The sequence below is a fragment of the Paenibacillus sp. sg306046 genome (genome assembly GCF_059821225.1).
Genome location: NZ_JCAMRT010000005.1, coordinates 112,913 through 170,428 on the forward strand (window position 1 = coordinate 112,913; position 57,516 = coordinate 170,428).

The following is a 57,516-nucleotide window of genomic DNA, read 5'->3' on the forward strand; positions in this document are numbered from 1 at the left end:
CACAAGCTTGATGAAAAAAAACCTCGCCGCAGCAAGGTTGTCCATTATTCATGCGCGTACGTTTGTTCGTAACGGGCCGCGTCCCATAAGCCGTCCAGCTCGGCGGGCTCAGCCATTTCAAGCGTCAGCACCCAGCCCTGATTGTAGGGGGACATGTTGATCAGGCCCGGATTGGAGCCCAGCTCACGGTTGATCTCAAGCACTTGGCCGGTCAGCGGCGCATACAGCTCCGTGACGGTTTTCACCGACTCCATGCTGCCGAGCGGCTCGCCTGCTACCAGCTTTTGCCCGATTTCAGGCAGCTCCATAAACACAATGACGCCAAATTCCGCCTGGGCAAAATCCGTCAAACCGATTGTTGCCCGGCTGCCTTCGCGCCGTACCCAAACATGATTTTCACTGTACAAATACGTTGGAACGATGTCCATCCAAAGTTAGCCCCTTCCTGGTTCAGCGCCGATCAGGCGCTTTGCGTGCAAAAACCCCCCAGTCTGCCGGGAAGCAGACCGCGGGGTCCTATGTTAGGCAAATGCCGGCTTATTTCGCCACCAGATGCTTGTCGCCTTTTTTCCAACCGATTGGGCACAAACCGCCGGATTGCAGCGCTTCGAGCACGCGGTACGTTTCTTCAACGCTGCGGCCTACGTTGTTGTGGTGAACAACCTGGTATTGCAGCTCGCCTTCAGGGTTGATGATGAACAAGCCGCGCAGCGCGATGCCTTCATCCTCGATCAGTACGCCGTAGTCGCGAGCGACGGATTTCGTCAAGTCGGAAGCAAGCGGGAAGCTCAGCTGACCCAGGCCGTTTTGATCAACAGGCGTGTTGATCCAAGCGCGATGGGAATGCTTGCTGTCTACCGATACGCCAAGAATTTCAGCGTTAACCGCTTTGAACTGCTCTGCTGCATCGCTGATTGCCGTAATTTCAGTCGGGCAAACAAACGTGAAGTCCAGCGGATAGAAAAACAATACGAGCCATTTTCCTTTGTAATCGGACAGGGAAACTTTGCTGAAATCCGAGCCGTCACCCAGTGCTGTTTCCATTGTAAAATCCGGAGCCGGTTTACCTACCAAACGTTCTGCCATATCGTTTAATTCCTCCCAATTGATAATTATTATCACAAGACAAATCGTAACACCAGACGATAATAATGTCAAGATTAAAATTATTATTTATTTATAATAATTCTAATCTAGTTTATTTTCAGTCTGCTGGCACACGAGTTGACTTCATTACTGCTTGTCCAAATTATACCATGACTCCCGGTGTCTGAACATAGGACCGTTTCGCTCAGTCCGAGGGCTCGCCGAAGACAACCAACATGCGCCTGAGAAACGGAGGCTCCGCAGCCAAGCTGAGAGCCGGAACACGATGCAATCGACCCAAGCTACTGTAACCATTCGGACTGCCTTCATGCGCCGGCTACGGCGCTCTGCGCTCGGTCGCAGCGTTTGAACCGGACACTCATTCGCCGTACAATAACAGCATAGCCATATAAGTTGAGCTTGATTCGATTCAATTCGAGGAGGCCGGATTTCCGATGATTCCACTACCCCAGGACCAGCTGCAGCACATGCAGCAGGAGCATAAAGCTTTTTTCCACGCGGGCCATACCCGCGATCTCAGCTTCCGTCTTGCGCATCTGCGCAAGCTGCAGGACGTGATCAAGCGCGAGGAAGCAAGTCTGACCGCCGCCCTCCGTCAAGACCTGCGCAAGAGCGAATTTGAGTCATTTACGACCGAGATCAGCTTTGTTCTGCAAAGCATCCGTGAGACGTGCAAGCAGCTCCGACGTTGGGCCAAGCCAAAACGGGTCAGGACACCGCTTCATTTACTGCCGTCCACCAGCCGGATTTTGAGCGAGCCTTACGGCACTGTGCTGATCATCGGCCCGTTTAACTACCCGTTTCAGCTGGTCATCGAGCCGCTGATCGGAGCGATCGCCGCGGGAAACTGCGCCGTGCTCAAGCCTTCGGAAAGCACCCCCGCCGTAACCGCAGCGATCAGGCGCATCATCGCCGAAACCTTCGACGAGGCGTATGTGCGGGTCGTCGAAGGCGAGAAGGAAACAACGTCCCTGCTGATCAACGCCCCCTTCGATTACATCTTTTTTACGGGCAGCGTGCCGGTCGGCAAAATCGTCATGGCCGCCGCAGCCAAAAACCTCGTCCCGGTCACCCTGGAGCTTGGTGGCAAAAGTCCGGTTATCGTCGATGAAACCGCCAATCTGGAGCTGGCCGCCAAGCGGATCATCTGGGGCAAGCTGACCAACTCCGGTCAAACGTGCATCGCTCCCGACTATTTGCTCGTTCAGGAATCCGTCCGCGACGCGCTGATCGCCCTGATGAAGGCAGCCATCGTCAGCTTCTATGGTCAGAACGCCTCCGCCAGCCCGGATTACGGCCGCATCATTAACGAGCGGCAATTCGACCGGCTGGCCGCGATCCTCGCGGCGGATCAGTCGCGGATCATCTACGGCGGACATACCGTACGCGAAGATTTGTATATCCAGCCTACGCTGCTGCTCGCTGAGTCGTGGGAGGATGCGGCTATGGCTGACGAACTGTTCGGACCGATTTTGCCGATTCTGACCTTCAGGCGGCTGGAGGAAGCGATTCAGATCGTCCGGGAGCGGCCCAAGCCCTTGGCGTTGTATTTGTTCACGAAAAGCAAGCCGACCGAAGATCAGGTCATGGAGCAGCTGTCGTTCGGCGGCGGGTGCATCAACGATACGATTATGCATGTCGCCAATCCGCATCTGCCCTTCGGCGGCGTCGGGCCGTCCGGTCTCGGGGCGTATCACGGCAAGCACAGCTTCGACGTGTTCTCCCATCAGAAAAGCGTCGTGAAAAAAAGCACCCGGCTGGAGCTTGGCGTTGTGTTCCCCCCTTACGGAGAAAAGCTGAAATGGGTGCGCAAGCTGCTGAAATAGCGACCGCTTGATCGTCCCGCTTTCGTTTGAGCAGGGGCAAGCCGTTAGTAAAGGAAAGACCTTAACTTCCACATTCGCGTGGAAATTAAGGTCTTTGCGATTTATTTGCGAACAGCGTTTACGATCAGATCGCCCATCGCGACCGTGCCGATCGCTTGGCTCTTGTCGACCGCGATATCGCCTGTACGGTGGCCTGCGTCCAGCACTTCCTTCACAGCGCGCTCAATCGCGTCAGCTGCCTCGTGGTAGCCAAACGTCAGACGATACATCAGGGCTACGGACAAAATGGTCGCGATCGGGTTCGAGATGCCTTGTCCGGCAATATCAGGAGCGGAGCCGTGCACCGGCTCGTACAAGCCAAATGCTCCTTCGCCAAGCGAAGCGGAGGACAGCATGCCGATGGAACCGGTCAGCATCGCAGCTTCATCGCTCAAAATGTCGCCGAACATATTTTCAGTCACGATGACATCGAAGCTGGACGGACGGCGCAGCAATTGCATCGCGCAGTTGTCAACCAATACATGCTCCAGCTCAACATCCGGATACTCCGGCGCGATCCGGTTCACAACCTCACGCCACAGGCGGGACGTTTCCAGCACGTTTGCTTTATCGACGGACGCCAGCTTCTTGCGGCGGGTGCGGGCGATATCAAACGCCTGGCGTACGATGCGCTCCACTTCCGTTACGTTGTATACACATGTATCGACAGCTTCTTCGCCTTGCGCGCCTTCGCGACGGAGCTTTTCACCGAAGTAAATGCCGCCTGTCAGCTCGCGCACCACGATCAGGTCCGTGCCTTCCAGCACTTCAGGCTTCAGTGTCGATGCGTCCTTGAGGCAGTCGAACACATTCGCAGGACGAATGTTGGAGAACAAGCCCAGCGCCTTGCGGATGCCAAGCAAGCCTGTTTCCGGACGCAGCTCCTTCGGATTGTTGTCCCATTTCGGTCCGCCAACGGCTCCGAGCAGCACAGCGTCTGCGCCTTGGCACAGCTCCAGCGTTTCTTGCGGCAGCGGCGTGCCCTTCTCGTCAATCGCGATTCCGCCAAACAAGCCGTGTTCGAACTCAAACCGGTAGCCAAACAGCTCCTCGGTTTTTTTCATCACTTTGATGGCTTCAGCCACAACCTCAGGGCCGATTCCGTCGCCGCCGACGACGGCGATTTTTTTCACGTCTGTCATTTCCTGTTCACTCCCACTCATTGTCGATTCCCATCTTTCATTAATACCACATTTGCTGACCGTTTACAAAGATATAAAAGCTATGGTCTTCATAGACGATACCTATAGGTCTATTGGATTCGATTTGCACCAACGGAAACCTTCCTTCCTCCCGTCTCGTCTAGTGTAGCAAGAGCTTGCCTGACCTAAAAAATCGACTTGGACTCAGGAGGTACACAAGATGCATAACTTATGGAAGCTATTCACCCAGGAGGAGGAAGCAGCGGCTATGCCCGCCGCAGAAATGGAGCGCAGATTGCAGCTGCGAGCCAGACTCAAGGCACAGGCTCTCGCCACCTTTCCCGTGCCTGCATCGTACAAGCTTGTCATCGACACCTATGAAGAAGCACGCCCCGGATGGGAGCCGCATGTTTCCTTCGTCTGGATGAAGCCAGGGACGGAAGACGGAATCACGATGGAATTTTCCGAAGCGGGCTTGCTGCTGGCTTACTCGCGCGATTGGACCGACCTGGACCCTCGCAACGGCGGCAGCCCGCTGGCGGAGCTGGACGGCAGCTTGGACGCCGACGCCGCTTCTCAGGTCAGCCGCTGCCGTCTGCTTGCCGAAGCGTTCGTCAGCCGGCATTGGCCGGACGCTCTGGAGCGTTTCTCCCCGCTTGGCTGCGAGCAAACGGAAGAAGGCCTATTGTTCCTGTACGGGCAGCAGGCGGCGGGGCTGCCATTGCCCCGGTCCGGCTTCCGGGTGCGCGTTCATCCCAGCGGCGAGATCAGCGACTTCCGCATGCTTGGCGAGAAGCCGAAGCCGGAGCCTCCCGCCCGGCTGGCGCAGCCTGACGATGTTCGCCGCTGCATGGCGGAAGCGCTGGAGCTTGAGCTGGGACTTTGCACCGTAAGCAGCTATTATTTCGCGGAAGACTATGGGCTGCGTCTCGTGTATGAATCGACCAAGCTGCCTCACCGGCTGCCGGCGGATGAAGACGAATTTCGCGCAGCAGCAGCTAGATGGCAATCCCCGCAGGAGACAGCGCCCGCTCACGATTCCGACGCTTCCGACGCTTCCGAGCATCCTCCTGATGGACAATCATCGGACGAGGAGCTTGCTTCGCCCTGGACTCCCGTTCCCCCGCGTACAACGAGCCTGGAGCCGCTGGTCTATCCCGATGAACGGCTGCTCGCTTTGCTCGGTCTGAAGCTGGCGGACTATGAGAAGCTGCGCGAGATTAAATCTGAAGACAAGCTGTCCGTCGTTTGGCGGCGGCGGGACTGGGCCGCAAGGACGGAGCACGCTGTCCACCCGCGGCTGACGACCAGTCAAACGAACCCGTCTGCTCAACAAGAGCTGACGATCGGCGCTTTTATGCGGGAACGCTCAGAGGACACGATCAAGCTGCAGGTAGATCCGAACACAGGGCAGCTTTTGTCGCTGATGCAGTTTCAGGCGCTTGCCGGGCCGCTGCGCCTCTCCCGCGCCGACTGCTTGGGCCGTGCGCTGGACTTTCTGGCCGTCATCAATCCCGGGCTGGAGCCTTACCTGTGGCTGCAGCAGCAAGCGGAAAATCCGGACTCAGACCTGGATTCAGAGTCTCCTACGGCCTCTGACTTACACGCAGACTCGGACTCCGCGACCAGTTCGGACCTGGGCACAGAAGCCTTCCATTTCCAGCTCCGCAAAACCGAGCAGCTGCAAACGATGGAGATGATTCATATCGGGGTGAGCCGTTCCACCGGATGGATTACCCATCTGATGTGTCCGCCTCTGCGCGCGGAGGCGCTGGACGCCGTACCTGCCGCACCGCTGGTCTCTGCCGAGGAAGCGCGCCGGATTTTCCTGGATAACCTCGACCTGCAGCTGGAATGGGCGCCGGAGCGCTCCGACAAAGCGGACTCTCCAGGCTACAAACTGATGTATAAAATTGTTCAGCGCGGCACCGGGCATGAAATCCGCTGGCTGGATGCGGCAAATGGCCGGATCATCGGCGCCAAGCCGCTGTAGCTCCGATTCGATGCCCTTACGGCCGTCTGACTAGTTTGTCTGGGCCGTCTCTCTCCGCATGGAACAAAAGTATGCAGGCGGACGGAGCGGACCGTTACTTTCCCGGTTGTCATTGGCGCGGTAAAGGATTAAAATAATGTTAAACCCTTTCAACCGTTGAAACCGGTGTAATTTCTATCCGCCAAAGGAGTCCTCACAGATGAAATATCGCTTCTCCGAAACGATTGACAGCTTCAAATCGTCCGCTGTTCGTGAGATTCTCAAGCTCACCCAAGGACGTTCCATTATTTCGCTCGCGGGCGGCTTGCCTAATGAGCAGTATTTCCCGGTCGAAGCGGTCCGCGATGCGTTCGCCCGTGTATTCGATCGCGGCAACGGCGTGCTGCAATACGGGTTGACCGAAGGCTATACGCCGCTGCGAGAAAGCATCTCCAAACATTTGGCCCGCAAAGGCATTCAGGCCGGCATCGACAATATGCTGCTGACGACAGGCTCCCAGCAAGCGATCGACCTGCTGACGAAAATTTATGTCGATCCGGGCGACGTCATTCTTGTCGAAAAGCCGACCTATCTGGCTGCTATTCAAGTATTCCAGTCGCATAAAGCGAAGCTGGTCTCTGTCGAAGGCGATGCGGACGGCATGGACCCGGCAGATTTGGAACGAAAAATCAAGCTGCACCAGCCGAAATTCGTTTATGTGATCCCGACGTTCGCCAACCCGACAGGTAAAGCGTGGAGTCTGGAGCGCCGCCAAAGCACGCTTGATATTTGCAAACGCAGCAACGTGCTTATCCTGGAGGATGACCCGTACGGCGAGCTGCGCTTCGGCGAAGGCGAGCCGCTGCCGTCCATCTTCTCGCTTGGCGGCGAAGCAAACGGCAACCCGGTCGTCTACACAAGCACCTTCTCGAAAATTGTCGCGCCCGCGCTGCGCACAGGCTGGGTCGTTGGCGACCAGGAAGTCATTCGCCACATCGCCCGCGCCAAGCAAGCGGCTGACCTGCATTCCAGTACGATGGACCAGCAGGCCATCCACGAAATTTTCGAGGGCTTCGATATTTACGGCCATATCGACTTGATCCGCACCCAATATGAGCTGCGGATGCGGCAGATGATCGACCTGCTGGAAGCTCAGCAATGGGAGGGCGTGCGCTGGCTGGAGCCCAAAGGCGGCATGTTTGTATGGGTGGAAATGCCTGCCCATATTGACACTACCGAGCTGATGAAGTTTGCCGTCGAAGAAGGCGTTGCCTTCGTGCCTGGCGCCAGCTTCTACGCGGATGAACCGCAAACCAACACGATGCGTCTGAACTTCACGCATACCAATAGCGAAGAAATGAAAATCGCTTTCGAACGCCTCGATCGCGCCATTCAACGGTTCCAGGCGGCAAGCGTTCGCTCCTAGCTTCAGTTTCGCAGTCGTTAATACCTTGCAGTCCCGCTTAAAAAAGCTTCCAGCACCATGTCACCATGGGCTGGAAGCTTTTTTTGCGTCGACATTAAGCTATTCAATTGAACTTCCCTTACCCGCCAGAGCCGAACACAACAGGTCATTGTCCCGTCGATGCTCGAAAAGCCGGACCTCCCTCCTATGGGAGCATCCGGCTTCCGGGGTGCTGCGATTAGCCGGTCAAGCCCTTCCGTCAGGAATTAGCTGCTGCCAGCTTCTCTGCGTCCGCTAAACCGACGACACGTTGTCGCGGCTGCGAGCCGGCGACTTGCGCTTATCGATCAAACGATTGACCGCGTCCACGTAAGCGCGCGCGCTTGCTTCGAGAATGTCCGTGCTGACGCCGCGGCCCTGAACCGCATAGTCGCCTTGCTTCAGCACGACATGCACCTCGCCCAGCGCATCCTTGCCGTGGGTGACGGACTGGATCGAGTAATCGTCCAGCTCGACCTCTTCCTTGGTTGCTTTGTCGATCGCGTTGTAGATCGCATCAACCGAGCCGTTGCCGACGGCCGCTTCATCCAGCGTCTCGCCTTCCAGCGTCCGAATCCGGACGCTGGCCGTTGGCGTGGACTGGTTGCCGTACGACACATGAATCGTCTCCAGCGCGAATACCTCCGGCGTCTCGATCAGCTTCTCCTCGATCAGCGCGAGAATATCCTCGTCCGAAACCTGCTTCTTTTTGTCTGCCAGATCCTTGAATTTGGCAAACGCGACATTGATCTGCTCATCCGGCAGCGTATAGCCAAGCTCGACCAGCTTTTCGCGGAACGCGTGGCGGCCGGACAGCTTGCCCAGCGGCAGTTTGCCGCCCTTGAGACCGATCGTTTCCGGCGACATAATTTCGTAGGTCGTCTTTTCCTTCAAGACGCCGTCCTGATGAATACCGGACTCATGCGCGAAGGCGTTGGCCCCGACAATCGCTTTGTTCCCCGGCACAGGCATCGCAGTCAGCTTGCTGACCAGACGGCTCGTACGGGCAATTTCGGACAAGTTCAGCGAGGTTTTCGCCTGATAATAATCGAAGCGCGTTTCCAGCGCCATCGCGACTTCTTCAATAGCGGTGTTGCCTGCACGCTCGCCGATCCCGTTGATCGTGCCTTCGATCTGGTCTGCTCCGTTCAAAATCGCCGCCAGCGCATTCACCGTCGCCATACCGAGATCGTTATGGCAGTGCGTGCTGAGCTGAATTTTCTCGATGCCCGGCACCGTTTCCTTCAGCGTCTTGAAAATATTGCCGTACTCATACGGCGTCATAAAACCGACCGTATCCGGAATGTTCACAACCGTCGCCCCGGAACGAATCGCCAGCTCGGTCACCTCACAGAGGAAATCAAGCTCGGTACGAGCCGCATCCTCCGCCGAAAACTCAATTTTGCTGAAATATTTCTTCGCATACGTGATTGCGGCGGCTGCCGCCTCCAGTACCTGGTGCTTCTCCATCCGCAGCTTGTACTTGCGGTGAATCGGGCTGGTGGCCAGAAACAGATGGATGCACGGGTCCTCAGCGCCCTTGAGCGCCTCGCGAACCGCATCAATATCCTGCTCGCGGGAACGCGACAGTCCGATGACCGACGCCTGCTTCACCGCGCGAGCTACCGCGTTGACGGCGGCCAGGTCACCGGGAGATGCAGCCGGGAATCCCGCCTCGATCCGGTCTACGCCCAGCTTCTCCAGCTGCAGCCCAATCTCTACCTTTTCCTGAATGTTCAGGTTGACGCCCGGAGACTGCTCGCCGTCCCGCAGCGACGTATCGAATACATAAATTTTTCTCATGTCGGCTCACCCTCGCTTTACCCTAGATTTGTTGTCGCAGCGATCGACGGATTACGCACTGAAAGCACAAAAAGGTACGGCTCGAAAACGGACCGGCACAGCCGGGACTTCTCCCGTTCCGTTCCTGGCGCGCGTCGTCAAGCCGACCTTCCTGCCCTGCTAGCTAATCTGGGTTGCGGCGTTCTTATTTCTTGATCCAGTGCATCATTTCACGCAGCTGGGAACCAACTTGCTCCAGCGGATGCTCGGACTCCAGTCGGCGAGTTGCCGTCATGAAGGCATTGCCGGATTGGTTTTCCAGGATGAAGTCGCGTGCAAATTTGCCTTGCTGAATATCGGACAGCACACGTTTCATTTCTTTCTTCGTTTCTTCGGTGATGATGCGAGGACCTGTTACATAGTCGCCATACTCCGCTGTGTTGGAGATGGAATGTCTCATCGTAGCCAAGCCGCCTTCATACATCAGGTCAACGATCAGCTTCAGCTCATGCAAACACTCGAAGTAAGCCATTTCTGGCGCATAGCCAGCTTCAACCAACGTTTCGAAACCAGCTTTAACGAGCGCGGATGCGCCGCCGCACAATACAGCTTGCTCACCGAACAGGTCGGTTTCGGTTTCTTCACGGAAGGACGTTTCGATAACGCCTGCGCGCGTGCAGCCGATGCCTTTGGCATAAGCCAAGCCGAGCTCTTTCGCTTGACCGGTTGCATCCTGGTGGATTGCGATCAAACCAGGCACGCCGAAGCCTTCTACGTACACACGGCGAACCATGTGGCCCGGTGATTTCGGAGCAACCAGGAATACGTCTTTGTCTGCGGACGGATTGATTTGGCCGAAGTGAACGTTGAAGCCATGGGAGAACATGATCGCTGCGCCGTGCTTCAGGTTTGGTTCGATTTCGCTTTTATAAACGCGGGCTTGCGTCTCATCCGGCATCAAAATTTGCACGATGTCAGCCAGCTTAGTCGCTTCAGCCACGGAATACACATCAAAGCCATCGTTTTTTGCTTGTTGGAACGACTTGCCTTCGCGAAGACCGATAACAACCTTCAGACCGCTGTCACGCAGGTTTTGCGCTTGCGCGTGGCCTTGGCTGCCGTAACCGATAATTGCGATTGTTTTGCCCTTCAGAACGCTTTGATCTGCATCTTTTTCATAATAAGTGGTAACTGCCATGGGATAATAGCTCCTCCTTTAATTTGAAAACCCCGTGAGCGGGTGCGCAAGCGCACCACCCGCCTGACGCTTCCCGATTTGCATGCGGACTGCAAGGTCATCCGCTTGGGCACCCGCTCACCTGGCTTTAAAAGTCTTTGCTCAGTTCCTGCTTCGCTTCTGCACTGCCATAAAGCACCCTGCCGCAGCCCTTGCGCCGATCAGCGCCTGCGGCCGATTATACAACCGGCCTTTGCCGGGCCAAGCCGACTTTACAGCCGACCGGGCCCGTTCGGCCTGAGCCGCTTACTTGCCGCGAATCATAGCCGTCACGCCGGTACGGGACAATTCCTTGATCCCATACGGCTTGAGCAGCTCGGTCATGGCATCAATTTTATCAGAATCGCCGACAACCTGCACGATCAGCGAGGTAGGTCCGATATCAACGACCGCTGCGCGGAACGTCTCGACGACGCCGAGAATTTCCGGACGCATGCTTGGCTCGGCACTGACCTTAATGAGCGCCAGCTCGCGGGCAACCATCGGATTCGAGCTGAGGTCTACGACCTTGATCACATCAATCAGCTTGTACAGCTGCTTGGATACTTGCTCCAGCGTCTTATCGTCCCCGCTCGTGACGATAACCATGCGCGACAGCCCTTTTTCCTCGGACTCGCCAACCGTAATGCTCTCGATGTTGAAGCCGCGGCGGCCGAACAGGCCGGCTACACGCTGCAGCACACCGGGCTGGTTGTTAACTAAAACGGAGATGGTATGTTTGTCGTTCATTCCGATTCCCCCAGTAACATTTGGTCTATCGTCGAGCCTTGCGTAACCATCGGGAACACGTTCTCGTGCTTCCGAACGACGAATTCGACGAGAACCGGACCCGGTGTGTCAAGCGCCTCCTGCCAAGCGCGGCCAGCCTCTTCCTTGTTGGTAGCGCGAAGCCCCTTCACGCCGTAAGCCTCAGCCAGCTTCACGAAATCCGGGCTGCCTGCCAGATCGATATGGCTGTAGCGGTTATCGTAAATGATCTCCTGCCATTGACGAACCATACCAAGCACCTGGTTGTTGATGACGACGATTTTGACCGGAATTTTGTTAATCGCACAAATCGCCAGCTCCTGGGAGCACATCTGCATCCCGCCGTCGCCGTTGATCGAAACGACCAGCCGATCCGGATTGGCAACCTGCGCGCCGATCGCGGACGGGAAGCCGAAGCCCATCGTGCCGAGACCGCCGGACGTAATCCACGAGCGCGGCTTGTTGAACTTGTAGAACTGGGCCGCCCACATCTGATGCTGGCCGACATCCGTTGTCACAATCGCATCGCCGCGAGTCGTCTCATGGATCATCTCGATCACATATTGCGGCTTCAGCTCCGTGTCGGAATCGACGTAGCGCAGCGGATTATTCCGCTTCAGCTCCTGCACCTCGGCAATCCAGCTCTCGGACTTCGCAGGGCGCGCCTTCTGGTTCGCCAGCTCCAGCACCGTTTTGATGTCGCCGACAACCGGAATGGAGGTCGTTACAATTTTCCCGATTTCCGCCGGATCGACGTCGATATGAACGATTTTTTTCGCCTTCGGCGCAAAGCCGTTCACCTTCATCGTCACCCGGTCGTCAAACCGCGCGCCGATTCCGATCAGCAGGTCGCAATTTTGCAGCGCTATATTAGCCGCGTAGGTTCCGTGCATGCCCGGCATTCCAAGCCACAGATCGTTTGCGCTCGGGAACCCGCCAAGACCAAGCAGCGTCGTCGTGACCGGAATCTTCGTTTTCTCAACGAATTGAAGCAGCTCTTCGGACGCTCCGGCGTAGACAACGCCGCCGCCTGCGATAATCATCGGCCGCTCGCTTTCGGCGATAGCCTCCAGCATCCGTTCTACCTGCAGCTTGTTCGGCGTGACCGTCGGGTTGTAGCCGCGAATTTCGACCTTGTCCGGATAGTGGAACTCGACGAGCGCATTCGATACGTCCTTCGGAATATCAATCAGCACCGGACCTTTGCGGCCGGTCGATGCAATGTGGAATGCCTCCTTGATCGTACGGGAGAGATCCTTCACATCGCGCACCAGGTAGCTGTGCTTCGTAATCGGCATCGTGATCCCGGTAATGTCCGCTTCCTGGAACGCATCCGTACCGATCACCGACGTTGCTACGTTGCCCGTAATGACAACCAGCGGCACCGAATCCATATAAGCGGTCGCAATCCCGGTCACCAGGTTCGTCGCCCCCGGTCCGCTTGTTGCAATACAGACGCCTGTTTTGCCTGTAGACCGCGCATAGCCGTCGGCTGCATGGATCGCACCTTGCTCATGCCGGGTCAACAAATGGTTGAAATTCGGATTGCCATGCATCGCATCGTAAATATATAAAACCGCCCCGCCCGGATAGCCAAAGACGCAATCCACATCCTCCAGCAGCAAGCTGCGAAGCAAAACTTCCGAACCGGTAATGACATCTGGCTTCAACAGCTCATCATGAAGCTGCTCTCTGGATTTTTGTTTGGTTTGAACGATCATGTTCATGTCCTCCTCTCATATTTTCGAACGCAAAATCTATGCAAAAAACCCCTCTCATCCCAGACGCAATACATGCGTCCGCGGGACGAAAGGGGTTGATCTTCCGTGGTACCACCCAGAATTTGTTAGATGCCTCACGGCAAATAACCTTAACAGGTAAAGAACGTCGCTAGCAAACGTTGCATTTACCTTCGGCACCTTAACGTGTGCCAATCCGATTTTCCCTACTAGCTGCGGCTGACGCAATCGCCGTACTTTTCAGGAAAACAGCTCCGAGGTGAGCTCGTAAACAAGGGATTATGGCATTGGTTTCAGCAAATCCAAATGCTCTCTGAACACAAGGGCCCTTGAAACTTCGTCCTCTTCATAGCCGTTAACTGGTGTTGTGCTTTTTTGTATTATATGATGAATCGGGCTGCACGTCAAGGGAAATCGACGGACCTTCTGTGTCAGTTCACGTCGAATAGGGTAAAGCCTACATACATCTGGAAGGACGAGGAATACGATGCAGCAATGTTAGGAATGCTTCCGTTAACGGGCTGCCGCCGTCAGTTCCCGCTGCTCCCTCCCCCAGGATATGCAGGAAAGAAAGGAGTGCAGCCGATGCACAATCTAGCTTTGTTTTTACTTGCCGTTCCGCTTCTGCTGGCAGGGCAGCAAACCGCCGCCCTCCCCCTGCCCGCAGGCGCTGTACCGGCTTCTCTAAGCGCAGCTAACGCCATAGCGCCCGGTACGGTTTCCATTGCCGGAATTGGCTCTGCGGCCGGACAGGCCGACTCTCCGAACGCCCCGGCGAACGCAGCTTCCGAACCTGCTGCAGCCTCACGCGAGCCGCTGCTCGCGTTCTCGGTGATTAGCGACCTGCATGTGGAGGCAGCGGACGACAGCGCCGGACGCAAGCTGTCCGCTGCGCTGGCTGATCTGCATCGTCTAAATCCGGACGCCGATGCACTCATTATGAACGGCGACCTGTCCAACGGCACCGCCGCCGATTACAAGCGGCTGCAGGCGCTGCTGCAGCAAGCTCCGCTGCCGGAGCATGTGCTCGCCACAATCGGCAATCATGAATTTTATAAAGCGTGGCTGGACAGCCGCAGCCGGTTCCGCAAGGAGCAATTCCCCAACGGAGAGACGGACGCCGCTTCCATCGGGCGATTTCTTGAATTTACCGACAGGGACCAGGTGTATACGGCCCGGACGATTCGCGACCACCGGTTTATTTTCCTTGGCTCGGAGCAGTACAGGCAATCCGACCCGGATAATGGCGAGGATGCCTTCCTGTCTGCGGCACAGCTAAGCTGGCTGCGCCAGGAGCTGCGGCAGGCTGCCGCGGCGGGCGGGACGCGGCCGAAGCCGATCTTTGTGTTTCTGCATCAGCCGCTGCCCTACACGGTTCCCGGAAGCGGCTATTATTTGAACACCCGCGCCATCGTGCAGCACAAGGAGCTGAAAGCGATCTTGTCCGCTTATCCGCAAGTGATTTTTTTCAGCGGGCATACGCACTGGGAGCTGAAGCTGCCGGACACGCTCGTCCGCGACGGGTTCACGATGGTTAACTCCTCGTCAGTGGGAGAACCGCTCACTGATCACGGACCGGACGGCGAGAAGCCGGTCGGCCCGGATGCGAGCGAAGGACTGTATGTCGAGGTATACGACGACAAGGTGTACATCCGCGGCCGCGATTTCCACGGCGAGCAGTGGATTCCGGAAGCTCAATTTACAGTGCCGAACACAAGCGCAAGCAGCAAGCCTTAGCTGCAAACAGCGGTAACGAGCAGCAGCGCTAACGGCGACACGTGTCAAGGTCTTTTGGGCAGGTGATCTGAAGGAAGTGCCGGACGCCACCTAACAACAGCCAACAACAGCCAAGCACGCAAAAAAGCCCGGTCTGACCGCATGCGATGCGGAACAGACCGGGCTTTTATCCAAACGCCAACTAGGCGTTTACTTTTTGTTTGGCAGCAGCAGCCAGGGAGTTGAACGCGTTGATGTCGTTGACTGCGAGGTCAGCGAGCATTTTGCGGTTCACTTCTACGCCAGCCAGCTTCAGGCCGTGCATCAGCTTGCTGTAGGACAAGCCGTTTTGACGAGCAGCCGCATTGATCCGAACGATCCACAATTTGCGGAAGTCGCGTTTCTTTTGACGGCGGTCACGGTATGCATAGAGCAGGGATTTCATAACCTGTTCTTTTGCTGTTTTAAATAATCTATGCTTCGAGCCAAAGTAGCCTTTAGCGAGCTTCAAAATTTTCTTGCGACGACGAGTGCGGATAAAGCCGCCCTTTACTCTTGCCATGACAATCTACCTCCAAGAATGTGTTGGGTAAAACAGATAACGATTCGAGCCGATCTTAGCCCTTGATGTTAGCCAGCTGTTGCTTCAGGCGGTTGACATCGCCAGCAGCCATAACCGGGTTTGTAGCAAGCACGCGCTTCTGACGGCCGGACTTGCCGGACAGCAGGTGGTTTTTGTATGCTTTGTACCGTTTTACTTTACCAGTACCTGTAATTTTGAAACGGTCTTTCAAGCTGCTGTGTGTTTTCATTTTTGGCATGGTGTGTTCCTCCTTAAAGAATAAAAGTTACTGTGGCTTCGGCGCCAGAATCATAATCATGCTCCGGCCTTCCAGCTTCGGTCTGCGCTCGATTACGCACAGCTCCTCTACTTCAGCTGCCATACGCTCCAACTGACGTTGTCCGATTGAGGCATGGGCAATTTCACGGCCACGGAAACGGACCGACAATTTTACTTTATCGCCTTCGTTCAGAAATTTTGTCACATTGCGCAGCTTCGTCTGGAAGTCATGCTCGTCGATCGTGGCGCTCAAACGAATTTCTTTCAGCTCCACAATCTTTTGGTTCTTGCGTGCTTCTTTTTCTTTCTTTTGCGATTCGTAGCGGAACTTTCCGTAATCCATGACGCGGCATACCGGCGGCTTGGCCGTAGGCGCAACGTTAACCAAGTCCATATTCAGATCCTGCGCGAGCTGCAGCGCTTCACGAATCGGCTTGATGCCCAGTTGTTCCCCGTCTGCCCCAATCAAACGAACTTCCTTGACCCGAATCTCGTCATTAATCATGTGCTCTGTACTGATAACCTGCCACCTCCAAAGGTAATGGCGCCCCTGTCCGGGGACGTGCCGTTATTATTATGGTGGACCGGCAGCAAACGTTGTAGTCCGAAGCTCCCCGATCCACAAAAAAGACGCAGGCGCTAGCGCCCACGTCGGTTTAGGTTCAAGTGATCGAATGTCCGCATCCCGTCCTCAGCCAAGCTGATCCGATGATCCTTGCGGTTTGTTCACTCTCATTCATAACCAGCCAACCAAAGTCGGGCAGGTGAGAAGCGGGCGCTTCTTCTTTCGCACCAAATCAATTTACCACATCTGTAGCTGCGAAGTCAAGCTCTAAATTTCGCGACCAGCAGCACAAGCTCATCTCCAACGTACGCGGGAGCGGCAAGGCGCCTGTAAGTCCGAAGCGTCGATTGCCGACAGGCTCGCTTCATGCACGGCCTGACGCGGCTAACCGGCTTGCTTGCTTTGCACTTCCTCCAGCCGGATGACACGGGTATGCTCCGTGTGGCTCCACTGCTTGTTGTTCTGGGTGAAAAAGGCATAAAACGTAATCGGCCACCACGACAGCATGTAGATCGGGAACGTGATCAAATATTTGTACGTTTTCAGCGGCGCCTTCTCCAGCACAAGCGCTACGACAAATTGGCCGTAGGACAGGATCGAATAAGCGGCAAAGGCAGCCGGAGCCAACTGGAACAACGATGTAAAGTTCTCGACATTCGGCATGATCAGGTTAATCCACAGCGCAATGGTCAGGATCGACGATACAAAGACAATGTATACATTAAGCGCATAAATCGCAGTGTCGATTTTCGTCCAGCTGCGGTCGCGAATCCCCGCCCACAGCAGCGGAAAAAAATAGCGGCGGCAGACGTCGAAGTGCCCCTGCATCCAGCGCAGACGCTGGCGGGCCGATGCCTTGAACGTCAGCGGCTTCTCGTCATACACCTTCGCGTTGTAGTTAAACGTCGGGCTGATGCCGCGCGCCACGCAGCGCATCGTAAACTCCAGGTCCTCGACAAGGCTTGTCGCGCCCCAGCCCATCTCCTTGAGCAGCTTCGTATCGAAGCACATGCCGGTACCGCCAAGATAATTGGCCAGTCCCAAATTCGTACGCGGCAGCTGCCACAACCGGTTGCAATACCAGTAGGTAACCGCATAAGCCGATGTAATCCAGGAATCATGAGGATTTTTCGTATCCAGATAAGCCTGAATCACCTGGGAGCCGTTGCACAGATCATTGTTCATATGCGTCAAGTAATCGGGATTCACCAGATTATCGGCGTCCAGCATCACAATCGCGTCGTATTGACGCGGCATTTTCCAAAGCTCCTTCAGCATCCACTCGATTGCATGGCCTTTCCCGCGAAGCTTGGGATTGTTGCGCTCGCAAGCGGTAGCGCCCAGCTCGCGGACGATCCGGGCCGTGCGGTCGGTGCAATTATCGCAAATAACGAATACGTCGTATAATTCTTTCGGATAATCCAGCGTTTTGAGATTTTCAATGAGCGCCCCGACAACCTGCTCTTCATTGTGAGCTGCGATCAGTACGGCAAACGACTTTTGCGGCGCATGGGTTACTTTTGTCTTGCGCCGATACCATCCGAAAAACGTCAGGATCAACTGATAGCCCCCGGTGATAGCCAGAAAAATCTGGAAACCAAGCAGGATACTGTCCAACATGAAACATCCCCCTTTTTTTGTATGTACCCCTTTTGTCTGTTTTGTTGCTTTGCATGGTTCCAAACGGATTCGATGGTGTCATCAAGATTGCGTGGGTCGCCGAATATGATTTTCCTCTCTTTGCCGCGATTTGTCAAAACCTCCATATCGCTTGTTTGAGTCAGTTCTTGATCATTTCCGGTTAAAAGACCGATAATTCCCCGCAGGTTCTTCGCCATCCATCTTTTTACGTCTTATTTTCATCGTTTTTCATTTTTTTTATAAGCCCGATCTGGAAATTTTTTTCTTCCAGGGCTTTGCTGAACAAACGATTGTCAGTTCAAGGCAATAGCTTCTTCCTGTCCGGCCCCGCCAGCCTCGGTCGCCGCCTCCAGGTAGCTTGCGTACAAGCGCGAGAAAATGGCGTCCCAGGATTACGCAAGGCTGTAGCTGCGGGCTTGCTCCGCCAATTGCGCGGCGTAGGCCCGGTCCCTGTACATTCGACAGGCCGCTTCGACAAAGGCGGCGGTGTCGCCCGGCGCACAAAGCCATCCTGTCCGTCCGTGTTCAATCGTGTCGGCGGCGCCTCCGGCATCCGCTCCGATCACCGGCGTGCCCGAAGCCATCGCTTCGAGAACGACATTGCCGAACGTCTCCGTCGCTGACGGAACAGGAACACATCGGCCGCCGCATACAAGGCGCTCAGCGCTTCTCCCTGCAGAAAGCCGGTAAACGTAATGTCCGCTTCACCTCCATGCCGCTCCAGCAGCGGCTTCAATAATCGGCCGTCGCCGACCACAATCAGATGGGCGCGGGTCCGCACTTCGTCCGGCAGCGATGCGAGGACGCGCAGCAGCACATCCATGCTTTTTTCCGGCGCAAGACGACCCACATCTAACAAGACGAATTCACCAGGGGAAATGTTGCGAGCTGCGAGTACGCTGTTGCGATCCGCCCGCGGCCGAAACCGGTCCGGCTGCACGCCGCGAGGCCAAATCTCCAGCTGCCGCAGCCCCTGCTCGTGCAAGTGCCGGCGGCAGGAAGCCGAGGGCACATAAACTTTCCGGCAGTCTTGGTGAAGCCATTGCATATATTTCCACAGCAGGGGCTCCATCCATTGAAGCCTGTAATAGCCCAGATAAGCGTCGAACTGGGTGTGATACGATGCAACCACCGGCACTTGATGCCGTTTCGCGTAGCTCAGACCTATAAGACCCAGGTTAAACGGCGTCGCCAGATGAATGAGATCCGGCTTGAACACACGCAGCGTTTTGCGCAGCTGGACAGGGTTCGGAATCGCCATGCGGCACTCCGGATACAGCAGGAACGGGACGCTGTAGAAGCGCTCCACTCTCCGCTGCTCCGCCTCCGGCTCGCCGGAGCTGCCGGGCGCAAACACCTTGCATGCTGCGCCTCTCGATTCGAGGTACTGCACCCAGCGGCCAAGCGTTTTGGCCACGCCGTTCACATCCGGCACATACGTGTCTGTAAACAGGGCTACTCTCATGAATAACCTCCTCCAAGCTTTGGTGAAACACCTCTTTGGTGATAAACAGGTGACAAATGGCTGACCAAGCGGCATTGGAAGCGTATTTATGGCGAAAACGAAACAGCTGAACAAACGCGATGGGTGAACGTACATGGATTTGGAGGAAAGATGCAAAAAGATGCAAACAAGCATCCAGCAAATTGAAGGGTTTGAGCGGGGCAGCAGCGTCTAATTCAAGAAAACCTTAAAAAATGGGTCTTTCCGCAGAGAAACTTCTAAACAGCTGACCTCGTACCATAGAGTGTATGCCAGCAGCAAGGCGGGAGCCTTACCTGCTTATCATAACGGACCACTGTTATCCCAGCATCAATTCAGCATTAAATATGCCGGCTGCTTTCGTTGATACTCCATTAACAATTGCCAGCTACAATAACTACAGAAACAATTTCCGTCAAGCACGTACCCGAGGAGGAGGGCTGAACGTGAGCCGTGTCGTCACCTGGTTGCAGCAGCATGAAACCCGGATGTTTTGCTTTGTCAATCAACGTATTCAACATAACGCCCTGAATCAGTTTTTTGGTCTGATTACCCACCTTGGCGGAGCCACCGCTTCGATCGTAACCGCCTTGGCTTTGGCGCTGCTCGGTGGAGGCGAATGGAGATGGGCCGGCATCCACTCTTGCGTGGCGCTGGCCGTCAGCCATTTGCCTGTCGCTATTATTAAGAAGAAATACCCGCGTCTGCGCCCTTATCTCGTCTTGCCGGACACCTTGACCTATAAAAACAAGCTGACCGACCATTCCTTTCCGTCCGGACATACGACGGCGATCTTCTCTACGCTTGTGCCGCTCATGTATGTATCGGTCTGGGCATTCGCCCTGCTCCTGCCGCTGGCTATGCTGGTCGGGGTATCGCGTATTTATTTGGGCCTGCACTACCCGTCAGATTGCTTGGCGGGCTGCCTGATCGGAACAGTAGCCGCCGCAGCCGCTGTCACCTTTATCGGCTAACGCCCCGCCCCCGCCGCGGCTGGCCGAGGCTCACCCTGCATGAATTTCATTTTCAATAGTCAGATGGAGGGAATTCGCTTATGCGCAAGAAAAGGATTTTGCTTTTATCCGAGGGCTTTGGCGCCGGACATACGCAAGCCGCGCACGCGTTATCCGACAGCCTGCGCAGGCTGTCCCCCCACATCCAGACGCGCGCGCTTGAGCTCGGCCGGTTTTTGCACCCGACGCTCGCCCCGCTCGTATTTAACGCTTACCGCAAAACCGTCTCCTCCCAGCCTCGCCTGTACGGACTGGTGTACCGGTCGCAGTATAAAAAAACGCTGAGCCGCGTCTCCCAGCTCGCGCTGCACCGCATCTTCTACGCGCAGACGGCGCTTGTGATCCGGCAGTTGCGGCCTGATCTGATCGTTTGCACGCACCCGTTCCCCAGCGCCGTCGTCTCCCGCTTGAAGCGCATCGGCCTGCAAGTGCCGTTATGTACGGTCATTACCGATTACGACGCACATGGGACGTGGGTCAGCCGCGAGGTCAATACGTACCTGGTGTCAACGCCGGATGTGCGGGAAAAGCTGCTCAGTCGCGGGGTAGCCGCCGACGCAGTCCGGGTTACGGGAATTCCGGTCCACCCGAACTTCTGGGAGCCGCATAACCGGGATGAGCTGCGCGCCCGCTTCGGGCTGCAGCCTTTGCCAACCGTGCTTGTGATGGGCGGCGGCTGGGGACTATTGAAGGACAGCTCCTTTCTGGAGCGGCTCGTACAGTGGAGAGAAAAGCTGCAGCTGATCATCTGTCTGGGCAATAATGAGAAGGCCAAAGCCGCGCTGCTGGAGGACGCCCGCTTCCGCCATCCGAATGTGCGCCTGCTTGGCTTTACAAAGGAAATTGACAAGTGGATGGATGTATCCGACCTGCTCATTACGAAGCCCGGCGGGATGACGTGTACGGAAGCGCTGGCCAAAGGTATCCCCATGCTGTTTTATGCGGCGATCCCCGGTCAGGAGGAGGAAAACCTGCACTACTTCCAGCAGCAGGGCTGGGGCGAAGCCATTCGCTCGCCGGAAACGGTCGAGCGCGCCTTCGGTCAACTGGTTGACGGCTATCCTCAGATGCAGGGTCGGCGGAAGCTGCTGAGCGAAGCGGGCGGCGGATACGATCCGCTCGACTGCTCCAGAGTTATTCTGGATATGCTGCGTGATCCGCAGCCCCGCTCGCAGGAAGCAGCCGGTACGAAGCCGGAGCAGCTGGCCTGACAGCTTGACGGGCGGCTGACGAGAGACAGCCTTCAATGCAACGAAGGCGCCGGATAGCAAGTGCAGGTTTGCAGGTTGTGCCGCACCAGCGCAGCCGTCTTGCCGGCAGATGCGGCGGGAGAACGAACAAACAAAAAGCACCGCATGCCGGTCCGGTCGAACCGGTTCAGCAGGCGGTGCTTTTTGTGCTCACGATGGTGCGTTATTCGTCTGCCAGTGCAGCAGCGCGGGTGTCCTCCTCCGCTGCCTGGGCAAGCCGCGTCAGATGCGTTTCCAGCGCTTTCGGCCCGATCACGGCTTCCAGCCGGTGGATCGGCATGCCTTGCTGGGAAAACTTTGTCTCGTATTCCGTCATAACCAGATCGGTTCGCAGTTCGTCCGCGTGCAGATCAAGCGAAATGTTGCGCAGCCGAATGCCGAGATCGGCAAATGAGTTCAGTGAAAATTCGAACAAGCTGCGCGAGTCGGTTTTAAAATGAATTTCGCCTTGCGCGTTCAGCACACGCTCATATTTACGAATAAAGGCCGGATGGGTGAGACGGCGGCGGGCATGCTTTTTTTTCGGCCACGGATCACTGAAGTTCAAATAAATACGCTCCAGCTCGCCTGCCTCAAAAATGTCCTCCAGACTCTCAATATTAAACCGCACGAGACGAAGATTCGACAGATCGCCGCCGTGAAGCTCGCGCGAGTCTCTGGCCTTCTCGCTACCCCGCCGGATCAGCTCGTCATACATATCAATCCCTATGTAGTTCGTCTGCGGATTTAACGCGCTCAGCTCGCTGATAAATTTCCCCTTGCCCATTCCAAGCTCGACATGAATCGGCTGGTCATTGCCGAACAGCTCGCTCCAGCGTCCCTTGCCGGCCTGCGGCTCCAGCACGACCAGCTCCGGCTGAGCCTCCAGCGCTTCCTTGATTCCCTTACGTCCTCTTAAACGCATGCTTGACTTCCTCCAACGACTTGATGGCCCTCGCAACTCGCCCGAAGTGATGAGCGAACGGGCATTTTTCTTGTGTCGATTATACTCCGAAACGCAGTCAAAAGAAAAGGCCGGTCCATAAGACCGGCCAATAACCGCTTCGAGGCTGTCCGTGTTATTTCTGATGCAAGTCTCCGTCATCACGGCCGCGGCTGCGCATCCCTGCGAGGCCAATCAGACCAAGCAGACCAAGCCAGCCCCAGTCAAAGCTGCGTTTGGCCACGGCCTCGTTGGTACGGTAGGAATAAGTGCTGTAATTGCCCCCGTAGCCGTAGCCGGTCCGGTCGCCCGTGTTCGTGCGCGTGTTCATCCGGTCCAGCATGTTATCATTATGGCCGGTTCCTTTCGTCGCAGGCGTTCCGGTTCCAAGCACGGCGTTTGTGCCTGTCGAATCAGCCGTCGTTCCCGGGGCGGTTGCTGTGCCCGGCGTTGTGGTTGCGCCCGGTGTAGTGATCGTATGCGGCGCTGCCGTCCCCGGCATCAGCCCGTTGATCAACGCGCTGCCATCCGTCGCCACCGAACCGGTCGCGCCGGTTCCGGTACCCGTCGTATCCGTACCGACCACGCCTGTTCCCGTCATTCCAGCTCCTGTCGTCCCGGTGCCGGTCGCCGCTGTTTCTGTCGACCCCATCGCGCCAGCCGCCGTCTGGCTGCCCAAACCGATCGTTGCCGTCAGTGCCAGTGCAAGCACCGTTTTACCAAACTTGTTCATGATGTGAGAATGCTCCCTTCGCTAATCAAGTTGGGTTTGCCGCCTTGCACTTCTAGCATGGGCACCTGACGGCATCCTTATGCCAACCGGGACGGAGGTGCTTTTTTCTATGGAAATGGTTCGCTTTTCCCCCTGCTTTTCTGTAAAATAAACAAGATAAGATGAGCCGCCGATTTTGTCGGCCCGGCACTTTGAACTGTTGAAGGGGTATAACACTTATGCTGGTTAGTGAACAAACCGAACCTCGGCTATGGGGAGACAAGCGGTTTCATACATGGAATTACGAGATGCGCCAACAATTCGGCTGCAAGGTGTTTAAGGTCATGCTGGATGCGGGCTTCACTTGTCCGAACCGCGACGGCAGCATTGCCGCCGGAGGCTGCACGTTCTGCAGCGCGCGCGGTTCAGGCGACTTCGCGGGCAGCCGTCGCGACGATCTGGTCACGCAATTCAACAACATCCGCGACCGGCAGCATCTGAAATGGCCCGAAGCCCAATATATCGGGTATTTCCAGGCGTACACCAATACGTATGCCCCGGTAGAGGAGCTGCGCGAATATTATGAAGCGATTCTTCAGCAGCCCGGCGTGGTCGGGCTGTCGATTGCGACTCGGCCGGACTGCTTGCCGGATGATGTCATTGATTATTTGGCGGAGCTGAACGAACGCACCTACCTGTGGATTGAAATGGGTTTGCAAACCGTGCATGAATCGACCTCGGAGCTGATTAACCGCGCCCATGATACGAAATGCTACACCGACGCCGTCGCCAGGCTTCGTGCCCGCGGCATCCGCGTTTGCGCCCATATTATTTACGGGCTGCCGCAGGAAACCCATGAGATGATGCTGGAGACGGGACGGGCGGTTGCACGCATGGACGTGCAGGGTATTAAGATTCATCTGCTGCATCTGATGCGCAAGACGCCGATGGTGAAGCAGTATGAAGCGGGCCTGCTGCAATTTCTGGAGAAAGACGACTATGTGAAGCTGATTGTTGACACGCTGGAGCTGCTGCCGCCGGATATGATCGTCCATCGCCTGACCGGCGATGCGCCGCGCGATTTGCTGATCGGGCCGATGTGGAGCTTGAAAAAATGGGAAGTGCTGAATGCGTTCGACCAGCAGCTTCAGCTCCGCAACACCTGGCAAGGAAAGCTGTGGCAAGGCTGAGAGGCTGAGCCGGAACCAAATGCGCGCGATGTGAAGGCGGCCGTCCGCTGCTTCCGGCGGGCTGCGGCAGCCGGCGCTTCCGGTGACTTTGGATGGAGGGCGTCAACCTGCCGCCTTCCCCGCTGCTCTGCTTCCCTGACTCGTAAAGGAGGACGTTACGATGAACGTTTATCTTACGCGGCGCACAGCCGCGGTGTCTGGTCTGCTGCTCGCCGCGCTGCTCGGCGCGACAGCCTGTGCAGCCAAGCCGCCAGCGCAGCCGGCGGCTCCCGAAGCTCCGGCCGGCGCTGTCCCGCCTGCGGGAGGGACAGCGCCGGCCGCGCCTGCTGCGCCTGACGCGGCGGGCGGCAGCGCCGCCGCGAACAGCCAAGCGCCCGCGACGCCGTCGGGCGCAGCGAGCACGCCGCAGACGCCTGCTGCGGCGGGAACGGCTTCGCCGATTTTGCCCGGCTCGGCGAAGCTGCAAACGCCGTCGGCCGCGAAGCCGACCGCGCCGCCAGCCTTGACAACGCCGAATACCGGCGCTGCGGAGGCGGAGCCGCCGTCCGTGCCTGCGGCGACGGCGGGCAAGCTGATGGAGCCGCCCAAAGCGACGGCGGACCCGGAGCCGCCCCAGAGCGCGACGCCAACAGCACCGACTGCGCCGACAGCTCCGCCGCAGGCGAAGTCAGGCTCAGCGCTGACTTCCCCGGTTCAGGCAGTAAATTAAAGGAAGAAACGCCGGATAACTCCAGACCATTTTTGCTCAAGCGGCCAGCTTAGGCTTGTCCTAACTGGCCTTGCTGCTGCGGCTGTTGCTGTTACTGCTGCGGCTGCTTGTGCGGCTGCGGGCTCCGCTCCGTCCGCCGCGCAAGCAATCCCTTTGTACGCGTAGCTCGCTCTGCCCCGTTGCGCTCACAGCAAGCGGGGCCGCTAGTCCCGGTTCGGGCCTGACCGCTTCGGCCCGAACCGGGACTGTTGGACGTTCAAGCAGAAAGGATCGGTTTAGGTGGGATTTGTCTCTATATTAGGATTTGCACATCAATTGATCGAAGCCCGGCTCAAGCCGGGAGAAGCCGCCATCGACGCTACCGCGGGCAATGGCAACGATACCGTATTTCTCGCCAGGCTCGTCGGACCGGGCGGCAGCGTGTATGCCTTCGACATTCAGGAAAGCGCGTTGGCCAGCACGGCCGCGCGTTGCGCCCGTGAGGCGGCGGCGCTGCCGGTTGAGCTGCTGCTTCGCAGCCACGCCGAGATGGCGGAAGCGATCCCGGCTCAGCTGCACGGGCAAATAGGCGCTGTGACCTTCAACCTGGGCTACTTGCCGGGACATGACCATGCGACGATTACACTGCCCGCCTCCACGCTTGCTGCACTCGATGCCGCATGCCGTCTGCTGCGGACGGGCGGTATTTTGACCATCGTCATTTACTCCGGGCACCCGGGCGGCGAGCAGGAGGCGGCGGATGTTGAAGCCTGGGCTGGACGACTGCCGCAGCAGACGTATCAGGCCATGACGTACCGGTTTATGAACCAGCGAAACCATCCTCCGTATGTGATTGCCGTCGAGAAACGCGGAAGCTGAAGCGCTGCGGCAGCACGGAGGCTGTAGCGGAACCTGCTGTGCTTTTGATATAATTTGCGGGGGAACCGGAGCAGGAGATATAGCCATATTGAGGAAGGTAGGGACGCAATGATGATGAAGCCATACCCGTTAAAATGCAAGCCGGAGTTTAAAGAGCGTGTTTGGGGCGGACGTGCGCTGGAGCAGTTCGGACTGGAGCTGCCCGAGGGCCACATCGGCGAAGGCTGGATGATCGGCGATCATCCGAACGGTACGACCCGCGTTGAAAACGGAGAGCTGGCCGGTCTCGGCCTGGACCAGATTCGCGAGCAATACGGCAGCGAGCTGTTCGGCAGCAAAGGCTTTTCGAAAAAAACCGGACGCTTCCCGCTGCTGATCAAGCTGCTGGACTGCCAGGACGATCTGTCCGTACAGGTGCATCCGAACGATCATTACGACCGTCTTCCGGCAGGCGAGCTGGGCAAAACGGAAATGTGGTACATTTTGGACGCCAAACCGGGGGCAAAAATTATATACGGACTGCAGGACGGCGTTACCCGCGAACAGCTCGCGACCGCCATTGCCGAAAACCGGATTATGGATTGCCTGAATGAAATTACGGTCCAGGCTGGCGACAGCTTCTATATTCCTGCCGGTACGGTGCATGCGCTGGGCTCCGGAGTTCTGGTCGCTGAAATTCAGCAAAACTCCGACAGCACGTACCGACTGTACGATTATGACCGGCTCGGACTCGACGGCCAGCCGCGCGAGCTGCACATCGAGGATTCGTTGAACGTCATTGCTTATGAAGGCTCCGGCTCGACGTATATGAAAACCGATCTGGACGGGCCCGGCACTTGGCTGACGCTGGCCAATTCCGAATTTTTCATCACGGAAAAAGGCCGCGTCGAAGGCGATTGGAAGCTGGAAACCGTACCGGACAGCTTTGTGATTCATATTATTTGCGACGGTGAAGGCACGCTGCGCTGGGCTGACGGCGAGCTGCAGGTCCGCAGCGGCGAATGCTTCCTGCTGCCTGCCAGCCTGGGGAGCTATGAGCTGGGCGGCAGAATGACCGTGCTGCGCAGCTACTTGCCGTAAGCTTGGTCAAGCGTGACAAGAGACAAAACCGAAGACCTGATTGTGCGGTTGAAGCCGCCTGTCAGGTCTTTTTCTTCATCGCCTGCTCCCTCCATTCGACTCAATTTATTCCCACAATCTACAGTATTTTCCATACACGAATGTAAAATCACTTAATTTTTACTTCATTTTTTCCAATAAAATCCGATAATTAAACTAGGGAAGTAAACCAGCACTGAATCGTATAGGGCTAAAATAACCAAGAGGAGCAAGCATGCAAATGAATAGCATTCGGGTTCGAATTATGGCCGCGCTCATCGTTTTCACCGTGTTGGCCGGAACGATTATCGGATTTACAGGCTTGTATACGAGCAATACGATTCTGCAGCAGTACTCCAAGGAAAATGCACAGCTCACCGCGAATCATGCGGCTGAACAGCTGAATCTGAGAATGAGCGTGATTCAAAGCTCCGTGGACAGCCTGGCTCTGACCGCCGAAACACTGCTTGGCGATGCCGAACGGTTTAAACAGGATCGTGCTTACGTCAAAAGCTATGAAGAGCTGCTGCGGCCGATTGCGACGCAATTTGCGGAGTCTACCGAAGGGGCGATGTCGGTTTATATCCGCTTTAATCCGCTGATCTCTGAGCCCACCTCCGGTATATTCCATGCCGACCCGGACGGCAGCGGCAAGCTGCAGAAGCTGGTGCCGACCGATTTCAGCCAGTACGCGGCAGACGATCTCGCGCATGTCGGCTGGTACTATTTGCCGGTAAAGGCGGGTAAAGCGATGTGGCTTGACCCTTACCGGAACGAAAATATTAAGGTCGATATGATCAGCTATGTCGTGCCTTTGCTCAAAAACGGAGAAGCGCTCGGGGTCGTCGGCATGGATATTCGCTTTGATATTTTTCAAAAGCTTCTGGCTGACATCCGGACTTTCGACGATACATACGCGATGCTGGCGAATGCCGAGCACAAGCTGCTGATCAATCCTTTTCATACCGGAATCGGCACGCTGGAGGAGCTGGACGCGAGCTTTTCCCGCCAAATGAATACGGCGCCTGAAGGGCTGGCGCTAACCAGCTGGTGGAAGGGCGAGGAAACGCTGGTCGCTTACTCCAGGCTGTCTAACGGGCAGACGCTGCTCGTTGCCTCCCCGACGCACGACATTTACAAGACGGTTCACGAGCAAACCTTACATATGGTGACGCTGCTCGTCACCGTTATGGCTGTGGCGGTTGTCACCGCATGGCTCGTGGGAACCCGGATGATCCGGCCGCTCAAGCGGGTGGTCGCCGATATGGAGGCCGTCAGCTCCGGGCGGCTGGATGTGCAGTCGCCGTTTGTCGGCGCCGATGAAATCGGGCGCATCGGGCAAGGGTTCAATCAGATGGTGCGGCAGCTGCGCCAGTTGGCGGGCAGCATCCAGGACACGACGACAGACATCGGACAGTCCTCGCAATCGCTGCTGGCGGTATCCCAGCAAAGCGTGGCGGCTGCACAGGAAATTACGGCCGCCGTCGCGGAAATGGCGCAGGGCAACGAGTCGCAATCCGTCACGATTGCCCGTTGCGCAGACACGGCGACAGAGCTGGCTGACCGGGCCGCGAAGCTGCGCACCCGTACGGAGGCGGCATGGCAGAGCATTGTCCAGATGAATGCCGGACATGAGCAAGGGCTTGATTTGATGCGGGAGCTGGCGCTGCGTAACGAAAACAGCACGGGGGCAACCGAGCAAATCGGCGGACTGATCGCAGAGCTGCGGAGCAAAGCGGACGCTGTAAACGAGGTGCTGTCGGCGATTGGCGGCATTGCCGGACAAACGGCCATTCTCGCGTTAAATGCATCCATTGAGGCAGCCAGAGCGGGGGAAGCAGGGCGCGGCTTTGCCATAGTCGCGGAGGAGGTTCGCAAGCTGGCTCAGCAATCGCGCGAGGCGACGGACCACACGATCGCCCTGATCACCGGCGTACGGGAGGATATCGAGAAAACGGTGCTGTCCATGTCCGATGTGCGGCAGCATAGCGGCAGACAGTCCGAGGTTGTTCAGGAAATCGGCACAGCGCTGCGGCAAATTTCCCTGTTGGCTGCTGACAGCACAAGCCAAATCAAGGAAAGCTCCGCCTACATTGCCGAGCTGAGCGACGGGGTCGGTCACATGCATGAACAGCTTGCCCGCATCTCCGCCATTGCTGCACAGGGCAGCGAGCTGTCCGGACAAGTTGCGGCAGCCGTCGAGGAGCATGCCGACAGCTTCGAGCAGGTGGCCGGAGCGGCGGAGCGTCTCGGCGATCTCGTGCACCGGCTGGACGGAGCCGTCGGGGTGTTTCAGCTCAATGAACATTAAAGCCCGCGATGCGATTCAGCCAGGAAAGGCGCATTTCTTCGCGGAAGCGCCCTTCTTCCAGCCCTGATCCTAAACGTCTGGCAACAAAAATGACCTCTTCCTCCACTGCTGTGGAGGTCGAGGTCATTTTATTAGTTGTTCTTTGGCCTTCTCTGACCCTTCCTGGCCTTCTCTGGCCGCTGTCCAGCTCTACGCGCCTGCTCCAGCCAGCGCCAGCGTATACGCCTGCGGCTTGACCGACAAATCCGGCGGAAAATACACGATCAGCAGCTGCTCCAGCGAGGTGTCGATGTCGCCCGTCTCCAAATACCGGTCCAGCAAAAACGGCAGCCGTTCGATCATCACATGCTTGTGAATGTCCTTCTCGGCAATGCCAAGCGCGGCGAAACGTTCGGACACCGCCTCCGGCCGTTCGGCCAGCTTGCGCAGGAAATCATGCTGCTCCCCCCGGCTGAGCGAAAAATCCCACCAGATTTTACGGGGCTTGTACTTATGGTTCAGGAAGTAATCGAGCTTCATCAGGCCCAAAATAATCGGCAGGTCAGGCGTCCCGCGCTGCTCCAGAAACGCATACAGCCGGGTAAACAAGTCCTCCAGCTGGTGACCGATTTTTTGCCAGCCCTGCTCCTCCCAGTAATCGCCGAACTCCTGGAAAAAATCAAAGGCGGACGTAAATTCACGCTGGATCAAATACGTCACCGTATGATCGGTCCGGTGGGCGTTCCAGTATTTCTCCAGCACATCCTCTACCCGCTTGATCCGCACGAGGTCCGAAAACGGCAGAATGTTATTGCCGAGTATTTCATAAGGCGCATGGTCCATATACTTGTAGCCGTACTTCTCGGCATCCAGCCGCATGCCTGTGCCGCGCAGCATTTTGAGGAAGCCGAGCTGCAGCTCCTCCGGCCCCAGCTCAAACACGTCGTTAAACGTCTTGCGGAACGAGTCGTAATCCTCCTCAGGCAATCCGGCGATCAGATCGAGATGCTGGTCGATTTTGCCGCTTTCCTTCACCTTCGTAACGGTGCGGGTCAGCTTGCTGAAATTTTGGCGGCGCTTGACCAGATTATTCGTCAAATCGTTGGTGGACTGAACGCCAATCTCGAAGCGGAAAATGCCCGGCGGCGCATTGTCCGCCAAATAATCGAGCACCTCCGGCCGCATTATATCGGCGGTAATTTCGAATTGGAACACGCAGCCCTGATGGTTGCGGATCAGAAACTCGAACATGTCCAGCGCATATTCACGTTTGATGTTAAAGGTCCGGTCAACGAATTTGATCAGCTTGGCCCCGGATGCGATTAAATACAGCAGGTCGCTTTTCGTCCGCTCGATATCGAAGTACCGTACCCCGACCTCGATGGACGACAGACAGAACTGGCAGCTGAACGGACAGCCTCGGCTTGTCTCGAAATAAACGACGCGGTTGGCCAGGCTCGGCACATCCTCGGCAAAACGATGCGGTGTCGGAATCGCATCCAGCGCCAGCTTGGGCCGCGGCGGATTCACGATCACCCGCTCCTCCTTGCGGTAGGCTACGCCAAACACGCTGTACATCGCCTTGTCCCCGCCAAGCTCGGTCAACAAATGATGGAACGTCTCCTCGCCTTCGCCGACGACGATGTAATCGACCTCGGGAATACGCTTCATCCAATATTCCGTATCGTAGGACACTTCCGGGCCGCCCAGCACGATGACGACATCCGGCATAATTTTTTTCAGCATCCCGATGACGACAATCGTCTCCTCGATATTCCAGATGTAACAGGAGAAGCCGATCACATCCGGCTTGCGCCGATACAGGTCGGAGACGATATTCATCGCCGGGTCCTTGATCGTATATTCCGCAATCTGGATATCGGGGAAATCCTGCTCGCTGAACGACTTCAAATAGCGAAGCGCCAGCGAAGTATGAATATATTTTGCATTTAACGTCGATAGCACAATAGTAGGCATGTGAACGAAATCCTCGGTTTCTGGCTTTTTTCGTACCCTTATTTTACACGTAAACCTCCATGAACACAAAAAGAACATGGAACCGGTGCGGTCCATGTTCTTCTGCTATACGTAAGCGTCGGTCGGCTGCATCCACGTCGTATCCGGCGCGACAGCCTCCAGCAAAAATTCATCCTGCTGCTCGGCGCTCCACACGTTCGCCTGCGTCAGCAGCTGCTCCTCCACCTGCTCCTTCTGCATCGTCAATGCGTTTACATCACCGCTGCTTGCGGCAATAGTCCGCTGAAGCCGTTTGCGCTCATCGAGCCGTTTCGCCAGTTGATACAAGATCATCGTCTACCCATCCTTTTTTTACATAGTGCCCGCTTGCCTCTTGTCCTGTCCTTTAGTGTAAGGGCCGAACGTTAAGACAAGATTAGGGGAAAATCAAGCACAAACTAAAATCTTTGTCGTTTAGTATATGCAGCGAAGTTTAGTTTAGTCGTTCCCAACTGTCCGCAAGCTTATGCGGATTTTTATCGCGGTTTCGCAACATGTCCGGCTCATGCTATACTCGACCTATCAGAACGAGCAGGAGGCTACAATCGTATGTCCAAAAGCAATGACCGCAAATTACGCGCAGGCGGCTCTCCCGCACGCCGTCCGGGAAAGGCGGCCCCAGAAGTCGCAGGCAAGGCGAACGTTTTCACCGTCCGCGAGCCGGCGGAGCTGCTGGCCTTCCTGATCAGCCGCCTGTCCAAAACCGGGCGGAATTCGCTGAAGGCGATGCTGGCGCGCGGCCAGATCGCGGTGAACGGCAGCCCCGTGACCGCGTACAACTTTGCCCTGCAGCCGGGGCAGACGGTAACCGTCAGCAAGGAACGGATTGTAGCGGAGCAGCCGCTAATCGGGCTGGGCATCGTTTACGAGGACGAGCATCTGATCGTCGTCCGCAAGGAGGCGGGGCTGCTGTCCATCGCCTCTGCCCAGGAAACAGAGCTGACCGCTTACCGGCAGCTGACGGCTCATGTTCGGAAGCTCAATCCGGCCGCACGTATATTTGTCGTTCATCGGCTCGACCGCGACACGTCCGGCGTCATGATGTTCGCCAAAAGCGAGCACGTGCAGCAGACGCTGCAAAACGGCTGGCAGGTGCTGGTGAAGGAGCGCACGTACATCGCCCTCGTCGAAGGCAAAGTTAAAAAGCCGGAAGGTACGATCACCTCCTGGCTCAAGGAGAGCAGCACGCTCAAGATGTACTCCAGCGCGTACCCGGGCGACGGCCAGCACGCCGTTACCCATTACAAGGTGCTGCAAGCCAGCTCCCAATACTCGCTGCTCGCCGTTAATCTGGAAACAGGCCGCAAAAACCAGATCCGTGTCCATATGCAGGATATCGGCCACCCGGTCGTCGGCGACAAAAAATACGGCTCCCGCGTCAAGCCGATCAACCGGCTCGGCCTGCATGCGCAGGTGCTCGCCTTCACCCATCCGGTCAGCGGCGAGCTGATGCGATTTGAGGCGGACATTCCGAAGTCATTTTTGTCCCAGTTCAAGCAAGCTTAGCGATAGCGAGGAAAGGGTGAACCCCTTATGGAAGCATGTGCGCCTTGCAAAGGCACAGGCCGAATTAAAAAGTTTCTGAGAAGCAGACAGTGCCCCTCCTGCATCGGGAAGGGCTACATTGTTCATCATGCAAATGAAACTCGACCCGCGGCTTCTCGAACAAAAGCTCGTTCAGCTTCAGGCCGTAAGCATGACGATTCGTACGGCACAGAAAGCACGTTTCTGCCGATTCACCAAGATCGCTCGTGGTCAAGCTCGCCATCCGGCGATACGAAGTGCGAGAGCGACCATTCCTCGTCTAGCAGCTCAAGCTCCGACTCCTCCTGCTCCAACAGCGATTCCTCCTCATCATCTGACTAGTCGGCTGGCTTAATCCGGCGCGCAGGCGGGCAAAATGAACCTTCGCCGAATTGTCCGTATTGGAATGCGGCACGCAAAAATGACCCCAACTCCCACCATAAAGCGGGGGTTGGGGTCATTTTTTCAGCGGTACAGCCAGCAGCCGGCATAGACGACGCAACTTGAGACTTCCTTTACGGACGCGGCGGTACATCCTTGGGCACCAGATTGTAAATGTCGCCGGATTCGAAGGTGTCAATCAGCCGGTCCAGCCACTGGTAATACCGGATCGCCTCGTCGATCTTGGCGAGATCGGGTTCAAGCATCGCTTGCAGCCCTGTGTCGTCAGGACTTTGCCCGCACAGGCCGCTCAGCTCGGCCTTGGATTTGCGCAGCGCACTCAGGTTGATTTCAAGCGCCTTCCGCCACTTCAGCGAAAAATAATCGGAGAACGTCTGGAACCAATCCAGCTCCACCTCATATAAATCTTTGCGCGAGCCCTTCTCCCATACTTTATTGACCATTTTCAAATCAACCAGCGTGCGCACGCCTGTGCTCATGCTCGTTTTGCTCATTTCCATTTCCTCGCCCATCTTATCCAGCGTCATTGGATGGTTCTGAAAAAACAACAGTCCATATAGATGACCGATCGACTGCGTAATGCCGTAAAGGTCCATATTTTTGCCGATCGCTTCGATTACGCGTTTGCGTGCTTTCTGTATGACAAGTTCCTGTTCAGCGCTTATTCCGTGTATGGATGTCATGGTTTATATTCACCCTGCCCTTTGTGTGTACATCGTTATTGTAGAAAACAACGTCTCTTCTGTAAAGATGCGCGGCAAATGGTTATGTCCCCCAGTATAGAATAGACAAATCATTATGTACAGTTTTTTCTGTACAAACGGAATAAACAGAATTAATTGTTGACATTTCCGTCTTTTGTTATTTACACTTAAAAGGACACGAGAGATGAACTCAAACCAAGAGGGGTGAGCTTGTGGCTATCATTGATGTACGTCAGGTGACGAAAATATTCGGACCTGATCCCGAATCCTCGCTTCCGCTGCTGCAGCAGAAGTGGTCGAAGGAGCGTATTTACAAAGAAACAAAGCATACGGTAGGCGTTAACGAGGTGAGCTTTTCCGTCGAGCCGGGTGAAATTTTCGTCATTATGGGCTTGTCCGGCAGCGGAAAATCGACGCTTGTCCGGCTGCTGAACCGGCTGATTGAGCCGACGCAGGGACAAATCAACATTCACGGCCGGGACATCGTCAAGCTGAACGCCGATGAGCTGCGCCAGGTACGGCGGAAGACGATCAGCATGGTGTTCCAGAAGTTCGCGTTATTCCCCCATCGCACTGTCGCCCAGAATGTCGAATACGGCCTGGAGGTGCAGGGCATGGAACGTAAGCAGCGGCGCGCCAAGGCACTGGAATCGCTGCGGCTCGTCGGGCTGCAGGAGTGGGCGGACAGCCTGCCTTCGCAGCTGAGCGGCGGTATGCAGCAGCGGGTCGGCCTCGCTCGCGCACTGGCCAATGACCCGGATATTTTATTGATGGACGAAGCGTTCAGCGCGCTTGACCCGTTGATCCGCAAGGATATGCAGGATGAGCTGCTTGAGCTGCAGAACACCATGAAGAAAACGATTATTTTCATTACCCATGACCTGGACGAAGCACTGCGGATCGGGGACCGGATCGCTCTGATGAAGGACGGCAGCGTTGTCCAGATCGGCACGCCGGAGGACATTATGATGAACCCGGCCAATGCTTATGTAGAGCGGTTCGTAGAGGATGTTGATTTGTCCAAGGTGCTGACCGCCTCCTCGGTCATGCGCCGGCCGGAAACGATCAGCCTCGACCGGGGACCGCGGGTTGCGCTGCAATTGATGCGTGAGAGTGGCATTTCGAACCTGTTTGTCGTGGATCGCGGCAAAAAGCTGCTCGGCGTCATCACAGCGGAGGATGCGTCTGCGGCTGTGCGGGATGGCAGCAGTCTGGCGGATATCGTCATTGCCGATGTGCCTGTCGTCTCGCCCGAGCAAATGCTGCATGAATTGTTTGAGGTGTGCGGCACGTCCAAATATCCGGTGGGCGTCGTCGATGAAAACAGGCGTATTCTCGGCGTAATTGTTCGCGGCGCCGTGCTCGGAGCGCTGGCTGGACATCCCGTCCAGCAGCAGTCGCCGACCGCCATCGTTCAGGATGCGCCGCCTGATCAGGAAGAGGTGAGGACACATGATGCCGAAGCTGCCCTTAGCTGAGTGGGTCGAAGCCGCGGTAGATTGGCTTGGCACAAACCTATCTTTATTTTTCGAGGCTGTTTCGACTGTCATTGAAGGAATCGTAAACGGCTTATCCTTCGCCTTTCACTTTCCTCCGGCGCTGGTGCTCATCGTGCTGATTACCGCACTTACTTATTACTTGGGCAGATGGCCGTTTGCCGTCTTCGCGGCGCTTGGCTTGCTGCTGATTGAAAATCTCGGCTTCTGGAGCAACACGATGGATACGCTGGCGCTTGTGATGACGTCAGCGCTGATCTCCATTGTGATCGGCGTCCCGGTTGGCGTCTGGTGCGCGCAAAACGACAAGGCGAGAAGCGTGTTCACGCCCCTGCTCGACTTTATGCAGACGATGCCGGCCTTTGTTTATTTGATTCCGGCGGTCACGTTTTTCGGCCTTGGCGTTGTGCCAGGCGTCATCGCTTCGGTGATCTTTGCCGTGCCGCCGACGATCCGGCTGACGAATCTCGGTATCCGGCAGGTCGCCGACGACCTCGTGGAGGCGGCTGACGCCTTTGGCTCCACGCCGGGACAGAAGCTGTTCAAGCTGCAATTCCCGCTGGCGCTGCCCTCGATTATGGCCGGCGTCAATCAGACGATCATGCTGGCGTTGTCCATGGTTGTCATTGCGTCGATGATCGGCGCGCAAGGGATTGGCGCAGACGTATACCGGGCGGTCACCCAGATCAAAACCGGGCAAGGCTTTGAAGCCGGGCTTGCGATCGTCGTATTAGCGATTTTACTGGACCGGATCACCCAGCATGTGATGAAGAAAAAAAGGAGTGTATAAACAGATGAAGAAAAAACGTGCGATGCATTCGCTGCTGCTTGCAAGCTTGACGGGTATGCTGGTACTGGCCGGCTGCGGAACGAAGGAAGCCCCTGCCCCTGCGGGGGAACCAGCGACGGGCGGCGCAGGTGGCTCAACCACAACCATAGGTGCGCAGGTCAAGCATGAAATTATCGGAATCGACCCCGGTGCAGGTCTGATGAAGCAAAGTGCGCAGGCGATCAAGGATTACGAGCTGACCGACTGGAAGCTTGTCGAAGGCTCCGGAGCCGCGATGGCGGCCGCGCTAGACAAAGCGTACAAGGCCAAAAAACCGATTATCGTAACCGGCTGGACGCCTCATTGGATGTTTGCCAAGTATGAGCTGAAATACCTGGTAGATCCGAAGGGTACATTTGGCCAGGATGAGCAAATTCATACGGTCGCCCGCAACGGGCTCAAGCAGGACGCTCCTTCCGCTTACGCGATGCTGGATAATTTCGAGTGGACGGCGGATGAGATGGCTGTCGTGATGTCGGCCATCACCGAAGGCAAGAAGCCTGAGGAAGCGGCCGCGCAGTGGGTGAAGGACAATGCGGCCAAGGTTGACGCTTGGGTAAAGGGGCTTGCTCCGGAGGCGGGTAAAAAGCTGAAGCTCGCTTACGTGGCGTGGGATTCCGAAATCGCCAGCACAAATGTCGTCAAAATTGTGCTGGAAGAAAAGCTTGGCTACAAGGTTGACTTGCTGCAGGTCGAGGCAGGCCCGATGTGGGCCGGTATTGCCGACGGCAGCGCTGACGCGATGGTCGCCGCCTGGCTGCCGACGACACATAAGGACTATTTTGACAAATACGCAGGCAAGCTCGAAGACCTCGGGCCGAACCTGAGCGGCACCAAGCTTGGACTTGTCGTTCCGGCTTATATGGACGGCATCAATTCGATTGAGGACCTGAAAACGAAATAGCTTCAGGTTGTGCTCTTGAACTGCTTTATTTGGGTTGGCGGACGGCATTTGTCCGCCCTTGACTCGCGGCGAGCGGCATTCGTCTGCCATTCATTCGGCCGGCTTACGACTTACGTCCAGCCCCAGAAAAATCCGTCCCGGTCCCAGGCTACGCGACCTTTGTGCATTTTTTTAAACAGCTTCTTAACCTCTTTGTCAATCGACTCATGGCCGTTCTCATGCGCATAAATAAATCCGTCGCCGTAGTGCTCACGGATGTAAGTCACGGCGTCGGTCTGGCGTAAAATCCCGGCATTTTTCACCTCGTCCAGCATCCACTGGGCCACCTGCTCCGCTGTTGCTGTTGTCATCTGCTTCCCTCCCCTCTGCCAAATAGACAATGTTGGATAAATCCATGCGCGAACCTGGATGTGTTTCGGGTTGCGGCGCTTCGTTCCCCTAAGTTTGGGTGGCTAAGCTCCCTTATCCGCGCGGCGCCCACAGCATGATGGAAACGCCGACGATGCAGACGGCCGCCCCGATCCAGTCATACAAATCCGGCAGCTTTTTATCGACCATCCAGCCCCACAGCACCGCCAGCACGATAAATACGCCTCCGTACGCCGCGTAAACGCGGCCGAAGCTCGGAAAGCTTTGCAAGGTCGGCAGCACTCCGTAAGCGACAAGCACCACGCTGCCGACAATGCCGTACCAAAGCGGCTTCGATTCCCGCAGCCAAAGCCACACCAGGTACCCACCGCCGATTTCGGCCAGCCCTGCAAGCAGAAACAGTGCAATCGTCCAGCCCATACCGGCGGACTATCGCAGTGCGGCCGGATCGACCGGCGGCACCAATCCTTCCTGCGCTGCCCGGCCAAGCAGCGCCGTAATCGCCGCGTAACCGTCTGCGCCGAGATCGGCCGTGAACTCGTTCACGTACAAATCAATATGCGCCTGGGTCACCTCCGGCGACATCTCCTGCGCATGACAGCGCACATATTCCCGCGACGCCTCCGGATGCGCCCAGGCGTATTCGACCGACTGGCGAATCCAGCCTGCAATCGCGGCGCGGTCCAGCCCGCGGCGGGCAATAATGGCGCCGAGCGGAATTGGCAGCCCCGTATCGCTTTCCCACCAGCTGCCCAGATCGGTCACCAGCGACAGCCCATACGAAGCGTACGTAAAGCGCGCTTCATGGATAACCAGCCCGGCGTCAATCCGCCCGTCCCGCACCGCAGGCATAATGTCGTGAAACGGCATTACGACAATGTCGCCAACGCCGCCCGGCACATGCTGCGCCGCCCACAGGCGGAACAGCAAATAGGCGGTGGAGCGCTCGCTCGGCACCGCTACGCGGCGGCCTGACAGTCCGGCCGCTCCATGGACGGCCGCATCTCCCGCTTGCAGCACCAGTGGCCCGCAGCCGCGGCCAAGCGCGCCGCCACAAGGCAGCAGCGCGTAATCCGACAATACCCATGGCAGCGCTGCGAACGATATTTTCATAATGTCCAGCCCTTCGGCGCTAGTTGCCAGCCGGTTCGTTACATCAATATCGGCGAAGGTTACCTTCAGCTCAGGCGCGCCCGGCACCAGTCCGTGCGCCAGCGCATGGAAAACAAACGTGTCATTCGGACACGGAGAATAAGCAATGTTCATTCGATAACCTCCCTTAATAAAGCGCTGGACGCCTCCAGCGCCTGCAAGGCGTCGCCGATCCGCCAAGCCGCGCGATCCCGCGGGCCGACGGCATTGGAAATCGCCCGCAGCTCAAGCACAGGCACGCCTTGCTGCTGCGCGGCCGTAGCCACCCCGTAGCCCTCCATCGCCTCAGCCAGCGCGCCGGGCACACGCCCCGCCAGCTCGGCGGCGGTCTCCGCCGTCCCGGTCACCGTGGTGACCGTCAGCACCGGGCCAAATGCAGCCCGCAGCCCGGCCGCCTGCAGCGCCTCGGTCCACGCCGCCGCCACCCGGCGGGCTTCTCCGGCGACGGCAACGCGCGCAGAGCCAAAGCCCAGCTCGTCCACCATGCGGAACCCTTCCGGCGTCTCGGCCCCCAGATCGGCGGCGATGATCTCGCTCGCCACCGCCAGCGCGCCGATGTCCGCGCGCCCGGCGAAGCCGCCGCCGATCCCGGCGCTGATGACCAACCCGTATACGCCCGGCGCAGCCGCCAGCACGGCGGCTGTACTTGCCGCCGCAGCGGCGGGGCCGACGCCTGCCGCCATCACCTCGAAGCGGTCCGCCTCCCGCTGCCGCAGCCCGCGCAGCACCGCATCGCGCTCCGCCTCCACTGCCGTTACGATCAGCACGCGGCCTTGCGGCAGCGGGCGATCGTTGCCAGACGTCTGCAGCTCTGTTTGCCGTCCAGACGGCTCGGATTGTATCCTCATCGCGTGACTCTCCTTTACGTTCATTCGCAGCCCGGTACAGGCACAGCTTCCTGATTTGTTTCATTATAACACGATCCGTTTCGGCAGGCCCGTTTAATCGGTCGAAGGTTTAGGGTACAATCAAAGGGACCTACCACATGAACGAAAGGACCATCTACCTATGATCAGATTTGGCATCATCGGCACCAACTGGATTACCGAGGCCTTCCTGCAGGCGGCCCGGCTCGCTGACGGCTTCGAGTTGACTTCCGTCTACTCGCGCAACGCCGAGCGCGCACGCGACTTCGCCTCCGCCTGGGGAGCCGCCCACAGCTATACGGACCTGGAGGCGTTTGCGAACAGCCCGCATATCGACGCCGTCTATATCGCCAGCCCGACCTCCCTCCATGCGGAGCAAGCCATGTTATGCATGCGCCATGGCAAGCATGTGCTCTGCGAGAAGCCGCTGGCCTCCAACTCGCGGGAAATTCAGGCGATGATCGAGACAGCTCGCACGCATCAGGTGCTGCTGATGGAGGCGCTCAAAACAACACTGCTGCCGAATTTCGACGCCATCCGCGCGCATTTGCCGCAAATCGGCCGCGTTCGCCGCTACGTTGCCAATTACGGGCAATATTCGTCCCGCTACGACGCCTACAAGCAAGGCACCGTGCTGAACGCCTTTAATCCGGCCTATTCCAACGGGTCGCTGATGGACCTCGGCGTTTATGGCATTTACCCGCTGATCACCCTGTTTGGCCCGCCGCAAACGATCCAGGCAAACGGTCTGCTGCTCGAATCCGGCGTTGACGGCGAAGGCGGCCTGCTGCTCGGCTATCCCGAGATGGAAGCGGTCATCCTGCATGCGAAAATCGCCAATTCGTATTTGCCCTCCGAGATTCAGGGCGAGGACGGCAGTCTGCTTATCGACAAAATCGGCCAGCCCGGCCGGGTCGAGCTTTGCCTCCGCGACGGCTCGCGAACCGATATTTCCCGGCCGCAGGATGAGCATACGATGGTCTACGAGCTGCGGGAGTTTATCGGCATTTTGGAGCGCGGGGAACGCGAATCGGTTGTAAACAGTCATCTGCACTCGCTGCAAACGATGAATGTGATGGATGAGGCCCGGCGGCAGATCGGTCTTGTTTTTCCTGCGGACTGCTAGCCTGCCGTCCCGGCCCGGCGCCTTTCCCTCGGGCGCATCTTGTATTATGATGGGAAAGTAGCTCGTCCGGCAGACGGACGTCTTCGTGAAAGCCGAGGTGCTCCCGCGTTGTATACATTCATCCATGAAGGCTACGCCTTGTTAATCCCGATCTTGAATATTTTGCTTGCGGTCACGGTCATTTTTCTGGAACGGCGCAATGTCGGCGTCACCTGGGCGTGGTTGATGGTGCTTTTTTTCCTGCCGGGCGTCGGATTTCTGCTCTATCTCATTTTGGGCCAAAACTTGAGCCGCCGTAAAATGTACAAGCTGAAAAACGACAGCGACCGCCAAATCGTCGACGCGCTTGTCGAGCAGCAGAAGGAAGACCTGCGCCAGGAGCGCATTCCTTACCGTGATTCAGCCATCGTCAATTACCAGGATATGATTTATATGAATCTGTCGAGCGCTTACGCCCTATATACCCAGGACAACGAAGTCGATATTTACACCGACGGCAAAGACAAATTCGACGCGCTGCTGCACGACATCGGCCAGGCGAAGGACCATGTGCATCTGATGTATTTCATCATTCGTCCCGACTCGCTCGGCATCCGGCTGCTGGAGGCGCTGACCCGCAAAGCAGGCGAAGGCGTCGTCGTCCGGCTTATGTATGACGCGATCGGCTGCTCCTCGCTGCCGCGCAGCTTTTTTCATGAGCTGCGGCAGGCCGGAGGCGAAGTCGCCGCCTTCTTTCCGTCGCGTATCCCGTATCTCAACCTCCGGGTGAACTATCGGAACCACCGCAAGCTGGCGATTATCGACGGCAAGCTCGGCTATATCGGCGGCTTCAACGTCGGCAATGAATACCTCGGCCTCAGCAAACGGTTCGGGTACTGGCGCGATACGCATCTGCGGCTTTCCGGCGGGTCCGTCCTGCATATGCAGGCGTTGTTTTTTCTGGACTGGACGCTTGCGAATCGGCAGGAAATCGACCTGCTGCCGCGTTATTTCCCATTAGCGGTCAATCCGGGTCAAGTCGGCATGCAGATCGTATCAAGCGGGCCCGACTCCGAGTGGCAGCAGATCAAAAACGCGTATATCAAAATGATCGTAACCGCGAAGTCTTACATTTATATGCAAACGCCTTATTTCATCCCCGATGAAAGCTTGATTACCGCGCTGAAAATGGCCGCCTTGTCCGGGGTGGACGTGAAGATTATGCTGCCGGCCAAGCCGGATCACAAGCTTGTCTACTGGGCGTCAATGTCCTATATCGGCGAGCTGCTGCCGTTTGGCGTGCAATGTTATTTGTACGAGCCCGGCTTTATTCATGCCAAAACGATCGTCGCGGACGGGCGCGTCGCTTCCGTCGGCACAGCCAACGTCGATATTCGCAGCTTCAAGCTCAATTTCGAAGTCAATGCGTTCATCTATGATACGGAAACCGCCGAGAAGCTGCGGCTTGTCTTCGAGCAGGATATGAAACGCAGCCGTTGGCTGACGCCAATCGCCTACCAAAACCGGCCGCTGCTGCACAAATTCCGCGAGCCGTGCGCCCGGCTGCTGTCCCCGATTTTCTAGCAACGCGGATGAAAACAACGAAAAACCAGCCTGGAATTGCAGCGCAGAGCCGCTCCATGGCTGGTTTTTTTCTTATATCCTTAACTTCATTTATACGTCCAGTTGACTTAACTGCCGAAACGGATTTACGCCCTCCGAAAAGCCGGCCGGCATGCTGCCGGTTGGACTGCCCTGCTGCTCCAGCAGCGGCTGGATCAAGTTTTTCCACGACCATTGCGGTTGGCGCAGCAGCTGCTCCTCCACCAGCTCGCGAACAGCCTCCGGCAGCTCAGCCAGATGGATCGCCTCCTCCAACCGGTCGCGCATGACGCTCCACAAGCTCGCTTCCGCGATCCCGTAGCGGCTGGCCAACGTTTCCAGAATGCCGTACAGATTGACCTGAATGCCCAGCGTTTGCAAGTAAGCAAGCAGCTTCTCCGGCGTTTCGTTGTAAAGCGAATTCGGGTAACCCGGCTTCATCACATACGCGGGGTCATCTAACTGCTGCTGCTCCATCCAGGGGAGATGAAGCCGCGTGGAATCAAAGTCGCGCAGCAGCAGCCCGGCAACTTGCCCTCTCCGCAGCACCAGCACAACATTTTGCCCGTGAATTTCCGGCAGCACACCAAGCTTGAACAGCCGCAGGCTGATATGGAGAAAATGCAGGCATACTTCGCCGAACAGCGCCACAATGTCCGCCTCCGCCAGCTTGGATGCTGCGAGGTGCTTCGACGTTGCTGGCTGATCCGACGTTTCCAACTGCTTCGACGCTCCCGGCTGCTTCGGCCTGCGTAGCGCTGTCGTCTCCAGCTCCGGCAGCTGCCCGCCTTGAGTACCCTGAGCATCTGCCGGGCGCTCCGCCGACTCCCAAACATGCCGCAGCCTGCTCCACCGCTCAAACGGATGCTCCTCCGGGCTGGCAGCCGGAACAGCCAGCGCGCACATGGGCAGCAGATTGACGTCCTCCGCCGTCATAAGCTCGGCCGGATATTTCCTAACAAGCGCCGACAGATGCCGGGGCGGATCGGCGAACAAATCCCGATTTTCCGGCACGTACGCCCACCAATTCGATTCGTCGCAAACGGCCAACTGCTCGCGCAGTACCGGATCGCACGCCCGCGTCTGCTCCAGCAGCCGCTGTCCACGGTCGCCGTTCATCATATGAACAGCGGGCAAATAACGAACCGCTCCCAGCGAGACGATGCCGAGCGGCAGCTTGATATGGTTCGCCCCGCCGTCCAGCGGAGCGAGCGAGCGGGACGACGCCGTCGACAGGAAGTCTCCGGCTTCTGTCTCCAGCGGCAGCCAGACGCCGGACGTCCGCTCGGCGGGCAGCAGGCGAGGCAGCATCGCCTCAAGCTGCCACGGATGCACCGGCAGCGCCATGTAGCGCTCCGGCGACAGCCCGCGGTTCAGCAGCGCCTGCGCGACTTGCGCCTGCTCCGCCTCGCTCAGCAGCAGCTCTGCTGGCTCCGCTGGCCGGGATGCAGAGCCGGAGGCGACAGCGGCGATGCCGATATCCAGCGATTGCCCGCTATATTCGGCGTGCTCGCTGCTTAACTTGCCTGCAATGAAGCGGGAACGGGCGACCGCGATCCAGGCAAGCCGGATCGTGCTGCCGGACTCGGCGCTGTACGCAGCGTAGTCCTGAAACGACCAGCCGCCCTTTGCTTTGGCTACCGGATGAAACGGACGGTCGCGCAGCGCTGCCAGCCGTTCCAGCTCGGCCAGCGACCAGCGATCATCCGGCAAAACGCGGTGACGGCTTGCTTCGAAGGAAGCGGCCCAGCCTGCCTGCTCCAAGGTTAGCTCCAGCAAAGCAAGCAGCCGTTCGGCGGCAGTCGGTTGCCCGGCTGCATCCCGCTCTTGCCAAGCGGAGCCGTTCACCCGCTCGGCCGCCAGCTCCAGCAGGCGAATCGGTCCAATCCGGCCCGCAACTGCTGCGCCGCTCCCCGCGGTCCCGGATTCGGCCGCGGCCGAATCGACGGTCAGGCGGCTTAGCTCGTACACCCCGCCGCCGGCTGCATACCGGAGAGGCTGCACAATGGCTTGCCGCACTGGCACGATCACCGCATGCCCGCGCTCCCGACTTACCCACCAGCGGCATACAGACCATCCGTCTGCCGCCTGCCAGGCGTCAACCTGCGCCGCCAGCTCAGCGTCCATGTCTGCGTTCCGCAGCTCGGCAGCCGCTTGGCTCGGCGTCAGCAGTTCGCTGGCTGGCTGCCCTTCCCAGATTCCTTCCGCCAGCAGCGCATTAACCAGATCGGCCAAAATCGCTTCAACCGCCCTCTGCTCCCCTAGGCTGTCGACCGCAAGCCGCGGGTTGCCCGCCGCTTGCTTGCCAAGCCCTGTCACCGTTCCTTGCATCGTCCTGCTCCTCTCGTCACCCTTTAATACCCAGCTTCATCCAGCTCCAGATACAAATGCTCAGGATGCGCGTGGCTGAGGAAATCATGCGCCGAAATCGTCCAGCCGTAAGCACCCGCATAGTGGAACAGCAGGACATCCCCGACGCGCAGCCGTTCAACCTGGACATCTCTGGCTAATACATCCTTAGGCGTACACAGCTCGCCTGCCGCTGTGATCTTCACATTCCGCACTTCCGGCCGCGGGTACGCATAATTCCAGGACTCCATCGGCACGATTTCGAACGGATGGCTGTGCTGCCATGCGCCCGGCAACCGGAAATGATGCGAGCCGCCGCGCAAAATGGCATAATGCTGGCCGTGATTGCATTTCAGGTCCGTCACTTCCGCCGCGTAGTAGCCGCACGCCGCCACCATGTACCGGCCCGGCTCAAACAACGTTTCGACGCCGGGCAGCGGCTGCTCCTCGATCTCCCGCTGCAACTCGGTCACAAACTGCGGCCAGTCAAATACCTGACTCAGATCGGTATATGAAATGCCGAAGCCGCCGCCCGCATTCAAGTAACGCAGCGTCAGCCCGAACTGCTCCTGCCATTGGCGGACACGCTCACGATAGACACGAATCAGCCGCGCATGCAGCCCGGCATTCAGGTTATTGGAGATCGAATGCAGGTGGAAGCCCTCCAGCTGCAAATTCGGCAAAGCTTGCGCCAGCAAAATCGCCTGCTCGATCTCAGCTTCGTCAATTCCGAACTGTGTCGGCTTGCCTGCCATGACCAGCGTTGCTTCCGGGAAGGAGGCGCGTAAATTGACCCGGATCAGCACATGGGCCGTCACGCCCAGCTCGCCCGCAATTTGCGAGATGCGCCGCAGCTCCAGCATGCTCTCTGCATGCAGCAGCATCACACGCAGCTCCAGCGCCTCACGCAGCTCGGACTCCTTTTTGCCTGGCCCTCCGAAGATGATCGGCTTGTCCGCACTGACCTGCCGAATGCGCCGCACCTCGCCGATCGAAGCCGCTTCGAAGCCGTGCACAATCGGGGCCAGGCTTTCAAGAATCGGCAAAGCCGGATTTGCCTTCATGGCGTAGAACAGTCGGCAGCCGGCGGGCAGCTCGCGCACGCAGCGGGCCGCACGCTCCCGAAGCTCCCGCATGTCGTACACATACAAGCTGACCGGCTCGCGGTTTGCTTCCTTCCACTGTCTGATCCGGGGAATGACGTTTGTTTCTGCTGCGGTTTGCAGCATAGGGCTCAGCTCCTTTGGCTCGGCAGGGTTGCCGTCATTTGTTCATCTGATTTCATACAATCTCTGGAGCGAAGCTGTGCAAATGCGCGCGCAGCGCGCGGAAGGAAACCCCGCGCTCATCACCAAGCACAAAGGCGCGCACGCCAAGCTCCTGCCACTCGGCATATTCTGCCTGTCTGCGCGGAATGGCGCAATACGTGACGCCCTGCTCGCGGCATGCCGCCTGTACCTGCCGCAAGCTTTCGCGCACGGCCGGCGCTCCCGTCTCCCAGGGGATGCCCAGCGACTGCGACAAATCCGCCGCTCCCTCCAGAATCATCGACACACCCGGCACAGCCGCAATGGCGGCAGCCTGTTCGACCCCGGCGCGGCTTTCGATCATCGGAATGACCATTACTTGCTCATTGGCTTGCTTGATATACGTACGAAGATCGTATTTACCGAATACGCCGGCCCGGCCGCTGTTCAAGCTCCGGTTCCCCTCCGGCGCATAGTTGCACGACCGGACGATGTCAGCAGCCTGCTCCGCCGACTCCACCTGCGGCACGACAATGCCCATCGCTCCGGCATCAAGCGCCTGCAAAATGAGCTTCGGATTCGGCTCTGCGACCCTGACAAACGCGGTCAGCTCGACAGCCTCCGCAGCTCGGATCATATGCTCCAGCGTCTCCGGATTGACACCGACATGCTCCATATCGACGATAATAAAATCATACCCCGCACAGCCGACCATTTCCACGACAAGCGGCGAAGGAATCGAGCCGAATAACCCGAATACCGGCTGTCCCTCACGCAGCTTCTGCTTAACCCGATTAATCCGCAGCATCGTGTCTCACCTGTACAGATGCAGCGGATTGGGCGCATGCTGCAGCCGTACTTCGGTATCGCCGAGCAGCCGTCTGGCCGTCAACTGCTCCACCTGAATCGTATCCACGAACAAATCAAAGGCTGCAAAGCGGGCCGCATGCTCCGGATGCTCCTGCTGATACCGGTGAATCGTCTCGGCCGCCATCTGCCAAAACTGCTCCTCCGGCAAGCCGTAGCGCTCCTCCAGCAGGAAGCACAGCTCCGCCGCATTGATGAAAAAGAACGCATCATGCACGAAGTCGCGCACCGCTTCCGGCTGATCCGTCTCGATAAAGGAGTTCGGATTAACCTTCGCATGCTGCTCAGGCAGCCGATGTAAAGCCGGACACAGCTCCGGAGCGACGAGATGCTTGCGCGAAAAACGGATGCCATCATGAAAATCCTTGAACACCGTTCGGGACGGCCAGCCTTGCCGATGCAGCAGCACCATATTCTGGGCATGGGCTTCAAGAGCGACCCCGTGTCCATATAACAAATGAATCAACGGAGTGACGGCGGTCTCCAGCAGCGCCCGCGTCCAGTCCTCTACGCCGTATTGCCGCACCCAAGGATCAATCAGCGGTACGCCATCCGCCTGAATATGGCACAGCCCGTTAAATGGAACCGCCGCCTCTCCGGCTTCCCGGTAGCTGTGCAGGCTTTCGCGCCAAATCGCGCCCAGCGTGCCGTACGCCTGACTCCAGCGCGATTCCGGCAGCTGCTCGTGATTGTAGGCGATGCCGACCTGCTCCTTCAATAGCACATAATTCGCCTGTCCGCTCAGCCTGTCCGCTTCATGAAGCTGCGATAGCCAGTCCGAGATGAGCGGCGCATTCAGCACGGTATGTCTGGCCAATATACGGCTGGTTGACGTATTCACCAGCACCAGCGGCAGCTTGACATACGGCTTTAGCGGCGAAGCCGCGTTCGCCATCGTCCGAATGGATTGCTGCGGATAATACGCCTCCGGCCCTTCGCCAAGCAGCAAAAGCCGCTGCTCCGCAAGCTCGGCATGAAACGTCCGCAGCGTGGACTCCCGCCACTGCCACGGATGCACCGGGATCAGCCGGTAATCTGCCGCCCGTACGCCTGCCGCTTCCAGCCGCGAATGAAACAGCTCCCAGGCAGCTTCCCCAAGCTCTGCCCGGATAAAGGTCTCCTCCTGCACCGACACCGACGAGGCCTGCGCGCAATCGTCCCGATGCACTGCCACCCATAACGGGCGAACGGCCGGTCTGAATTCGGGCCCGTAGGCCGCATTGTCGGCCAGACTGAAGCCCATTCTCGACTTGTAGCACGGATGATAGGGATGGCCTTCGTTTACGGCTGCCTCCAGCTCATCGTAGCTGAGCTGCGCCGCCGGGACGGACGGAAGCGCATTTCCGCCTGTGCCGGTATACGCCTCCGAACGGGCCTGCGTGTCCTTCAGCCACGTCTGGGTCAGCTCCTCCCGGAACCCGGCCAGCCTGTCTGCAGGCACAAACGGGCGAAGCACCTCCTCCAGCAGCTTCGGCAGCCGGACAACGCCAGGCTCCGCGCCTGCCTCTAGCCGCCGCAAGGAAGCAGCGTCCAGCCGGATGCGGCCGAAGCTCAGCTTGCGTTGGCCTCGGACCGTGTAGCTCACATGCCGCCCGGCTGCCGTACTCCCGTTGAGCGTAAACATACGCCATTGCGCCGAAGCGAACCCGGCTGCCGCATCCCCTGTCCCTGCTCCGCCAGTCGCATCCGGGTCTTCCTTCGCCTGCTCGGTAAAAGGAATCATCCCTTCGAACAATAAAGCTTCGAGCAGCTGCCGGATCAGCCGCTGCTCCACTTGCCTGTAAGACTCGCCGTGCAGCAATGCGTATTCTTGCTCTGCCGCATGGCTTTGCGCATGTAATTCCAGCTGCTGGCTGGTCATACGGTCACCCCGCTTGTCATGATCGGATTCGGTATTTCCACATAATCCGGCGTCTCGCCCCGCTGCTGGAACCGGCTGATGAAATTCGCCTTGGCCGGCATCGTAGGCTGCTCCAGCCAAGCGGACAGCAAAGCCTGCAGCTGCTCGTCATCAGCAGCAGCGGAGCGCAGCTGCTCCAGCTTGGCGCGGACGACGCGCCAATACATAGACTCCTCAGTCTGGCTGCAGCGGGCAATCGTCGGCACCAACGTACCCAGATGGTTCACAAAGTAATAATAGTTCAGCCGCCGCCAGGCCTCGTCCCGCGCATACAGCACCGGGCTGTCCTCGGCGATCAGGCCGGGCGTCCAGCCGAGCCGGACGGCATGCTCCCGGCTGACGCTGATGCCTTCCAGATCGCGGACGTAGAACCGGCCCGGCATCCCCCGCTCCAGCTGCAGCAGCGAATTTTGCAGATGCGCCTCCAGGCTGATGCCCGTTGCAGCGAACAACTGCAGCAGCGGCCAAGCCGTCCGCTCGATATAGCGGGCGAGCCATTCGCCCCAATCGGGCAGCCTGCCTCCAGCCGAGCGCCGCACAGCCGCAACCAGCAGCGGCTCCGCCGCCTCAGGCGCTTGCTCCAGCAGCGAAGCCAGCACGTAGCCCGGTTCGCTTGCTTCCGCGAGCGGCCCGCCTTGCCGGTAAATGACCGTGAAGCTGGCCATCAGCTGCTGCCGCTCCGTCTCCGAAACATCGCTCAGCCTGATCGTCCGGTAGCCTATCTCCGGCAATAGATGCAGCCCGTCGGCTGCCTGCAGCAATTGCGCCGCAGCTCCAGCAGCCGCCTGCTTGACCACTCGGGCGGCATCCATCGTGCGCTGCGCCTGCTCGACCGTATTCTCCCGTATAAAATGGGTGATCCGAACATGCAGCGGGAGCTTGTAAAACATCGCCTCCTGCGGGTTCCAGACCGTTCGTACCGAGGAAGTCGGGTACACCACCGGACCGAGCAGCCCGAGATCCACCAGCTTGCCCTGCTTCAGCAGCCGTTGCACAAACCGGTTCTCCTGCACATAGCTCCATTGCCACGGATGTACGGGCAGCAGCTTGTAGCCGTCGCCGAGCAGCTCCAGCTTGCGGCGGGCTTCCGGCGCAAGCTCCGTGTCCCGCTCCAGCTGCGGCTCATAAGACTCTACCCATTGCTCGCTGACCAGCTCCCGCGCAATCGCAACATAGCGGAGACGGAAGGACGCGGACAGCTCCGGCGCATACAGCTCCAGCTCCTCATCGGTGAAGCCCTGCGAGCTTTTCGGCGTCGGATGAAAGGTATGCCCGTAACGGAGCGCCTGCTCCGAGCCGATATAACTCAGCTCCGCGTCGCGGGCGCCGGGCCGGGACGCGTGCTGCAAATACCGCTCCGTCCGGCGAATACTGTTCGCAATCTGCGTCCGCATCTCCTGCTGTCTCGCTTGCCGGACCGCTTCATCAGGCTCGTCGCTGCTGACCTCCGTCAGCAGCAGCCCGATCAACTCGCCCGGGTCCAGCGCGTGCAGGTCTGTCTGCCTGGCTGCTCCGCTGCCGGTCAGCCTGTAAAACGATTCCGCATAGTCATGCTGCCCGGCTGTGGAAAAATAAAGGAAATGGCCGCGAATGCTGACGCCGGTCGCTGGCAGCACGGCTGTAAACGCTCCGCTGTGCGGGGCGTTTACAGCCGTGCGCGGGTCGAATTGCCCCGTTTCCCGCAAATAGCAGTTCAGCAAAGCGCGCAGCGCAGACCGCCGGGCCAAGTCGCCGCAGCTGACGGCTTCCGCAGCTGACGGCTTCTGTTGATGCGACATGATGATTCCCCCCTCCTGACGCTGCCGCAGCAGCGGTTATCCGTACAACGGAAGCCGGATTCCGGCTCCTTCCTTTATAGCCTCCGCATAGATGCGGCGGGCGCAGGCAATGTCCTCAATCGCCATGCCCATCGGATTCAAAATAATAATTTCATCCGCTTGCTCGCGTCCGGGCTTGGCTCCGATTACGATCTGACCGAGCTCCGCGTGCAGCTGCTCCTGGGAGAACCGCCCTTCCAGCACCAGCTGATTCAGCACCTTTTTCTCCCGGTTCGACTGCGACCAATCGTCAACGACCACTTTATCTGCCAGCAGATACGCTTCCTTATGCACATCCATAATGGAAATATTGCTCACAAATGCGCCCTTGCGCAGCCACTCAAACGGAATATACGGCGTATCCGACACGGTGCAGGTGATGACCACCTCGCCTTGGCGAACTGCCTGCTCGGCACTGTCGGCAAGTTGGACGGCCACAGCAGGGAACAGCTCGCGCAGCGTATAGGCCAGACGCTCAGCAGCGCCGGGAAGCTGATCGTACAAGTGCAGCTGCTGCACTTGAGGATACTGCTCCAGCAGCGACACAAGCTGAGCTTTGGCGATCAAGCCGCAGCCGATGCAGGCCACCTCGGCGAAATTCGTCCGGGCCAGGTAGCGGACTGCGACCACCGTTACCGCAGCTGTACGCATGCTGCTGATCAGCCCGGCCTCCATGACCGCGATCGGGTAATGGCTCTCCGCATCATTCAGCACAATGACCCCGCTGGCGCGCTCCAGTCCGCGCACCGGCTTATTGTCGTGTTTGCTGCCAATCCACTTGATTCCCGCCACCGGCTCCTGGCCGCCTACATACGCCGGCATCGCAATGATCCGGTCCGCAATGTGGCCGCCTTCCCCGCCAGAGCGCAAATACGGCTTTAACGGCTGCACGAAATCTCCCCGCGCATGCAGCGCAAGCGCCTCCTCCAGCGCCTCGGTATACAGCCGGGAGGAGCCTCCCCCCAGCGCCGCAATGTCATCCCGGTTTAAGTATAGCAGCTCCGGTGAAGCTGCGCCCGGCTCAGGTTGTCCGGTCGCCGCAGATAGGGTCCTTTGAAGCTCCGCTTGTTCTGTCATTTCATTTCGCTCCCCTCATCTATCCGAATCTGTCGGTTCCGTGGAATTCGCATGCCTGCCATCCACGCTCAACCGACTTGCTTTCAGCCTTGTCTGGCCACATCCTATTCGATCGAACTATATTTTATCGGTTTCAATTTCATTTGGCTCAATGAATTGTCCTGCTTCGTACAGCTCCAAGCCTCCAAATCGGCTTTACGCATCCGTCAGCTCAATCCAGCAACCCACTGGTCATCATAAACCAGATCCAGATAACGGTCTCCCCGGTCCGGCAGCAAGGTGACTATGCGCAGCGGACGGTCCGGCTTCGGCGACAGCGTCGGCAGCAGCCTGCGGATGGCGGCGACGATCGTTCCGGAGGAGCCCCCGGCAAAAATCCCCTCGGCCAGCAGCAAATCCCGGCAGCCCGTCGCAGAGTCGCGGTCGTTAATATGAATGACCTGGTCAATCTCCGCGCGGTTCAGCAGCTCCGGCACCCGGCTTGCGCCAATCCCCGGCAGCTCGCGCTTGCCCGGCACTCCGCCGAACAAAATCGAGCCAACCGCGTCCACCGCAACGACCTTCAGCTCCGGAAACTTCTCTCGCATCCGGCGGCTTGTCCCCATGATGCTGCCCGATGTGCTGACTCCAGCGATCAAAATATCCGCGTAATCGAGCGCTTCGGCGATTTCCGTGCCGGTGCCCGCATAATGGGCCTTCCAGTTATTTTCATTCGCATATTGATTAATCCAGAAGCCATGCGGATTTTGCTGCAGCAGCTCCTGAACCCGTTTGATTCGGGTCATCAGAAAGCCGCCCTGCTCATCGCGCTGCTCGACCATCTCGATCGTGGCTCCCATTTGCCGGAGAATGTTCAGATTGGTCGGGGCAATTTTCGGATCGACGACGCAGGTGACCTTCAGCCCGTAGATGCGGGCCATCATCGCCAGCGCCACCCCGAGGTTGCCGGATGTGCTTTCGATAATATGCGTACGCGAATCAATCGCTCCGCTGCGCAGCCCTTGCTCGATAATAAAACGTGCAGGGCGATCCTTCATGCTGCCCCCCGGATTCATATACTCCAGCTTGGCGATGACTTGCACAGACGGGTGCGGAAACAGCCTGCTCAGATGAACGAGCGGTGTGTGTCCGACGCAATCGGCAACCGACTGCTTCACATCCTCCAGTCGAGGAGCAGCTTGCAGCGTGTTAAACATGAACATTCCTCCCTGCGCTTATGACAGATTATGAGAATCATTCTCTGTTATAAAAATCGTAGCATATGCGCAAAGTCAGCGTAAATTCTCTAATCGGATAATGTTCATGATTGAATTAGAGCATCAATGTACGACAAATTCATCCATCCGGTGCGGAGCGATCATCTGCTTGAGCGTAAAAATAAAGTCGGCTCCCGAGCAGTCGATCTCCAGCGCTTTCTTGATATTTTGGACGTGCTTCTTCACCGTATTTTCAGACACATAAAAAGCACCGGCAATTTTTTTGATCGAATAATGATTGCAGAGCAGGATGGCGATCTGGCGCTGCCGCTCGCTCAGCTTCACCAGCGCTCCGCTGTGCAGCTCGGCGTGGCTCTGCTGCCCGGCCGACAGCAATGGCAGGGAATCAACAGGCCGCTCGTCCGCCTCCTGGTTGCACTCCCATGTAATTTTCACGCATTCGCCGAGCTCCATCGCCGATACTTCCCTCATGATCAAACTGTGCAGCGTAACGAGCTTCTTCCGGTCCACCTCGTGCTGACTGTGGGAATCAACGACCAGCTTCACTTTCGTTATAGACATATCCCCAGCTCCTCCACCTAACATTCATCATATATGTGTTTTTCTTCCATAGGCAGCCAAAAAAAAGAGCGTGTCTTCCCCAATACGCGTACTTGAAACCAAGCTATTCATTTACTGCGATGCGCCCTGCGTTTCCAGCGCCCTTGCCGACGGATGCGCAGGCCGCGCCAAGCCATAATGCTCTCTCAGGGTAGCGCCCGTATACTCGGTGCGGAACAAGCCTCGGCGCTGCAGCTCCGGGATGACCTCATTCACAAAGCTCTCAAACCCGGCCGGGAAATACGGCGGCATCACATTAAAGCCGTCTGCGCCATGCTCCGTCAGCCACAGCTCCATCTCATCGGCAACCTGCTCCGCCGTACCGACGATGCTGTAGTGGCCGCGCGAGGCTGCCGTGCGCATAATGAGCTGCCGGATCGTCAGCTGCTCTGACCGGGCCATGTCGACAAGCATTTGATACCTGGCCTTCGTCCCCTTCACCTGCTCCAGCGGCGGCAAGTCGGCGAGCGGCACAGGACCGTCAATCGGATAAGCGGACAGGTCGATCTCCAGCGTATTCGATAGCCGAATAACCCCAAATTGCGGCATCACCAGCTCATTCATCAGCGCTTCCTTCTCGCGCGCTTCCGCTTCGGTAGCGCCGATGATCGGGCAGAAGCCGGGCAGCACCTTCAAATCGTCAGGACGGCGTCCGTATTTGCTCAGCCGGCGCTTCAGATCGGCATAAAATTTCACCGCCTGCGGCAAATCGTTCTGGGCCGTAAACACCACCTCAGCCGTCTCGGCGGCCAGTTCCATGCCCGCTTCCGAGGAGCCTGCTTGCACAAGCACCGGGTAGCCTTGCGGGCTGCGGCCAATATTTAACGGGCCTTGTACCGAGAAGTGAGTACCCTTATGCCCGAGCGGGCGGATTTTATGGTCGTAGTCCGTATACAAGCCGGATGATTTGTCCGCTACAATGGCATCGTCCTCCCAGCAATCCCACAAGCCCTTCAGCACCTCCAAGTATTCGCGCGCCCGTCCGTACCGGTCTCCGTGATCAGGATGAGCCTCCAGACCGAAATTGGCGGCAGTCCCGTCTCCAACGGACGTCACGCTGTTCCAGCCAGCCCGTCCCCGGCTGATATGGTCCAGCGAGGCAAACATGCGGGCGATATTAAACGGCTCGCTGTAAGTCGTCGACACGGTGCCGATCAGCCCGATCTTCTCCGTTGCTACGGCCAGCGCCGACAGCATGGTCAACGGCTCGGGCGTGCCCAATATTTTATACTTGACCGCAGGCGTCAACACCAGCGCGTCAGCGATGAATAGCGAGTCCATCTTGGCTTTTTCGGCCATCCGGGCAAGCTCGATGTAGTAGTGAATGTCCGTCAGCCTCTCCGGCGTCGTATCGGGATGCCTCCAGGACGCTTCATGATGACCGGTATTCAGGACAAACAAGTTCAGGTGCATGTGCTTTTTCATCTCAAATCCCAACCTTCCCAATGTGTGATCAAGAAAACCTCTATCACAGTCCGTTCACTCGAAGTATCAGCATACATGAGCTTCGCTCAAAACTTGTAAATTCTGATGCTATAAAAGTAAACAAATTGGTATAGTGATAATGATTATCATTTTCACTATACCAAATTTAATCAGTTTTTGTCTATATTTGAAATATTTAGTTTTATTTAAGCGCCTTTTCCCTCCTTTCGGAGGCTGATTATACGGCCCAGCCCATGTGGAATACAAACCGGCGTGCCGAACAACGGGTCCGTGCCGATTTCACATTCCAGGCCAAAGACGTCGCGAATCAGCTTTTTGGTCACAATGTCCTCCGGCTTGCCCTGCGCATAGACGCCTCCCCCGTGTACGGCCACCATATGCCCTGCATACCGGCAGGCCAGGTTCAGATCATGCAGCACCATTACGATTGTCCGGCCCTCTGTCCGGTTCAGCTCAAACAGCAGGTCGAGAATATCCACCTGATGCGCCAGATCGAGATAGGTCGTCGGCTCATCAAGCAGCAGCAGCTCGGTGTCCTGGGCCAGCGTCATCGCAATCCAGGCCCGCTGGCGCTGGCCTCCGGACAACGAATCGACAGCCCGCTCCTGCAGGCCCGTCAAGCCGGTCACCTCCAGCGCCCGGTCGACCTGCCGCTCATCCTCCTTCGACCATTGCTCCAGCCACCTTTGATGCGGATACCGCCCGAGACGGACGAGCTGCAGCACGGTCAGCCCCTCCGGGAGAACCGGCCCTTGGGGCAGCACCGCCATATGCTTGGCTGCCTCCTTGGCCGCCAGCCGGGAAATATCATGGCCGTTCAGCACAACGGCTCCCGACATCGGCTTGAGCAGACGGGCAAAGGAACGGAGCAGCGTCGATTTGCCGCAGCCGTTGCTGCCGATCAAAATCGTAACTTCTCCCTTGGGAATATGCAGATTCAGTTCTTGTATAATCAACGAATTTCCATAACCGAGCGTAAGCTGACGGGCTGCCAAGCTATCCATATCAGATTCACCTCTCCAATCTGCCATTATCCTTGCTGTTTCTTGACCTTGATCATCATGTACAGGAAAAACGGCGCGCCCAGCACAGCCGTAAATACACCCGCCGGCACATCCCGGGGAGCAAACAGGGTACGGCCAACAAGATCGGCAGCGATCAGCAAAATAGCGCCGACCAGCGCGGAGCAAATCAGCAGCGGGCCGTGCGACCCGCCCACGAGCCGGCGCGACAAATGCGGCGCCATCAAGCCGACGAACCCGACCCCGCCGACGAAGGCGACAGCCGCTCCCGACAGCGCCGCCGCACAAAGCACCAGCGCAAGCCGCTGCAGCTGCAGACGTCCGCCGAGCAGCACGGGCAAATCATCGCCCAGCACCTGCACATTCAGCCGTCTGACGAGCGGCAGCAGCAGCACTAGCCCGGCCGCCAGCCACGGCGTAAAGTAACCGACCATCGGCCAGGTCGCCCCGTACACGGTCCCGGTAATCCATACCTTGGCCATGCTTGTAACGAACAGCGGGCTGAACACAAGAAATAACGTTTTGCCCGCCTCCAGCAGCGCCGTCACGCCGAGGCCGACCAAAATCATCCGCATCGGGGAAATGCCTTTTTTCCAGGCAAGCGCATAAATAAAAAACGCAACGCCAGCAGCGCCGGCAAATGCAAACAACGGCATCCAGACGATACTTGTCTTGACATTAAAAATCGCCAAATACAGCACCGCCATCATCGCTGCACCGCTCGTAATGCCGATAATGTCCGGCGAAGCGAGGGGATTACGCACGACGCCTTGCAAAATCGTCCCTGACAAAGCAAGGGCCATTCCGGCAAGTCCGGCCAGCAGCAGTCTCGGCATCCGGAAATTCCAGATGACATTGGCTTCCATCCACTCGCTCCCCGGACCGGCGAGCAGCAGCTGCAGCGTGCGCAGCGGAGCAATATTCAGCGTTCCGACGCCCAGGCTGATCAGTGACAGCGCCAGCAGTATAGCGGCCAGCAGCACAATCATGCGCGCTGCGCGCTTATCCAGCATAAACGACAGCCTCAGGCGGGACCAGCGGATCACGGTGTAACGGTTCATCCTTTGGACAGCTCCTTTCTCGCCAAAAAAATAAAGAACGGAGCGCCGAGGAGCGCCGTCATCACACCAACGGGCACCTCTTTCGGAAAGGCGATAAATCTGGCGGCAATGTCAGCGGACAGCAGCAGCAGCGCGCCAACCAGCATGCAGTAAGGCAGCACCCACCGATAGTCGATGCCGACCAGTCCCCGCACCAGATGAGGGACGACCAGCCCGATAAAGCCGATCGGTCCGGCTACTCCGACCGAGCCTCCAGCCAACAGCACCACCGCCACAAGCGCTACCACCTTGACCCGAAGCGTATTTTGCCCCAGTCCCTTGGCAACGTCTTCGCCGACTGACATCACATTCATCGCCCGCCCGAGCAGCAGCGCCAGCACGTAGCCGATCGCCAGAAACGGCAGCACGGGCAGCAGATCGTCCAGCTCCCGCCCTTCGACCGAGCCGGCCAGCCACAAAAACACCATATCCAGCGTCCGCTCACTGGCAATAAGCAGCGCCGTGGAGAACGAAGAAAACAGCGCCGTGAGCGTCGCCCCGGCCAGCGTCAGCTTGAGCGGGGTCATGCCCTCCCGACCGACCGAGCTGACCAGATAAACGGCTATCGCTGCTGTACAGGCG

General features: G+C 57.7%; 49 protein-coding genes and 1 pseudogene (1 of these 50 running past the window's edge). 17 read left to right on the forward strand and 33 right to left on the reverse strand.

Translation table 11 applies throughout. The annotated features are described in order from the left end of the window. Positions 1–44: 44 nt before the first annotated feature. Together gcvH and AC6ROY_RS06905 are read right to left on the reverse strand one after the other, a co-directional pair. The gene (gcvH, locus tag AC6ROY_RS06900) at positions 45–428 is read right to left on the reverse strand and encodes a glycine cleavage system protein GcvH (RefSeq protein WP_500099426.1); all 384 of its coding nucleotides are present in this window, start codon (positions 426–428) and stop codon (positions 45–47) included. 109 nt (positions 429–537) lie between these two features. Continuing rightward, entirely contained in the window at positions 538–1,086 is a 549-nt protein-coding gene (locus AC6ROY_RS06905) for a peroxiredoxin (RefSeq protein WP_500099427.1), read from the reverse strand. Between the two features lie 455 nt (positions 1,087–1,541). Here AC6ROY_RS06905 and AC6ROY_RS06910 point away from each other — a divergent pair, with 455 nt between their 5' ends. Then, positions 1,542–2,933, forward strand: coding sequence for an aldehyde dehydrogenase (locus AC6ROY_RS06910; RefSeq protein ID WP_500099428.1), 1,392 nt, complete (start codon positions 1,542–1,544; stop codon positions 2,931–2,933). Between the two features lie 101 nt (positions 2,934–3,034). Here AC6ROY_RS06910 and leuB read toward each other — a convergent pair whose 3' ends face one another. Next, positions 3,035–4,114 (reverse strand): 3-isopropylmalate dehydrogenase, encoded by a 1,080-nt coding sequence (gene leuB / locus AC6ROY_RS06915; RefSeq protein WP_500099429.1) that lies wholly within the window; start codon positions 4,112–4,114, stop codon positions 3,035–3,037. 220 nt (positions 4,115–4,334) lie between these two features. Here leuB and AC6ROY_RS06920 point away from each other — a divergent pair, with 220 nt between their 5' ends. Together AC6ROY_RS06920 and AC6ROY_RS06925 are read left to right on the forward strand one after the other, a co-directional pair. After that, entirely contained in the window at positions 4,335–6,107 is a 1,773-nt protein-coding gene (locus AC6ROY_RS06920; protein WP_500099430.1) for a YcdB/YcdC domain-containing protein, read from the forward strand. A gap of 199 nt (positions 6,108–6,306) precedes the next feature. Then, positions 6,307–7,512 carry an aminotransferase-like domain-containing protein gene (locus AC6ROY_RS06925; RefSeq protein ID WP_500099431.1) on the forward strand — a complete coding sequence of 402 codons (1,206 nt, stop codon included), beginning with the start codon at positions 6,307–6,309 and terminating at the stop codon, positions 7,510–7,512. 273 nt (positions 7,513–7,785) lie between these two features. On the opposite strand, the gene AC6ROY_RS06930 is transcribed toward AC6ROY_RS06925, so the two are convergent. The 4 genes from AC6ROY_RS06930 to ilvB all read right to left on the reverse strand — a co-directional run bounded on the left by AC6ROY_RS06930 (position 7,786) and on the right by ilvB (position 13,017). Beyond that, the gene (locus AC6ROY_RS06930) at positions 7,786–9,333 is read right to left on the reverse strand and encodes a 2-isopropylmalate synthase (RefSeq protein ID WP_500099433.1); all 1,548 of its coding nucleotides are present in this window, start codon (positions 9,331–9,333) and stop codon (positions 7,786–7,788) included. Between the two features lie 184 nt (positions 9,334–9,517). Beyond that, positions 9,518–10,510, reverse strand: coding sequence for a ketol-acid reductoisomerase (ilvC, locus tag AC6ROY_RS06935; protein WP_500099434.1), 993 nt, complete (start codon positions 10,508–10,510; stop codon positions 9,518–9,520). 285 nt (positions 10,511–10,795) lie between these two features. Then, entirely contained in the window at positions 10,796–11,278 is a 483-nt protein-coding gene (gene ilvN, locus AC6ROY_RS06940) for an acetolactate synthase small subunit (RefSeq protein ID WP_500099435.1), read from the reverse strand. After that, complete coding sequence (gene ilvB, locus AC6ROY_RS06945) at positions 11,275–13,017, reverse strand: biosynthetic-type acetolactate synthase large subunit (RefSeq protein ID WP_500099436.1); 1,743 nt, start codon at positions 13,015–13,017, stop codon at positions 11,275–11,277. Before ilvB ends, ilvN begins: the two co-directional genes overlap by 4 nt. Positions 13,018–13,620: 603 nt before the next feature. Between ilvB and AC6ROY_RS06950 the strand changes: the two genes are divergently transcribed. Continuing rightward, positions 13,621–14,772: a metallophosphoesterase family protein gene (locus tag AC6ROY_RS06950; RefSeq protein WP_500099437.1), complete on the forward strand. Its 1,152-nt coding sequence runs from the start codon at positions 13,621–13,623 to the stop codon at positions 14,770–14,772. A 181-nt stretch (positions 14,773–14,953) separates the two neighbouring features. Here AC6ROY_RS06950 and rplT read toward each other — a convergent pair whose 3' ends face one another. The 5 genes and pseudogenes from rplT to AC6ROY_RS06975 form a co-directional block, all read right to left on the reverse strand. After that, positions 14,954–15,313: a 50S ribosomal protein L20 gene (gene rplT, locus AC6ROY_RS06955; RefSeq protein ID WP_500099438.1), complete on the reverse strand. Its 360-nt coding sequence runs from the start codon at positions 15,311–15,313 to the stop codon at positions 14,954–14,956. A 55-nt stretch (positions 15,314–15,368) separates the two neighbouring features. Continuing rightward, a complete protein-coding gene (gene rpmI, locus AC6ROY_RS06960) occupies positions 15,369–15,572 on the reverse strand; it encodes a 50S ribosomal protein L35 (protein WP_341418130.1) in 204 nt (67 codons plus the stop codon). Between the two features lie 27 nt (positions 15,573–15,599). Beyond that, the gene (gene infC, locus AC6ROY_RS06965) at positions 15,600–16,097 is read right to left on the reverse strand and encodes a translation initiation factor IF-3 (protein WP_500099439.1); all 498 of its coding nucleotides are present in this window, start codon (positions 16,095–16,097) and stop codon (positions 15,600–15,602) included. A 444-nt stretch (positions 16,098–16,541) separates the two neighbouring features. Beyond that, positions 16,542–17,777: a glycosyltransferase family 2 protein gene (locus tag AC6ROY_RS06970; RefSeq protein WP_500099440.1), complete on the reverse strand. Its 1,236-nt coding sequence runs from the start codon at positions 17,775–17,777 to the stop codon at positions 16,542–16,544. Positions 17,778–18,190: 413 nt separating this feature from the next. Further along, a pseudogene (locus AC6ROY_RS06975) lies at positions 18,191–19,437 on the reverse strand (glycosyltransferase family 4 protein). A 290-nt stretch (positions 19,438–19,727) separates the two neighbouring features. On the opposite strand from AC6ROY_RS06975, the gene AC6ROY_RS06980 reads away from it, so the two are divergent. Together AC6ROY_RS06980 and AC6ROY_RS06985 are read left to right on the forward strand one after the other, a co-directional pair. Continuing rightward, a complete protein-coding gene (locus AC6ROY_RS06980; RefSeq protein WP_500099441.1) occupies positions 19,728–20,255 on the forward strand; it encodes a phosphatase PAP2 family protein in 528 nt (175 codons plus the stop codon). An 80-nt stretch (positions 20,256–20,335) separates the two neighbouring features. Next, the gene (locus AC6ROY_RS06985; protein ID WP_500099442.1) at positions 20,336–21,505 is read left to right on the forward strand and encodes an MGDG synthase family glycosyltransferase; all 1,170 of its coding nucleotides are present in this window, start codon (positions 20,336–20,338) and stop codon (positions 21,503–21,505) included. Between the two features lie 202 nt (positions 21,506–21,707). Here AC6ROY_RS06985 and trmB read toward each other — a convergent pair whose 3' ends face one another. Together trmB and AC6ROY_RS06995 are read right to left on the reverse strand one after the other, a co-directional pair. After that, positions 21,708–22,448, reverse strand: a complete 741-nt coding sequence (gene trmB, locus AC6ROY_RS06990) for a tRNA (guanosine(46)-N7)-methyltransferase TrmB (RefSeq protein WP_500099443.1) — start codon at positions 22,446–22,448, stop codon at positions 21,708–21,710. Between the two features lie 154 nt (positions 22,449–22,602). Next, on the reverse strand, positions 22,603–23,199 hold the full coding sequence (locus tag AC6ROY_RS06995) for a WGxxGxxG-CTERM domain-containing protein (RefSeq protein WP_500099444.1): 597 nt from the start codon (positions 23,197–23,199) through the stop codon (positions 22,603–22,605). A 218-nt stretch (positions 23,200–23,417) separates the two neighbouring features. On the opposite strand from AC6ROY_RS06995, the gene mnmL reads away from it, so the two are divergent. From mnmL to AC6ROY_RS07020, 5 genes are all read left to right on the forward strand, one after another. Then, entirely contained in the window at positions 23,418–24,368 is a 951-nt protein-coding gene (gene mnmL, locus AC6ROY_RS07000; RefSeq protein ID WP_500099445.1) for a tRNA modification radical SAM protein MnmL/YtqA, read from the forward strand. A 160-nt stretch (positions 24,369–24,528) separates the two neighbouring features. Beyond that, positions 24,529–25,077 carry a hypothetical protein gene (locus tag AC6ROY_RS07005; RefSeq protein WP_500099446.1) on the forward strand — a complete coding sequence of 183 codons (549 nt, stop codon included), beginning with the start codon at positions 24,529–24,531 and terminating at the stop codon, positions 25,075–25,077. 279 nt (positions 25,078–25,356) lie between these two features. Continuing rightward, the gene (mnmM, locus tag AC6ROY_RS07010; RefSeq protein ID WP_500099447.1) at positions 25,357–25,935 is read left to right on the forward strand and encodes a tRNA 5-(aminomethyl)-2-thiouridylate-methyltransferase MnmM; all 579 of its coding nucleotides are present in this window, start codon (positions 25,357–25,359) and stop codon (positions 25,933–25,935) included. A gap of 114 nt (positions 25,936–26,049) precedes the next feature. Beyond that, positions 26,050–27,015: a type I phosphomannose isomerase catalytic subunit gene (locus AC6ROY_RS07015; protein WP_500099596.1), complete on the forward strand. Its 966-nt coding sequence runs from the start codon at positions 26,050–26,052 to the stop codon at positions 27,013–27,015. A gap of 259 nt (positions 27,016–27,274) precedes the next feature. Then, positions 27,275–29,344 (forward strand): methyl-accepting chemotaxis protein, encoded by a 2,070-nt coding sequence (locus tag AC6ROY_RS07020; RefSeq protein ID WP_500099448.1) that lies wholly within the window; start codon positions 27,275–27,277, stop codon positions 29,342–29,344. A 189-nt stretch (positions 29,345–29,533) separates the two neighbouring features. Here AC6ROY_RS07020 and AC6ROY_RS07025 read toward each other — a convergent pair whose 3' ends face one another. Both AC6ROY_RS07025 and AC6ROY_RS07030 read right to left on the reverse strand, forming a co-directional pair. Beyond that, positions 29,534–31,300, reverse strand: a complete 1,767-nt coding sequence (locus AC6ROY_RS07025; protein ID WP_500099449.1) for a B12-binding domain-containing radical SAM protein — start codon at positions 31,298–31,300, stop codon at positions 29,534–29,536. Positions 31,301–31,405: 105 nt separating this feature from the next. After that, complete coding sequence (locus AC6ROY_RS07030; protein ID WP_500099450.1) at positions 31,406–31,633, reverse strand: hypothetical protein; 228 nt, start codon at positions 31,631–31,633, stop codon at positions 31,406–31,408. Positions 31,634–31,888: 255 nt separating this feature from the next. Here AC6ROY_RS07030 and AC6ROY_RS07035 point away from each other — a divergent pair, with 255 nt between their 5' ends. After that, positions 31,889–32,845 carry an RluA family pseudouridine synthase gene (locus AC6ROY_RS07035; RefSeq protein ID WP_500099451.1) on the forward strand — a complete coding sequence of 319 codons (957 nt, stop codon included), beginning with the start codon at positions 31,889–31,891 and terminating at the stop codon, positions 32,843–32,845. Between the two features lie 533 nt (positions 32,846–33,378). Here the strand turns inward: AC6ROY_RS07035 and AC6ROY_RS07040 are convergent. Further along, a complete protein-coding gene (locus AC6ROY_RS07040; protein WP_500099453.1) occupies positions 33,379–33,948 on the reverse strand; it encodes a GbsR/MarR family transcriptional regulator in 570 nt (189 codons plus the stop codon). Between the two features lie 233 nt (positions 33,949–34,181). Between AC6ROY_RS07040 and AC6ROY_RS07045 the strand changes: the two genes are divergently transcribed. Genes AC6ROY_RS07045 through AC6ROY_RS07055 form a run of 3 tightly spaced genes read left to right on the forward strand, consistent with a single transcriptional unit; the run spans position 34,182 to position 37,198 of the window. Then, complete coding sequence (locus AC6ROY_RS07045; RefSeq protein ID WP_500099454.1) at positions 34,182–35,447, forward strand: quaternary amine ABC transporter ATP-binding protein; 1,266 nt, start codon at positions 34,182–34,184, stop codon at positions 35,445–35,447. After that, positions 35,422–36,255, forward strand: coding sequence for an ABC transporter permease (locus AC6ROY_RS07050; RefSeq protein ID WP_500099455.1), 834 nt, complete (start codon positions 35,422–35,424; stop codon positions 36,253–36,255). Before AC6ROY_RS07045 ends, AC6ROY_RS07050 begins: the two co-directional genes overlap by 26 nt. A gap of 4 nt (positions 36,256–36,259) precedes the next feature. Beyond that, the gene (locus AC6ROY_RS07055; RefSeq protein WP_500099456.1) at positions 36,260–37,198 is read left to right on the forward strand and encodes a glycine betaine ABC transporter substrate-binding protein; all 939 of its coding nucleotides are present in this window, start codon (positions 36,260–36,262) and stop codon (positions 37,196–37,198) included. 110 nt (positions 37,199–37,308) lie between these two features. Here AC6ROY_RS07055 and AC6ROY_RS07060 read toward each other — a convergent pair whose 3' ends face one another. The 4 genes from AC6ROY_RS07060 to AC6ROY_RS07075 form a co-directional block, all read right to left on the reverse strand. Further along, the gene (locus AC6ROY_RS07060; protein ID WP_500099457.1) at positions 37,309–37,548 is read right to left on the reverse strand and encodes a DUF6953 family protein; all 240 of its coding nucleotides are present in this window, start codon (positions 37,546–37,548) and stop codon (positions 37,309–37,311) included. A gap of 112 nt (positions 37,549–37,660) precedes the next feature. After that, positions 37,661–37,987 (reverse strand): YnfA family protein, encoded by a 327-nt coding sequence (locus AC6ROY_RS07065; RefSeq protein WP_500099458.1) that lies wholly within the window; start codon positions 37,985–37,987, stop codon positions 37,661–37,663. 9 nt (positions 37,988–37,996) lie between these two features. Beyond that, a complete protein-coding gene (locus AC6ROY_RS07070) occupies positions 37,997–38,833 on the reverse strand; it encodes a 1,4-dihydroxy-6-naphtoate synthase (protein ID WP_500099459.1) in 837 nt (278 codons plus the stop codon). Continuing rightward, complete coding sequence (locus AC6ROY_RS07075) at positions 38,830–39,567, reverse strand: futalosine hydrolase (protein ID WP_500099460.1); 738 nt, start codon at positions 39,565–39,567, stop codon at positions 38,830–38,832. Before AC6ROY_RS07075 ends, AC6ROY_RS07070 begins: the two co-directional genes overlap by 4 nt. Before the next feature lie 160 nt (positions 39,568–39,727). Between AC6ROY_RS07075 and AC6ROY_RS07080 the strand changes: the two genes are divergently transcribed. Further along, a complete protein-coding gene (locus AC6ROY_RS07080; protein ID WP_500099461.1) occupies positions 39,728–40,711 on the forward strand; it encodes a Gfo/Idh/MocA family protein in 984 nt (327 codons plus the stop codon). Positions 40,712–40,819: 108 nt separating this feature from the next. After that, positions 40,820–42,274, forward strand: coding sequence for a cardiolipin synthase (gene cls / locus AC6ROY_RS07085; protein ID WP_500099462.1), 1,455 nt, complete (start codon positions 40,820–40,822; stop codon positions 42,272–42,274). Positions 42,275–42,364: 90 nt separating this feature from the next. On the opposite strand, the gene AC6ROY_RS07090 is transcribed toward cls, so the two are convergent. From AC6ROY_RS07090 to AC6ROY_RS07145, 12 genes are all read right to left on the reverse strand, one after another. Then, entirely contained in the window at positions 42,365–44,623 is a 2,259-nt protein-coding gene (locus tag AC6ROY_RS07090) for an IucA/IucC family protein (protein ID WP_500099463.1), read from the reverse strand. A gap of 23 nt (positions 44,624–44,646) precedes the next feature. Further along, positions 44,647–45,870, reverse strand: a complete 1,224-nt coding sequence (locus tag AC6ROY_RS07095) for a type III PLP-dependent enzyme (RefSeq protein ID WP_500099464.1) — start codon at positions 45,868–45,870, stop codon at positions 44,647–44,649. Positions 45,871–45,922: 52 nt separating this feature from the next. Beyond that, positions 45,923–46,696, reverse strand: a complete 774-nt coding sequence (locus AC6ROY_RS07100; RefSeq protein ID WP_500099465.1) for an HpcH/HpaI aldolase family protein — start codon at positions 46,694–46,696, stop codon at positions 45,923–45,925. Positions 46,697–46,702: 6 nt separating this feature from the next. Next, positions 46,703–48,616, reverse strand: coding sequence for an IucA/IucC family protein (locus tag AC6ROY_RS07105; RefSeq protein ID WP_500099467.1), 1,914 nt, complete (start codon positions 48,614–48,616; stop codon positions 46,703–46,705). Continuing rightward, entirely contained in the window at positions 48,613–50,433 is a 1,821-nt protein-coding gene (locus tag AC6ROY_RS07110) for an IucA/IucC family protein (RefSeq protein ID WP_500099468.1), read from the reverse strand. The genes AC6ROY_RS07105 and AC6ROY_RS07110 overlap by 4 nt, the downstream gene beginning before the upstream one ends. Positions 50,434–50,469: 36 nt before the next feature. After that, on the reverse strand, positions 50,470–51,549 hold the full coding sequence (gene sbnB, locus AC6ROY_RS07115) for a 2,3-diaminopropionate biosynthesis protein SbnB (protein ID WP_500099469.1): 1,080 nt from the start codon (positions 51,547–51,549) through the stop codon (positions 50,470–50,472). Between the two features lie 206 nt (positions 51,550–51,755). Beyond that, positions 51,756–52,745, reverse strand: a complete 990-nt coding sequence (gene sbnA / locus AC6ROY_RS07120; protein ID WP_500099470.1) for a 2,3-diaminopropionate biosynthesis protein SbnA — start codon at positions 52,743–52,745, stop codon at positions 51,756–51,758. 123 nt (positions 52,746–52,868) lie between these two features. Continuing rightward, positions 52,869–53,327: a response regulator transcription factor gene (locus tag AC6ROY_RS07125; protein ID WP_500099471.1), complete on the reverse strand. Its 459-nt coding sequence runs from the start codon at positions 53,325–53,327 to the stop codon at positions 52,869–52,871. 111 nt (positions 53,328–53,438) lie between these two features. Beyond that, positions 53,439–54,791: an LLM class flavin-dependent oxidoreductase gene (locus AC6ROY_RS07130; protein ID WP_500099472.1), complete on the reverse strand. Its 1,353-nt coding sequence runs from the start codon at positions 54,789–54,791 to the stop codon at positions 53,439–53,441. A 206-nt stretch (positions 54,792–54,997) separates the two neighbouring features. Further along, positions 54,998–55,816: an ABC transporter ATP-binding protein gene (locus AC6ROY_RS07135; RefSeq protein ID WP_500099474.1), complete on the reverse strand. Its 819-nt coding sequence runs from the start codon at positions 55,814–55,816 to the stop codon at positions 54,998–55,000. 26 nt (positions 55,817–55,842) lie between these two features. After that, the gene (locus tag AC6ROY_RS07140; RefSeq protein ID WP_500099476.1) at positions 55,843–56,895 is read right to left on the reverse strand and encodes a FecCD family ABC transporter permease; all 1,053 of its coding nucleotides are present in this window, start codon (positions 56,893–56,895) and stop codon (positions 55,843–55,845) included. Continuing rightward, positions 56,892–57,516 carry the 3' portion of a FecCD family ABC transporter permease gene (locus AC6ROY_RS07145; protein WP_500099477.1) on the reverse strand. Its footprint extends 380 nt past the window's final position, so 625 of the gene's 1,005 nt are visible here — the last part of the coding sequence; the start codon falls outside the window, past its right edge; the stop codon is at positions 56,892–56,894. Before AC6ROY_RS07145 ends, AC6ROY_RS07140 begins: the two co-directional genes overlap by 4 nt.

Coding starts and splice junctions, on each gene's coding strand:
- gcvH (WP_500099426.1), bottom strand. CDS start 428: ATGGACATCGTTCCAACGTATTTGTACAGTGAAAATCATGTTTGGGTA.
- AC6ROY_RS06905 (WP_500099427.1), bottom strand. CDS start 1,086: ATGGCAGAACGTTTGGTAGGTAAACCGGCTCCGGATTTTACAATGGAA.
- AC6ROY_RS06910 (WP_500099428.1), top strand. CDS start 1,542: ATGATTCCACTACCCCAGGACCAGCTGCAGCACATGCAGCAGGAGCAT.
- leuB (WP_500099429.1), bottom strand. CDS start 4,114: ATGACAGACGTGAAAAAAATCGCCGTCGTCGGCGGCGACGGAATCGGC.
- AC6ROY_RS06920 (WP_500099430.1), top strand. CDS start 4,335: ATGCATAACTTATGGAAGCTATTCACCCAGGAGGAGGAAGCAGCGGCT.
- AC6ROY_RS06925 (WP_500099431.1), top strand. CDS start 6,307: ATGAAATATCGCTTCTCCGAAACGATTGACAGCTTCAAATCGTCCGCT.
- AC6ROY_RS06930 (WP_500099433.1), bottom strand. CDS start 9,333: ATGAGAAAAATTTATGTATTCGATACGTCGCTGCGGGACGGCGAGCAG.
- ilvC (WP_500099434.1), bottom strand. CDS start 10,510: ATGGCAGTTACCACTTATTATGAAAAAGATGCAGATCAAAGCGTTCTG.
- ilvN (WP_500099435.1), bottom strand. CDS start 11,278: ATGAACGACAAACATACCATCTCCGTTTTAGTTAACAACCAGCCCGGT.
- ilvB (WP_500099436.1), bottom strand. CDS start 13,017: ATGATCGTTCAAACCAAACAAAAATCCAGAGAGCAGCTTCATGATGAG.
- AC6ROY_RS06950 (WP_500099437.1), top strand. CDS start 13,621: ATGCACAATCTAGCTTTGTTTTTACTTGCCGTTCCGCTTCTGCTGGCA.
- rplT (WP_500099438.1), bottom strand. CDS start 15,313: ATGGCAAGAGTAAAGGGCGGCTTTATCCGCACTCGTCGTCGCAAGAAA.
- rpmI (WP_341418130.1), bottom strand. CDS start 15,572: ATGCCAAAAATGAAAACACACAGCAGCTTGAAAGACCGTTTCAAAATT.
- infC (WP_500099439.1), bottom strand. CDS start 16,097: ATGATTAATGACGAGATTCGGGTCAAGGAAGTTCGTTTGATTGGGGCA.
- AC6ROY_RS06970 (WP_500099440.1), bottom strand. CDS start 17,777: ATGTTGGACAGTATCCTGCTTGGTTTCCAGATTTTTCTGGCTATCACC.
- AC6ROY_RS06985 (WP_500099442.1), top strand. CDS start 20,336: ATGCGCAAGAAAAGGATTTTGCTTTTATCCGAGGGCTTTGGCGCCGGA.
- trmB (WP_500099443.1), bottom strand. CDS start 22,448: ATGCGTTTAAGAGGACGTAAGGGAATCAAGGAAGCGCTGGAGGCTCAG.
- AC6ROY_RS06995 (WP_500099444.1), bottom strand. CDS start 23,199: ATGAACAAGTTTGGTAAAACGGTGCTTGCACTGGCACTGACGGCAACG.
- mnmL (WP_500099445.1), top strand. CDS start 23,418: ATGCTGGTTAGTGAACAAACCGAACCTCGGCTATGGGGAGACAAGCGG.
- AC6ROY_RS07005 (WP_500099446.1), top strand. CDS start 24,529: ATGAACGTTTATCTTACGCGGCGCACAGCCGCGGTGTCTGGTCTGCTG.
- AC6ROY_RS07015 (WP_500099596.1), top strand. CDS start 26,050: ATGAAGCCATACCCGTTAAAATGCAAGCCGGAGTTTAAAGAGCGTGTT.
- AC6ROY_RS07020 (WP_500099448.1), top strand. CDS start 27,275: ATGAATAGCATTCGGGTTCGAATTATGGCCGCGCTCATCGTTTTCACC.
- AC6ROY_RS07025 (WP_500099449.1), bottom strand. CDS start 31,300: ATGCCTACTATTGTGCTATCGACGTTAAATGCAAAATATATTCATACT.
- AC6ROY_RS07030 (WP_500099450.1), bottom strand. CDS start 31,633: ATGATCTTGTATCAACTGGCGAAACGGCTCGATGAGCGCAAACGGCTT.
- AC6ROY_RS07035 (WP_500099451.1), top strand. CDS start 31,889: ATGTCCAAAAGCAATGACCGCAAATTACGCGCAGGCGGCTCTCCCGCA.
- AC6ROY_RS07040 (WP_500099453.1), bottom strand. CDS start 33,948: ATGACATCCATACACGGAATAAGCGCTGAACAGGAACTTGTCATACAG.
- AC6ROY_RS07050 (WP_500099455.1), top strand. CDS start 35,422: ATGATGCCGAAGCTGCCCTTAGCTGAGTGGGTCGAAGCCGCGGTAGAT.
- AC6ROY_RS07055 (WP_500099456.1), top strand. CDS start 36,260: ATGAAGAAAAAACGTGCGATGCATTCGCTGCTGCTTGCAAGCTTGACG.
- AC6ROY_RS07060 (WP_500099457.1), bottom strand. CDS start 37,548: ATGACAACAGCAACAGCGGAGCAGGTGGCCCAGTGGATGCTGGACGAG.
- AC6ROY_RS07065 (WP_500099458.1), bottom strand. CDS start 37,987: ATGGGCTGGACGATTGCACTGTTTCTGCTTGCAGGGCTGGCCGAAATC.
- AC6ROY_RS07070 (WP_500099459.1), bottom strand. CDS start 38,833: ATGAACATTGCTTATTCTCCGTGTCCGAATGACACGTTTGTTTTCCAT.
- AC6ROY_RS07075 (WP_500099460.1), bottom strand. CDS start 39,567: ATGAGGATACAATCCGAGCCGTCTGGACGGCAAACAGAGCTGCAGACG.
- AC6ROY_RS07080 (WP_500099461.1), top strand. CDS start 39,728: ATGATCAGATTTGGCATCATCGGCACCAACTGGATTACCGAGGCCTTC.
- AC6ROY_RS07090 (WP_500099463.1), bottom strand. CDS start 44,623: ATGCAAGGAACGGTGACAGGGCTTGGCAAGCAAGCGGCGGGCAACCCG.
- AC6ROY_RS07095 (WP_500099464.1), bottom strand. CDS start 45,870: ATGCTGCAAACCGCAGCAGAAACAAACGTCATTCCCCGGATCAGACAG.
- AC6ROY_RS07100 (WP_500099465.1), bottom strand. CDS start 46,696: ATGCTGCGGATTAATCGGGTTAAGCAGAAGCTGCGTGAGGGACAGCCG.
- AC6ROY_RS07105 (WP_500099467.1), bottom strand. CDS start 48,616: ATGACCAGCCAGCAGCTGGAATTACATGCGCAAAGCCATGCGGCAGAG.
- AC6ROY_RS07110 (WP_500099468.1), bottom strand. CDS start 50,433: ATGTCGCATCAACAGAAGCCGTCAGCTGCGGAAGCCGTCAGCTGCGGC.
- sbnB (WP_500099469.1), bottom strand. CDS start 51,549: ATGACAGAACAAGCGGAGCTTCAAAGGACCCTATCTGCGGCGACCGGA.
- sbnA (WP_500099470.1), bottom strand. CDS start 52,745: ATGTTTAACACGCTGCAAGCTGCTCCTCGACTGGAGGATGTGAAGCAG.
- AC6ROY_RS07125 (WP_500099471.1), bottom strand. CDS start 53,327: ATGTCTATAACGAAAGTGAAGCTGGTCGTTGATTCCCACAGTCAGCAC.
- AC6ROY_RS07130 (WP_500099472.1), bottom strand. CDS start 54,791: ATGAAAAAGCACATGCACCTGAACTTGTTTGTCCTGAATACCGGTCAT.
- AC6ROY_RS07135 (WP_500099474.1), bottom strand. CDS start 55,816: ATGGATAGCTTGGCAGCCCGTCAGCTTACGCTCGGTTATGGAAATTCG.
- AC6ROY_RS07140 (WP_500099476.1), bottom strand. CDS start 56,895: ATGAACCGTTACACCGTGATCCGCTGGTCCCGCCTGAGGCTGTCGTTT.